This window comes from Streptomyces tardus (assembly GCF_018101125.2).
In the GTDB taxonomy this organism is placed as follows: domain Bacteria; phylum Actinomycetota; class Actinomycetes; order Streptomycetales; family Streptomycetaceae; genus Streptomyces; species Streptomyces tardus.
Genome location: NZ_JAELVF020000001.1, coordinates 1,142,257 through 1,190,775, shown reverse-complemented (window position 1 = coordinate 1,190,775; position 48,519 = coordinate 1,142,257). Strand labels below are relative to the sequence as shown.

Genomic DNA, 48,519 nt, shown 5'->3' with positions numbered 1-48,519 from the left:
TGTCGGCAGGGGGCGCGGAGCCGGGTGGCGCGACGACCGGGGCCGTGTCGGGATCGTCGGCGTGCTCGTGGTTGAGCAACTCCACGGCGTGGCGGGCCAGTTCAGCGGTCAGCGCGCCAGGCAGCCAGGCGTCGGCGACCCGTCCCGCCCGGATCGCCGCCGAGGCGTCCGTACGCTCCAGGATCGCGGCGAGGGTCGGCCGTTCCGTGGGGTCCTTGCGCAGGCAATCGGTGACCAACCCGGCCAGTGACGCGGGCAGTTCGCCGAGGTCGGGCTCCTCCTCCGCGATCCGGAACATCAATGCGTGCTGGCCGCCGGCCGGGCTGCCGAAGGGCAGCTGCCCGGTGGCGGCGAAGGCGAGCACCGATCCCAGCGAGAAGACGTCGCAGGCGGACGTCAGCCGCTCGCCGCGCACCTGCTCGGGCGACATGAATCCAGGTGAGCCGATGACCGCGCCGGTCGAGGTCAGCCCGCCGTCGGTGACGTTCTCCAGCGCGCGGGCGATGCCGAAGTCGATGACCCGTGGTCCGTCGACGGTGAGCAGCACGTTGGAGGGCTTCAGATCGCGGTGGATGAGCCCGGCGGCGTGGATGTCCCGCAGCGCGTGTGCCAGACCGGCGGCCAGCACCCGTACCGAGTGCTCCGGCAGCGGTCCGTGGCCACGGGTGACGACCCGGTGCAGCGAGGGGCCGGCGACGTACCCGGTGGCGAGCCAGGGGACGGCCGCCTCGGTGTCCGCGTCGAGGACCGGAGCCGTCCAGCCGCCGCCCACCTGCTGCGCGGCCCGTACCTCCTGGCGGAAGCGGCGGCGGAACTCGTCCAGCTCGGCCAGCTCGGGACGCACCAGCTTCACGGCGACGGTGCGCCCGCGCGCGGAACGCGCCAGATAGACCTCGCCCATGCCGCCGGCCCCGAGTCGGCCCAACAGGTGGTATCCGCCGATGCGTTGAGGATCGCCCGGTCCCAGCTTCTCCATTGTTCGCCCCCGCCCCCGTAACGGCCGCGTCCCGCAGCCGTGTTCCGAGAATAGTCCCGGCGGGCGCACCGGCGCGCCGCTGTGCCGGGAAGGTGCGCGCGATCCCGCCGCGGGCCTCAACCCGCCGCATGCCGAAGGGCGTTCGACCCGCGCAGGGTCAGGAGCCGGAGCCGTCCTCCCGCTGTACCCGGTTGAACTCCTCGACGTTGCGCTCGTGTTCGGCGTGGTCGGAGGTGAAGCGCGTGTCGCCGGGACGGACGGTGACGAAGTACAGCCAGTCGCCCTCGGGCGGCCTCGCGACCGCCCGCAGCGCGTCGGGGCCGGGGTTGCCGATGGGCGTCGGAGGCAGCCCGCGCCGCTGGTAGGTGTTGTACGGGCTGTCGATACGGGTGTCGCCGTGGCTCGTGTCCAGACTGCTGCGTTTGAGCGCGTAGTTGAGGGTGGAGTCCATCTGGAGCGCCATGTCCTGTTCGAGCCTGTTGTGCACGACCCTGGCGACCCTGCCCATGTCCTCGGGGGTGTCCGCCTCGGCCTGGACGATGCTGGCGAGCGCGACCGTCTCGTAGACGCTCAGCCCCGAGCGCTCGGCCGCCTCGCTCAGTCCCGTCTCCGCGAAGGTGCTGTTCGCGGTGTTGACCATGAAGGACAGCAGCGAGCGGACGCCGCTGTCCTCGGTGACGGGATAGGTGGCCGGGAAGAGGTACCCCTCCGGATTGCCGTCCGCCTCGGCGGGCAGCTTCAGCTTCGACTTCCGGGCGGCCCGCTCGGTGCTGCCCCGGTCCAGGCCGAGCGCCTTGTCGCCGGCCGCGTAGACCTGGCTCGCGCGCCAGCCCTCGGGAACGGTCAGACGCTCCTCGCGCGGAGCCGGATCGCGGTCCCGGGTGACCAGCTGCGTCACGATCAGTACGGCGAGCAGGATCAGCACACACAGCAGCGCCGCCCGGATCAGCCCTCTCTTGCCCATGCCGAGCACGCTAGGCCCGCGGCGCGGCGGGCGCCCCCGCGCGGACCCTGACGGGTGGAGCCGGGCGACGGCCGGCAGCCGGGACTCAGCGGGTCGCCAGCACCACCTTGCCCAGGGTGCCGCGGGACTGGAGCGCCCGATGGGCCCGGGCCGCCCCGGCGAGGGGGAAGTGATGGATCAGCGGGGTGAACGTGCCCTCCTCCAGCAGCCGCATCGCCCGGTCCTCCAGCACCCGCAGGTTCTCGATGCCCCCGATCCGCGCGAACATCGGCTCCCCGAGCACGGACTGCGAGGTGATCCCTCGGCCCGCCACCTCTGCTTCGGAGAGGCTGACCCGGCCGATCGGGTCGAATCCGGTCGAGGCGTAGCCGTAGCCGAGGTGGCTGCCGCCGACGTCCAGCAGATCGACGGCCGTGCGCGCGAGGGCGCCTCCCACCCCTTCCAGCAGATGGGTGGCCGGCCGGCTGCCCAGCTCCCCGGTGACCTGCGCCTCCCAGCGCGGCGCGGTGTAGTCCACGGCGAGGTCCGCACCCAGACCGCGTACGGCCTCGACCTTCGCCGGGCCGCCCGCGACCCCGACGACGTACGCGCCCCGGCGCTTCGCGTACTGCACCAGCAGCGAGCCGATTCCGCCTGCTGCGGCCAGCACGATCACGGTGTCGGCGGAGCCGAGCTCCGTGAACTGGGCGATGCCCATCGCCGTACGCCCGGTGCCGACCATTGCCAGGGCGTGCTCCTCCGGGACGCGGTCGGGGAGCGCGTGCAGCCGCTCCGCGCCGGTGACCGCGAGCTCGGCGTAACCGCCCCCTGGCACCATGCCCAGATGGGCGGCGACGCGGCGGCCCAGCCAGGAGGGGTCGACCCCGTCGCCGACCGACTCCACTGTGCCGGCCACCTCCCGTCCCGGGATCGCGGGGAGCGCCGCGGGCCTGGGAGCGGGGCCGAGGCGCAGCCCCTCGCGCAGGGCGGTGTCGACGAGGTGCACACCGGCGACGGTGACCGCGATCCGTACCTGTCCCGCGGACGGCACCGGGGCGGGCAGCCGCTCGACGCGCAGGTTCTCCGGAGGGCCGAACTCGTGCAGCCGTACGGCCCGCATCGTCGCCGGGGAGGGGGTCGTACCGCTGGTGCGGGGGCCGTCGGCTGGATCGCCGCGGTGAGTGTGGCGGGCGGTGTCGCCGGCCGGGCTGTCGTGGCTCATCTCGGGCTCCTTGTCGCGCGGTTCGGCGGATCGTGCGGTCGTGGCGTGGGGTGCGGCCGGTGGCTCCGCCCGAGATCCCAGCCTGCAAGTTGAAGTGAAGTTCAAGTCAAGGTGCGGGTGCGGGTGTCCACCGCTTGATCGCGCAGCCGCCGACCCGGAGTTCGGCCCGGGACCGGTTGTCAGTGGCGGGGTGCACCATGTCGGGATGACCGCGACGATCTGCAAGCCGCCGCTCTCGCCCGACGCCGTGCTGCCCGCGTTGGAGGAGTTCTCCGGAGGCGGCCTGGAGCCGGAGGGCGACTACGACACCCTGGAGTTCGCCGGTGTCGATCTCGCCGGGGAGGACGGGCGAGGCGCCCGGTTCCTGGAGTGCGCTCTGCGCGAAGTGGGCCTGGACGAGGCCGTGTTGAAGAACGCCCGGTTCCTCTCCTGCGCACTGGAGAGAGTGCGCGGGGTGGGTGTTCAGCTCGCGGGGGCGCATTTGCGGGACGTGGAGCTCGCCGAGGCGCGGTTCGGCGGCGTCCAGCTGCACGGGGCGGTGCTGGAGCGGGTGCGCTTCGTGGGTGGCAAGTTCGACTACCTCAACCTGCGCCGGGCCAGGCTGCGGGACGTCTCCTTCGAGGGGTGCGTGCTCGTCGAGCCCGACCTCGCGGGCGCGGAGCTCCGGCGGGTCAGCTTCCACGACTGCGACCTGCGGCAGGCCAACCTCGCGCAGGCGACGCTGCGGGACGTCGACTTCCGGGGAGCGGCCCGGCTGGACATCTCCGACGGCTTCGACCGCCTCGCGGGCGCCGTCGTCACCCCCGGCCAACTGCTGGACCTGGCGCCGGCGTTGGCCGCCCGGCTCGGGCTGGTCGTCGCGCCCCGGTAGCCCGACGTGCAGTGAGCCGTCCGCCGCGGCAGCCCGATCGGCCCGGCACCGATGCGCCCGGCCACGGATCCGTTCGGCCACCGGTCCGCCCGGCCGCCACTGGCCCGCGCAGGCGATGCGCCCGGCCGCCGCCCCGCCCCGGCACGCGGCGCCGCCGAGGAAGGGGCCTAGACCCTCGGGAAGCGTCCGAGCAGGTCCCAGATCGCGGGGTTGTCGCCCAGGCCTTCGTGCAGATCGGTGAGATCGGCGACCAGATCGTGCAGAAAGTCCCTGGCCTCGCGCCGCAGAGCGGTGTGGTTCAGGTTCAGCGGTGGTTCCTCGCGCGGCTGCCAGTCCGCGCCGACCTCCACCCAGCCGAAGCGCCGCCGGAAGTGGACGCGTTCGGCGGACTCGGTGAGATCCAGCTCCGCGGTCTGCGTGGTGGCGGCTCTGCTGCCGAGCGGGTCGCGGTCCAGCTGCTCGACGACGTCGCACAGCGCCCAGGCGAAGTCCAGCACGGGCACCCAGCCCCAGGAGGTGGACAGTTCGCGGTCGGTGGACACGTCGGCCAGATAGACGTCGCCGCAGAAGAGGTCGTACCGCAGCGTCCGTACGTCCGCCTGCCGGTAGTCGGTCTGTGGCGGGTCCGGGTAGCGGCGGGAGAGGGAGTAGCCGAGGTCGATCACCGGCCCGATCGTACGCACCCGGTGACGGCGCCCCGGCTCCGCCCGGCGTGCCCGGTCCGCGCACCCGACTCCGCTCGCCGCGACCGGTCCGCGCAAGCGGACTGTTCCGTGCCGCTGCCGGAACGGCAGAGGGGGCCCCGGCAGCAGCCGGAACCCCCTCTCAGCGCCGTACGCCGGCGCGAGGCGTGACTCAGACGTTGACGCCGAAGTCCTGGGCGATGCCCACGAGGCCGGAGGCGTAGCCCTGGCCGATGGCGCGGAACTTCCACTCGGCGCCGTTGCGGTACATCTCGCCGAAGACCATGGCGGTCTCGGTGGCGGCGTCCTCGCTCAGGTCGTAACGGGCGATCTCCGCCTCGCCGGCCTGGTTGAGCACGCGGATGTAGGCGTTGCGCACCTGGCCGAAGTTCTGGCTGCGGGACTCGGCCTCGTAGATGGAGACCGGGAAGACGATCTTGTCGACCTCGGCCGGCAGCAGCGCGAGGTCAATCTTGATCTGCTCGTCGTCGCCGTCGCCCTCGCCCGTGACGTTGTCACCGGTGTGGGTGATCGCCTGCTCCGGCGAGACCTTGTTGTTGAAGAAGATGAAGTGCTGGTCGGAGAAGACCTTGCCGGCCGCGTTGACAGCGATGGCGCTGGCGTCGAGGTCGAAGTCAGTGCCGGTCGTCGTCCGGACGTCCCAGCCCAGGCCGACGGTGACCGCGGTGAGGCCGGGGGCCTCCTTGGTGAGCGATACGTTGCCGCCCTTGGACAGGCTCACAGCCATGGGAAAAGTCCCTCTCTTGTCGATCCGTGCATCGGCGTCCGTGCTGCCGACGACGGTACATTCACTGTGCCCAACGCCTGTGCCGTATGCGCTGGTTCCTGTCTTTGCCCAAGAAGTCGGCGAAAAACCCGGAGACTTGGCCGGAGTCCGCTCTCGGTTAAGGGGATGCGCGGTCGCGTTGCGGGCGCAATCATGGACACATGTCCGGTCCCTACTTCATCCGTGGCTCCGTCGCGCTTCCCGAGTCCGAGCTCTCCTGGCGTTTCAGCAGATCCTCCGGGCCGGGCGGCCAGCACGTCAACACCTCCGACAGCCGCGCCGAGGTGCTCTTCGACCTCGCGAGCACCGAGGCACTGCCGCAGGTGTGGAAGGAGCGCGCGCTGGAGCGGCTGTCCGGCCGGCTGACCGGCGGTGTGCTGTCGGTGCGGTCCGGGGAGCACCGTTCGCAGTGGCGCAACCGGGAGGCGGCGTGCGTACGGATGGCCGCGCTGCTCGCGGAGGCCACGGCGCCTCCGCCGCCGCAGCGCAGAGCGCGGAAGACCCCGCGCGGGCTCGTGGAGCGCCGCCTGCGGAACAAGAAGCGCCGGGCCGACATCAAGCGCGGCCGGTCCGGTCGCGACTGGGGGTAGTCCGGTTCTGGGGCGGGTGGGCGCCGCTTTCGCCGGGAATCGCATAGTGGACTAGACCTGTGGGTCTGGGTGAGACTACCCCGGTGAGATACGTCATCGCCCTGGACGTGGGCGGCACCGGGATGAAGGCCGCGCTGATGCGCGCCGACGGTGACCTGCTGTTCCAGGACCGCCGTCCGACCCCGCGCGAGCAGGGACCCGAGGCGATCGCCTCGGCCGTCGTCGACTTCGCGGACGCGCTCCGCCGCACCGGCGTCGAGCGGTACGGCGAGAGCCCGGCCGCAGCCGGCGTCGCCGTACCGGGCATCCTCGACGAGGCCGCGGGCGTCGTGCGCTACGCCGCCAACCTGGGCTGGCGCGATCTGCCGATCCGTGCGCTGCTCGGCGAGCGGCTGGGCGTACCCGTCGCGCTGGGACACGACGTGCGCACCGGCGGGCTCGCCGAGGGGCGGCTCGGTGCGGGCGAGGGCGTGGACCGCTTCCTCTTCGTCCCCCTGGGCACCGGCATCGCGGGCGCCATCGGCCTCGACGGCCGGATCGAGCCGGGTGCGCACGGCGGCGCCGGCGAGATCGGGCATGTGGTCGTGCGTCCCGGCGGGCCGCGCTGCGGCTGCGGCCAGTACGGCTGTCTGGAGGCGATCGCCTCCGCAGCCGCGGTCGGCCGCGCCTGGGCAGCGGCGAGCGGCGAGCCGGACGCCACCGCCGAGCACGCCGCGCTGGCGGTGGCCGCCGGCGACCCCCGCGCCGAGAAGGTGTGGGCGGAGGCGGTGGACGCGCTGGCCACCGGCCTGGTGACCGCGCTGACGCTGCTCGACCCGCGCACCATCGTCGTGGGCGGCGGGCTGGCGGAGGCGGGCGAGACGCTGTTCGCCCCGCTGCGCGAGGCCGTCGAGTCGCGGGTGACCTTCCAGCAGCTTCCCTCGATCGTGCCGGCCGCACTGGGCGACGCCGCCGGCTGCCTGGGCGCGGGACTCCTCGCCTGGGACCTACTCTCCGTGGAGGTGGCGAGCCGATGACCGAGTCGGGCCGCACTTTGTTGACCGGCGCTCGTGTCGTCACCCCCGAAGGGGTGCTGGAGGACGGCGAGTTGGCGTTCGCGGGCGGACGCATCGCCTATGTCGGCTCCGGCTCGGGAGCGCCCGCGTCCGGCGCGGTCGACCTGACCGGCCACTGGGTCGTACCGGGCTTCGTCGATCTGCACAACCACGGCGGTGGCGGCGGCTCGTTCACCTCCGGCGACGCCGAGAGCGTGCTGACCGGCGTACGCACCCACCGGCTGCACGGGACGACGACGACGGTCGCCTCGACCGTCACCGGCGATCTGGACGTCCTGGCCCGTCAGGCGGCGCTGCTCTCCGAGCTGGTCGAGCAGGGCGACCTGGCGGGTGTCCACTTCGAGGGGCCGTTCATCTCGCCGTGTCGCAAGGGCGCCCACGCCGAGGAGCTGCTGCGCCACCCCGACCCGGCCGAGGTGCGCAAGCTGCTGGAAGCGGCACGCGGCACGGCGCGGATGATGACGCTCGCCGCCGAACTCCCGGGCGGACTCGACTCCGTACGGCTGCTGGCCGAGCACGGCGTGATCGCCGCGGTCGGCCACACCGACGCGACCTACGAGCAGACCCGCGAGGCGATCGAGGCCGGCGCCACGGTCGCCACCCACCTCTTCAACGCGATGCCGCCGCTGCACCACCGCGAGCCCGGCCCCATCGCGGCGCTGCTGGAGGACGAGCGCGTCACCGTCGAGCTGATCAACGACGGCGTGCATCTCCACCCGTCCGTCACCGAGTTGGCGTTCCGCTCGGCCGGCGCGGATCGGGTCGCCTTCGTCACCGACGCGATGGACGCGGCCGGTTTCGGCGACGGCACCTACCGGCTCGGGGCCATGGACGTCACCGTCGTGGACGGAGTCGCCCGGGTGCCCAGCGGCTCCATCGCGGGCTCCACACTGACCCTCGATGCCGCGCTGCGGCGCGCGGTGACGCTCGACGCACTGCCGATCGAGGACGCCGTGCGCGCGCTGTCGGCCAACCCCGCCAGGCTGCTCGGCCTGGACGACCGGGTCGGCTCGCTCGCCGCGGGGAAGGACGCCGATCTCGTGGTGCTGGACGCGGAGTTCACCCTGCGCGGAGTGCTGCGCAAGGGCGAGTGGGTGGTCGACCCGACCGGCTGAGCCCGTCGGCCGGCCGACGGGCTCAGCCGGTCGGGAGTGCCGAACGGCCCGGCGCAGCCGCCGTACAACGCGTACGAGCCGCGCGCCCTTCGGGGCGCGCGGCTCGGCTCGCAGCTGTCCGGCGGGGGCCGTCCCGCCCGTACCGCCCGCAGCCCGGGCGCGGTGCGTACGGGCTGCGGGGACGGGTTACTTCTTCACGTGGCCCTTCTCCAGCCAGATGCGGTCCATCGCGACGCTGCACTGCTCTGCCTTGTCGCCGCAGGCGATCCGGATGTCGTTGGTGCCCTTCTTGAGCTCCACCCAGGCGAACGTCTGGGTCCAGCCCTTGGCCCAGTCGCCCTCTTCGGCGCCGGCGTAGTTGCTGAAGCGTGCCGAGTAGGGGGAGGCGTCGTTGGCCGAGACCTGGAGGCTCATGTCCTTGCCCGGCACGGTGTAGCCGACGAAGACGGTGTACTCCCCGTCCTCCTCGATCTCCGGCTGCCACAGGGCGGCCGAGCCCTCCTTGAAGCCGTGGATGTACGAGCCGTCCTTGGCGCGCGAACCCTCCACGTCGCCGGCGACCACGGGGCCGTTCTCCAGCCGGAGGCTGGAGCCGTTCTCCTGGGGGAGCGGACGCTCCTCGTCCTCCTCCGGCGGGCCGTCGTCCGGGTCGGGTGCGTCGTCCTGGCCCGCGTCGGCGGACTCCGACGCCCCCGGGTCGGCCCCGGCCTTGTCGTCGTCGCTGTCGCTGAAGGCGAAGGCGGCACCGACGCCGAGGATCACGGCGCCGACGACCGCGAGGGCGCCGATCAGCAGGCCGTTGCGGCGGGCCGGCTCCTGGTTCGCGCGACCGGCCGCGCGGCGACCGGGGCCGCCGGAACCGCCCTGGCCGCCACCGGGCTGCGTCTCGGGGGCCGCGTAGTACGGGCTCGGCGACTGGTCGGGCTGCGGGCGCTGCTGCTGCCCGTAGCGGCGGTCACCGACTGCTCTGACCTCGTTGTACGACCTGCGCGGGCTGTTCGCCTGCTGTCCCTGGGCGGAGGGCGCACCGTTCTCGGACCGGTACAGATAGCCGAACGGGTCGTCGCCCTCCGGCGGGTTCGTACCGTTGTTTCCGGCGGTCATCGCCTGCTCTCCTCATACGGCATCCGGCATTCGGCTGACGCGCCGCAGCCTACCGCTTTCGGACGAACGCTCGATGCCGGTGACCGCTCGGCGGGACTCAGCCGGCACGCCGATGGGCCTTGGAACGTGACCGCTTTTCGACGTACATGCGCTGGTCAGCGGATTGCAGTACATCCTCGGCCGACATGCCGCAGGCCGCCCATCCGATCCCGAAACTTGCCCCTACGCGCACCGAGCGCCCTTCGACCCGTATCGGCGGAATGATCGCGTTGCGCAACCGCAGCGCGAGGTCGGCCGCGTCCGGGGCGCCGAGCCCGTCGGCGAGGACGACGAACTCGTCACCGCCGAGCCGGGCGACGGTGTCGTTGTCCCGCACCTGGCCCGCCAGCCGCCGCGCCACCTCGATCAGTACGGCGTCGCCGCAGTGGTGGCCGAAGCGGTCGTTGATCGACTTGAAGCCGTCCAGATCGCAGAAGAGCACCGCGAGCCCCTTCTCGGACGGGTCGTCGCTCTCCGGGGCGGTCAGGTGCTCGTGGTGGTTGTCGAAGGCGCCCAGCGCGGCCTGCGGCTGGTCGAACGCCTCGGCGGCGAAGGCGTACGTCTCGGCCTGGGCGTCGAAGAAGTCCTGTACGGAGGTGCCGGCCGGCAGCGGGCGTTCGCAGAGCCGGGCGGAGAGCCGGGCGCGCAGCTCGGCGCTGTTCGGGAGCCCGGTGAGCGAGTCGTGGCTGGCGCGGTGGGCGAGCTGGAGCTCGTGGCGCTTGCGCTCCTCGATGTCCTCGACGTGGGTGAGGAGGAAGCGGGGGCCGTCGGCGGTGTCGGCGACCACGGAGTTGCGCAGCGAGACCCAGAGGTAGGAGCCGTCCCGCCGGTTGAGCCGCAGCTCGGCGCGACCGCCCTCGGCCGAGGTGCGCAGCAGGGTGCCGACGTCCTCGGGGTGCACGAGGTCGGAGAAGCTGTAGCGCCGCATCATCGAGGCGGGCCGGCCGAGCAGCCGGCAGAGCGCGTCGTTCGTCTTGATCAGCCGGCCCCGCTCGTCGCCGCCCATCTCGGCTATCGCCATGCCGCTCGGCGCGTACTCGAAGGCCTGGCGGAAGCTCTCCTCGCTGGCGCGCAGCGCCTGCTGCTCCCGCTCCAGCCGGACCAGGGCGCGCTGCATGTTGGAGCGCAGCCGCGAGTTGTTGATCGCCACGGCGGACTGGAAGGCGTACATCTGCAGGGCGTCGCAGCCCCAGGGGCCCGGGCGGCGCCCGTCGACCGGCTTGTCGACGGATATGACCCCGATCAGCTCGCCGTCGGGGGAGAACATCGGGGCGAAGAGCCGGTCCATCGGATGCCACTCGCCGGCGAACTGCGGTGCCGGTGCGGTGTGGTGCCACTGCGGCACGTCGTCCTCGTCGAGCACCCAGCCGTCCGTGTACGGGATGAAGCGCAGCTCGCCCCACACCTCGCCCATGCTCAGCCGGCGCTCCCAGGAGGCGCGGGAGCCGACGCGGCCGGCCATCATCGCCTCGGCCGCCTGGCTGCCGCTGATGGCGGCGACCACCAGATCGCCGTCCTGGCGCACCAGGTTGACGGCGGCGAGCTCGAATCCGAGGCCGGAGACGACACCGTCCGCGACGGCCTGGAGAGTGTCGGCGAGGCTGCGCGCGCTGTTGAGCTGCGCAACCGACTGGTGCAGCTGGCGCAGTGTCGCGAGGTGAACGTAGGGCTCCGAGTCGGTGTCCATCGCCTCCCCTGTTTACCGTTCAACCGCCAGAAGTCACTCTTCCGGGTGTCTCCGCCACTGAATCACAGCGAGCTGTTCACTCGGTACACAGGGTCAACAATTAATGCGTTCTGTGACTCAAGTCACGAAACCGGTACGGGTGTTGACCATCCACCGCTCCCTTGCGGCCTGGTCGTGCGGTCCTAGGACCCGCTTCCGCCGGAGGACCGATGCGCCCGGTCGTGGCGGGGATCTACGGTGCTGGGGTGTATCCGACGACCGAGCAGCCGGCCCACCACCCCTCCGAGGCGGACACCCCCCATCCTGAGGGGGTGAGCACAGAACACTTCCGTGCCGCGATGGCGCGGCTCGCGTCCGGGGTGGTGCTGGTCACCGGCCACGACGAGGAGGACGGTCCGCGCGGTTCCGACGTCGGGATGACCGCGACCGCCTTCGTCTCGGTGTCGCTGGAGCCTCCTCTGGTGCTGCTCAGTGTGCGCACCGAGTCCCGTATGGACGAGCTGCTGGAGCGCCAACCGCTCTGGGCCGCCTCGCTGTTGACGGAGGAGCAGCGGCAGACCGCCGGCCGCTTCGCGATGAAGGGCCGGCTCAGCGACCGACTGATGTTCCAGGAAACCCCGCACGTGCGCGGCGAGTTCTCCGGCGCGCCGCTGCTCGACGGCGCGCTCGCGCAGTTGGAGTGCCGCACCGAGCAGCGGGTCGCGGCCGGCGACCACACGCTGCTCGTCGCCCGGGTGCTGAACACGGTTCTGCCCGGCGGTCAGGGCGGCCCGCTGACGTACTTCCAGGGGCGGTACCGCGGCCTCGCCTAGCTCGCGCACGGACCGCCCGCAGCGCGGACGCGGGTGACCGGCTGTCGGCTGACGGGCTCTCGGGTGCCCCGGTGACCCGTTCTCCGGTGACGGCCGATGGCCGGTTGTGCGAACCGATGCGGAAGCGCGTCAACCCGCCGCTGAGCAGGCCGGATCCGGCCCGTCCGGAACTGATCGCGGTTGTGGTCTGGACCTGAGGCGGAGCGGGCGGGAGACTCGTGCACCGCACGGGTATGTGAAGAACAGGTGTGCGCGCCGGCTCTCACGCCCGTACCAGGAGTGGCCGGTCGACCCGTTCGGCGCCGAACCGGCCTCGGTCGGAAGTCGGTGCGGCGGCGAGCCCCGGGCACGTTGCGCACGCACGGTAGTGCGAAGGAGCGATTCGCGGTGCAGCGTCGTCGGTTCACTGGTTGGGCGGCCTTCGGCCTGGTGGGCGTCATGGGTCTGGGAGCCTCGGGCTGCGGCGCCGGCCCAGGGGGCGGTGACGTCACCCTCAAGGTGGTCGCGGCCGACTACGGCGACCCCGGAAAGCCGAGCAGCTCCCAGCACTACTGGGACGAGGCCGTGGAGCGCTTCGAGAAGGAGAACGACGGGATCCGCGTCGATGTCACCGTGCTGAGCTGGAACGACGTCGAGGGCGAGGTCGCCGACATGGTCAAGGCGGGCGAGGCCCCGGACATCGCCCAGGTGGGCGGATACGCGGACTACGCCGCCGAGGGGCGCCTCTACAGCGTGTCCGAGCTGCTCTCCATACCCACCCACGCCAACCTCGTGCCCGCGCTGGCCCGGGCCGGAGAGGTCGGCCGCACCCAGTACGGGCTGCCGTTCGCCTCCAGCACCCGGGTGCTCTTCTACAACAAGAAGCTCTTCGCCGACGCCGGGCTCGACCCCGAGAAGCCCCCGCAGACCTGGAAGCAGCTCCAGAAGGCCGCGCAGGCACTCGACGCCGCAGGGGTCAAGCACCCGTACGGACTGCCGCTCGGCCGGGAGGAGGCGCAGGGCGAGTCGATGATGTGGATGCTCGGCGGGGGCGCCGGCATCACCGACCAGGTCGGCACGTACACACTGGACGCCCCGGAGAACGTCGCCACCTTCACCTGGCTCCGCGACGAACTCGTCGGCAAGGGCCTCACCGGCCCGGGCGCCCCCGCCGACCTCGACCGCAAGGACGTCTTCGAGGCGTTCGGCAGGGGCGAGGTGGGAATGCTCAACGGCCACCCCACGCTCGTCGAACCCGCGCAGAAGGCGAAGATCGACTACGGCACCGCGCCGCTGCCCGGCAGATCGGAACCGGCCGGGTCCACCATGGGCGTCGCCGACTGGATCATGGGGTTCAAGGAGAACGGCCACCGCAAGGAGATCGGCGCTTTCCTCGACTTCCTCTTCCAGGACGAACAGCACTACGAGTTCATGGACCGCTACGGGCTGATCCCGGTCACCATGAGCGCCTCCGACAAGATGCTGGCCGACAGCAGGAACAAGGAACTGCGGCCGTTCCTGCGGGCGTTGGGCGAGGCGGAGTTCTACCCGCTGAACAAGGTGTCCTGGCCCGACGTGAGCCAGGAGATCCGCAAGCGCGTGGGCGGAGCGGTCGCCGAGGGCGGCGATCCGGCCGCGGTGCTCGACGGCCTCCAACGCGGGGCCGAGGAGCGCGAGGCCGCCGCCCGCGAGGCGAGTGAGTAGCCTGGGCCCGTGACCCAGCCAGCCGACCCCGCGGACCCGTCCGCCGCGACCCGCGCGCCGTCCCGACCGGCCTCCCCCGTACCCGAGGGCGGCGACGAAAGCGCCGGGGTCGGCACCGAAGACGTCGCGGATCGTACGGGTCGGGTGGCGGATGCGCAGGCGCCGACGGACCGGACGCAGTCGCAGGCGGACCGGACGCAGGAAGACCGAGTGCACCCGGTACGTGAGCAGACGCAGGCGGCCGGCGACGAAGTTCCGGACGGGAGCGGGCCGCCGCCCGAGGGCCGCACAAGCGACGGGAGCGACGCGGGCGGCGCAGCGCTCGACGCCCGCGACCGCGCCGTTCTCGCGCTGGAACGCAGGGGCTGGCCCGGCCCGGGCGCCAAGGAACGAGCCGTCCGTGAGCAGCTCGGCCTCTCGCCGACCCGCTACTACCAGCTGCTGAACGCGCTGCTCGACGATCCCGCCGCCGCCCGCCACGATCCCGTCACCGTCAACCGGCTGCGCCGCGTACGGGACGCCCACCGCGCGCGTCGCTGACCCGCCCGCCACCGCCGTACGACGCGCCCGCCCGCGGTGGATCGAGGCGGTTGCGCCGGCGCGGCGCCGACATCGGCCCCTGTTCCTCGGACGGCTGTTCCCCGGGCCCCTGTTCCTCGGGCGACGGAGGACTTTCGAGAGGACGGGCTTCCGGAGCACTCCTGCGCGGAGCGGGGAGACGGACGTATCGTGCTTCCATGGGCCCTCTTCCGATCCCCGTGACCGCTGCCGGCCGCACCGCGCTGGACGCACTGCTGGCCCATCCCGCGGACTCCGTCCTGGCGTTCGACTTCGACGGCACGCTCTCGCCGATCGTCCCCGACCCCGCAGACGCCCGCGTCCATCCCGGGGTGCTCGACGCGCTCGCGCGGCTCGCCCCCCGGATGCGTGCCGTCGCCGTCATCACCGGACGGCCGGCCCGCACGGCGGTGGAGTACGGCAGCTTCGCGAAGACCGCGGGCCTGGAGCGGTTGACCGTCCTTGGTGCGTACGGGGCGGAGCGCTGGGACGCGGCCACCGGCGAGCTGCGCCTCCCGCCGCCCCACCCCGGCATCGACGCTGTGCGTGCCGAACTCCCGGATCTGCTCCGGCGGTTGGCGGCCCCCGACGGCACCGCGACCGAGGACAAGGGGTACGCGGTTGCCGTCCACACCCGTCGCACGCAGGACCCCGCCGGCACCTTCGACCGGCTGCGCGAACCGGTGGCCGACCTCGCCGCACGCCACGAACTCCACCTGGAACCCGGCCGGTTCGTCCTGGAAGTGCGTCCGGCCGGGATGGACAAGGGCGCTGCCCTGCGCGGATTCCTCGCCGAAGCGGGCCCGCCGCCCGACACCGGGGCGGTCCTCTACGGCGGCGACGACCTCGGCGATCTCCCCGCCTACGAGGCGGTGTTGAGCCTGCGGTCCGGAGGGCTGCCGGGACTGCTGGTGTGCAGCGGCGACCCCCACGAGATCGTCGCCCCGCTGATCGAGTGCGCCGACCTCACCCTCGACGGACCGCAGGGCGTCGCGGCCTTCCTGGCCGCTGTCGCCGACCACCTGGCCGCGCACGACTGACCCCACCGCGGTCGGGGCCACCGCGGATGCGGCCACCACGGGCCACCGCGCCGTACGGCGCCGAACCGGCGGGCTCCCGGCCGGAGTTCGCCAACCCCCGCACGCCGTGCGGTACTTGGCGAACTCCCTGCGGACGCGCGGTGCTCGGCGAACTCGCTTGCGGCGCACCGTACTTCGAACGACCGCTGTACCGGCCGCGCGCTCGGCCGGCGGCCGGAAGCGGCGTGCACTCGGCCAGTGGCCCTGACCGGCCGGGGACTTCGTCAAGTGACCCGCCACCGAGCGCCAGGCCCGCCCGGGGCTCGGCCGCAGCCCGGCGCCCGCACGGGTCGCGCACCCAGCCGATCGGCCCGCCGCGCAAGCAGCCGGCCCGGTCAGCGGGGCGTCACCGGTCGCCCGGTCGCCCGCTCCGGTCAGTCGGCGGGGCGGCCTTCGAGCGCCTCCAACTGGTCGAGGAACCACCGCTGCGGCGGCAGCGCGGTCGCCGCGGCTGCCAACCGGGCGGTGCGCGCGGCCCGTTCGTCGTCCGGCATGCGCAGGGCCGCGTCCAGCGCGCGGGCGGTGCCGCCGATGTCGTACGGGTTGACCACCAGGGCGTCCGCGCCCAGCTCCGCGCAGGCGCCCGCCTCCCGGGAGAGCACCAGCGCGACGCCTTCGTCGGAGACCACCGGGACCTCCTTGGCGACCAGGTTCATCCCGTCCCTGATGGGATTCACCAGCGCCACGTCGGCCAGTCGGTAGGCGGCCAGCGACCGTGCGAAGTCGTCCTGCACATGGAGCACCACCGGCGTCCAACTCGCGGTGCCGTACCGGTCGTTGACCTCCTGCGCGACCGCGGACACCTCGTCGGTGTAGGCCCGGTAGACCTCCAGGTCCTGGCGCGAGGGGTAGGCGAAGGCGAGATGGACCACGCGTTCGCGCCACTGCGGGCAGTCGTCGAGGAGCCGCCGGAACGCGTGCAGTCCGCGCACGATGTTCTTGGACAGCTCGGTGCGGTCCACCCGCACGATCGTCCGCCGGCCCTCGCCGCCGATCTGCTCGCGCAGTGCCGCGGTCCGCTCGTCCACGTCCGGACGCCGCGAGCGTTCCCGCAGGAAGTCGGCGTCCGCGCCGAGGCCGTGCACACCGATGCGGGTGCTGCGCCCGGCGTGCTCGATCAGCAGCTCGCCCTTCGCGCCCGTACGGACCTCCGCGCCCAGCACCTCGGCGCAGCAGTCGGCGAACGTCCGTGCCCAGCGCCGTGTGAGGAACGCCGCGCGGTCCGCGCCGAGCACCCCCTCCAGCACCGCCGCGGCCGTACTGTCCGGCAGCAGCCGGTAGTAGTCCGGCGGTGCCCAGGGGGTGTGCGAGAAGTGGCCGATCCGCAGGTCGGGACGGCGCTCGCGGAGCAGACCGGGCACCAGCGTCAGGTGGTAGTCCTGCACGAGTACGGTCGCGCCCTCGGCGGCCTCCTCGGCGAGCGCGTCCGCGAAGGCTGCGTTGTACCGCTCGTAGTGCCGCCAGCGGCTCTCGAACCCGGCGTCGAAGACCGGCTCGAAGGGCGTCTGGTAGAGCATGTGGTGGACGAACCACAGCACCGAGTTGGCGATGCCGTTGTACGCGTCGGAGAAGACCTCCAGCGGAATGTCCAGCATCCGCACCGGCTGGCCGCCGGTGTCCTCGGCCGCCAGCCGCGAGGGCTCGCGGCGCACCGCCTCCCGGTCGCCCTCACCGAGCGCGGCGCACACCCACAGCGCCCGTCCGCCGATCGAGGAGAGGCCGGAGACGAGACCGCCGCCGCCGCGTTTCGCGGTCAGGGCGCCGTCCCGGTCGAGGGCGTACGAGACCGGGCCGCGGTTGGAGGCGACGAGTACCTGCGACATGCGGCTAGGCGTATCCGCCCCGCCGCCCGCTCAAACGCCGCCGCGCCGCAGAGGCTCGTACCCGGCACCCCTGCGGCCGGTACCCGGCGGCCCCCGCCCGTCCGTTCGCTCCTGCCCGTCCCGTCCCGCGGGGCCTGCCCGCCCGTCCCGTCGCGCGGGGCTCCCGCCCGGCGACCGGTCGCGGCTCAGGCTGCCGGGCGTCGCGCGCGGTGGGCCGGGTATTCCGGCAGCTCCCGGACCGGCGGTCGTTCCAGCACGTCCACCTCATGGGTGCGCGGGGCGAACTCGCCGTCCACCCGCTCGTACTGCGTCAGCGAGGCGGCGGCGAAACGTCCCTCCGCGGCGCCCGGGCCCGCCGCCAGCCGGGTGTGGGCGGTGCGGTAGATCGCCGCCGCCATCCGGCCGAGCGCCTGGCCGTCCTGGTGCCGGTGGTGCCGTACCCCGACGTCCACCTGCGCGAGCGCATCCAGACCTGCGGTCTCCAACGCGTCGATCAGCAGGCCGAGTTCGACGCCGTAGCCGACCGGGAAGGGGAGTTGTTCCAGCAGCGAGCGGCGGGCCGCGTACTCACCGCCGAGCGGCTGGACGAAGCCGGCCAGTCTCGGCCAGTGCAGGTTGAGCAGCGGTCGGGCGACCAGTTCGGTGACCCGCCCGCCGCCGGCCGGCTGCTCGCCCAGCGGCCGGTCGTACATCGCCTTGACCAGCTGCACCGAGGGCTCGGTCAGCAGCGGGCCGAGTATGCCCGTCACGAAGCGGGTGTCGAACTCCCGCAGATCCGCGTCCACGAAGCAGACCAGCTCGCCCCCGGTCGCCAGGAGGGAGCGCCACAGCACCTCGCCCTTGCCCGACACGACCGGGAGCCGGGGCAGGATCTCGTCGCGGTGCGTCACCTTCGCACCCGCCTCGCGGGCCACCTCCGAGGTGCGGTCGGTGGACCCCGAGTCGATGACGACCAGCTCGTCCACCAGCGGCAGCGCCTCCGTCATCAGCTCGCGCCGGATCGCCTCGACGATCCGGCCGACGGTGGCCTCCTCGTTCAGCGCGGGCAGGACGACACTGACGCTGCCCGCCGCGCCGGCCGCCCGCTTGGCGGCCAGCAGCCGGGCCGGCGGCCACCGGTCCGCGTGCCACGAGCGCCGCCGAAGCCAGGTCTCGACCTCTTCCAGCACCTGCAAGCCCCTTGTCTCCGTTGTCTCCGTCTCGGGTCGCGGACGGGTGTCTTCACGCTGATGCCTGTCGGATACAGTCTTGAACAGCGCTCGTGATCACGGCATCCCGGGGTCCGGCGCCGACAAACGCGTCCGGTGGACGCCATAGCGCTCATCCAGAGGGGCAGAGGGACACGGCCCGTTGAAGCCCCGGCAACCCTCCCGCGCTACCAGTTGACTGCGACGTTCTCCTCCACGTTTTCCGTGGAGCGGAAAGCGAAGCCGGCGCGGGGCAGGTGCCAATTCCGTCCCGGGCGAAATACGTGACCGGGGAAGATGAGGAGAAAGGGCCTCGCCTCCATGGCTGTGCACACTGCGAGCACTTCCGCAGATCCCTCCGGCACCACCGATTCCCGGGTCGACCTGGGCCCGGCCGCAGCGCTCTCCTGTCGTGAGTGCGGCGAACGCATCCCGCTCGGCCCGCACTTCGCTTGTACGGCCTGTTTCGGCCCGCTGGAGATCGCCTACGAACTGCCCGACGGCGACCCCGAGGGTCTGCGCAAGCGTATCGAGGCCGGTCCGAACAACATCTGGCGGTACGCGGAGCTGCTGCCGGTGCCTGCCGGGGTCGCCGACACCCCGAATCTGAACCCCGGGTTCACCAAGCTGGTCAGGGCCGAGAACCTCGCCCGTGAGCTGGGCGTCACCGGTGAGCTGCACATCAAGGACGACTCGGGGAACCCGACGCACTCCTTCAAGGACCGTGTGGTCGCCATCGCCGTCCAGGCCGCCCGCGCCTTCGGCTTCACCACGCTCTCCTGCTCCTCCACCGGCAACCTCGCAGGGGCCGTCGGCGCCGCCGCGGCCCGTGCGGGGCTGCGCTCCTGCGTCTTCATCCCGCACGACCTGGAGCAGGGCAAGGTCGTCATGGCCGCGGTCTACGGCGGCGAGCTGGTCGGCATCGAGGGCAACTACGACGACGTCAACCGCTTCTGCAGCGAGCTGATCGGCGACCCGATCGGTGAGAACTGGGGCTTCGTCAACGTCAACCTGCGGCCCTACTACGCCGAGGGCTCCAAGACGCTGGCGTACGAGATCTGCGAGCAGCTCGGCTGGCGGCTGCCGGACCAGCTGGTCGTACCGATCGCCTCCGGCTCCCAGCTGACGAAGATCGACAAGGGGCTGCGCGAGCTGATCGCGCTGGGGCTGGTCGAGGACCGGCCGTACAAGATCTTCGGCGCTCAGGCCGAGGGCTGCTCGCCGGTGTCGCAGGCGTACAAGAACGGCCACGACGTGGTGCGTCCGGTGCGGCCCTCGACCATCGCCAAATCGCTGGCGATCGGCAACCCCGCCGACGGCCCGTACGTCCTGGACATCGCCCGTCGCACCGGCGGCGCGGTCGAGGACGTGAACGACGAGCAGGTCGTCGACGCGATCAAGCTGCTCGCCCGTACCGAGGGGATCTTCGCCGAGACCGCGGGTGGCGTGACCGTCGGGGTGACCCGCAAGCTGATCGAGTCCGGTGCGCTGGACCCGACTCTGACCACCGTCGTCCTCAACACCGGTGACGGCCTGAAGACCCTTGACGCGGTGGCGCCCACCTCGCAGGCGACCGCGATCATCCGCCCGAATCTGGACTCCTTCCGAGAGGCTGGCCTGGCATGAGTGTCAACGTCCGTATCCCGACCATCCTTCGCACCTACACCGACGGGAAGTCCGAGGTGAGCGCCGAGGGCGCGAACCTGGGCGAGGTGCTGGCCGACCTGGAGCGGAACCACCAGGGCATCGGTGCGCGCGTGCTGGACGACACCGGCAAGCTGCGCCGCTTCGTCAACGTGTACGTCAACGACGACGACGTCCGGTTCGCCGAGGGTCTGGCGACGCAGACCCCGGACGGCGCCGGCGTCTCGATCATCCCGGCGGTCGCGGGCGGCTGAACCCTCGACGCCGGACCTCTCGGCCCCGCACCGGCCAGCGCCGGTGCGGGGCCCTTCTGTTGCGGTACGGAGTCGTCGCGGTGGGCGTGGTCCGTCGCGGTCGACGTTGCGCGCCTCCGGTCGGGCCGGGCGCGGTCGGGCGGGGCCGCGGCCGGGCGCGGTCCGTGCGTCTCCCGCGGACGGGCCCGTGCACGGATCGCCCGCCCGGTTGCCGTGCGGTGCTGTCGTCCGGTGCCGTCATCCGTCGTGCGACGCCCCCGGCGCACAGTTCTGCCGTGGATCGCCGAAGTGATCTGTAAACCGTCCGGATCCGGTCATTACGGTCCCAGGTCGGCCGGGAAGTCAGTTGCACTCCTGTGGTGCGAGCCCGTGGAAGCGGTCATTCCGGCTGCCCGCTTACCGGTAAAGTGGCTTCCGCCCCGCTCGGTCGGGGCGGGATCGAATCTTCTCCCGCGCGCCAATTCCTTCGCTGCATCGCTTCCCGGAACCCCCGACGGGCCCGACAGGCCCGTGGTCGAGCCCTGACTGTGCTCGGAGAAAGTTCCGGAGAATGTCCAGAGGAAAAGCAAAGTGAAATGTCGTGCTCATCCGGTATGCCCGGCCTGAGTTGCCCTGGGTTATTCGTGAATGTGGTTAAAGTTCCGATTGGTCTAGTCCAAGATTTCTCTTCTCGGCGGCCTGTTGCAGAGGGCGTCCGTACGGATACATTCAGCGGCGGTCGACGCGTTCCGGCGCAGCCTCCGGGTCATCGCCCGGTGGTGAGGTCTGACCCGGGTCCGCGGAGCGCGGTCTCGTGTAAGGGCCAGTAATAGGGGAGTTAGGGATGGCTCAGGGCACCGTCAAATGGTTCAACGCGGAGAAGGGATACGGCTTCATCGCGGTCGACGGTGGTGCGGACGTCTTCGTCCACTACAGCGCGATCCAGATGGACGGCTACCGCACCCTGGAAGAAGGACAGCGAGTCGAGTTCGAGATCTCGCAGGGTCAGAAGGGACCGCAGGCGGACATGGTCCGCGTGGCGGTCTGAGCGGCGACCAAGAAGCGCCAACGACTGAGGATCGCGAGGCGGTCCGCGAAGGCCCGTGCCGAACCCGGCACGGGCCTTCGGTTGTGGCCTCCGGGCCTGCCTGGGCGGGCTTCGCGGGGGCGCTGCGCGCTCCGGGGGCCGGTGCGGAATGACGCCGGCGGCTTGCACTCGCAGGGGGCGAGTGCTAATGATTGCGTTAGCACTCTGAAGGTGAGAGTGACAGATAAGGACCGGTTCGGCGAGGTCCGCAGGCCCGGCGGGAAGGAACCGCCAGGCTCGCAGACCGTCCGTCGCGGGCGTCGGCGCGGTCCGGAGAAATCCACCCCAGTCTGGGAGGACCACTTCACATGGCCAAGATCATCGCGTTCGACGAGGAGGCACGGCGCGGCCTCGAGCGCGGGATGAACCAGCTCGCCGACGCCGTCAAGGTCACTCTCGGCCCCAAGGGCCGGAACGTCGTCCTCGAGAAGAAGTGGGGCGCCCCCACGATCACCAACGATGGTGTTTCCATCGCCAAGGAGATCGAGCTCGAGGACCCGTACGAGAAGATCGGCGCCGAGCTGGTCAAGGAGGTCGCGAAGAAGACGGACGACGTCGCCGGTGACGGCACGACGACCGCGACCGTTCTCGCCCAGGCCCTCGTCAAGGAAGGCCTGCGCAACGTAGCTGCCGGCGCCAACCCGATGGCCCTCAAGCGCGGTATCGAGAAGGCCACCGAGGCCGTCTCCGCCGCTCTGCTCGAGCAGGCCAAGGACGTGGAGACCAAGGAGCAGATCGCCTCCACCGCCTCCATCTCCGCTGCCGATTCGCAGATCGGCGAGCTCATCGCCGAGGCGATGGACAAGGTCGGCAAGGAAGGCGTCATCACCGTCGAGGAGTCCCAGACCTTCGGTCTGGAGCTGGAGCTCACCGAGGGCATGCGCTTCGACAAGGGCTATGTCTCGGCGTACTTCGCCACCGACATGGAGCGTATGGAGGCCGTCTTCGACGACCCGTACATCCTGATCGCCAACCAGAAGATCGGCAACGTCAAGGACCTGCTGCCGCTTCTGGAGAAGGTCATGCAGTCCGGCAAGCCGCTGCTGATCATCGCCGAGGACCTCGAGGGCGAGGCCCTGTCGACCCTGATCGTCAACAAGATCCGGGGCACCTTCAAGTCCGTCGCCGTCAAGGCTCCGGGCTTCGGCGACCGTCGCAAGGCCATGCTCGGCGACATCGCGATCCTCACCGGCGGCCAGGTCATCTCCGAGGAGATCGGCCTCAAGCTGGAGAACGCCGGCATCGAGCTGCTCGGCCGTGCCCGCAAGGTCGTCATCACCAAGGACGAGACCACCATCGTCGACGGTGCCGGTGACAGCGACCAGGTCCAGGGTCGCGTCAACCAGATCCGTACCGAGATCGAGAACAGCGACTCGGACTACGACCGCGAGAAGCTCCAGGAGCGTCTGGCGAAGCTGGCCGGCGGCGTGGCCGTCATCAAGGCCGGTGCCGCCACCGAGGTCGAGCTCAAGGAGCGCAAGCACCGCATCGAGGACGCGGTGCGCAACGCCAAGGCCGCCGTCGAGGAGGGCATCGTCGCCGGTGGTGGCGTGGCTCTGCTCCAGGCGTCCAGCGTCTTCGAGAAGCTGGAGCTGGAGGGCGACGAGGCCACCGGTGCCCAGGCCGTCAAGCTCGCGCTGGAGGCTCCGCTCAAGCAGATCGCGGTCAACGCCGGTCTCGAGGGCGGTGTCGTGGTGGAGAAGGTGCGCAACCTGACCCCGGGCCACGGCCTGAACGCCGCCAGCGGCGAGTACGTCGACCTGGTCGGCGAGGGCATCATCGACCCGGCCAAGGTGACGCGCTCCGCGCTGCAGAACGCCGCGTCGATCGCCGCGCTGTTCCTCACCACCGAGGCCGTCATCGCCGACAAGCCGGAGAAGGCCGGGGCCGGCGCCCCGGACCCGACCGGTGGCATGGGCGGTGGCATGGACTTCTGATCCTTCCAGGGATCGAGGTTCACGCCGCACAGGTGCGAACCCGAGGGCGGCACTCCGAAGCAGGAGTGCCGCCCTCGGGCATGTGCGGGCGCCCTCGCGCGGCGTCCGGGCATCCGCGCGAGCCGGTCGGCGACAGCGCGGCGGCATGTGACATTCCGCACCGCCGGGTCGGCTGTTCATCAGTGGAAACGCGCTCTCCCGCATGGAAACGCCCGACTCCCTCGTCGTCGATATCGACGACGCTTTCTGGGCCTGTCTGCTGATCCCGCTCGTCGCGATCGCCGGACTGTGGTTCACCTTCCGATCCAGGCATTGCGGCTGCGGCTGATCCCGGAGGTGTTCCCGGGTCTTCAACCGCCCGGGCGGAGCCGGCGGGCGGGCGACGGGCGAGTGGTGCATACGGCGCCGTGCACACGGGTGGGTGCGGCGTACGGCGGTGGCGTTTGTCGCTGTGACCGCCGGGTACTTCACGAATTCGCAGGACAATGCGGTGGCGGTCCTGTTCTGCGGTGAAGCGGAGCCCGCAACCGACGGGCCGAGAAGAGGAGTTCGGGTTGAGCAGTCAGAAGGAGCGCATGCTCGCCGGCGAGTGGTACCTCGCCGACGATCCTGAGCTGACCGCCGAGGCGGAGCGGGCGGCGGTGCTGAGCGAGCGCTTCAACACCGCGGACGCGCTGGACCGCGAGGGGCGCCGCAAGATCCTGGCCGAGCTGCTCGGCGGACTCGGCGAGGACGTCGCCGTACGTGCTCCGCTCCAGGTGGACTACGGGACCCACATCACCATCGGTGCGCGGACGTTCATCAACTTCGGCGCAGTGCTGTTGGACTGCGCGCCCATCACGATCGGTGAGGACGTGCAGATCGGCCCGAACGTGCAGCTGCTGACGCCGATCCATCCGCTGGAGGCGGAGCCGCGGCGGAACAAGTGGGAGGGCGCCAAGCCGATCGCCCTGGGCGACAACGTCTGGCTGGGTGGCGGCGTGATCGTCTGCCCCGGGGTGACGATCGGCGAGAACACCGTGGTCGGCGCCGGCTCGGTGGTCGCGCGCGATCTGCCGCCGAACGTCGTCGCCGTCGGCAATCCGGCCCGGGTGGTCCGCGAACTCCCCGTCCACGAAGGGGAGTTCCCGCCGCCCTCGTGAGCGGCGGCGGGACGGGCCCGCCGGCTCGCCGAGCTGCCGTACGGGGTGCGGCGGCCCTGCCCGGCCACGGTGCCGTACGGGCCGCCGCCGGCGTCAGGCCGGTCTGGTGGCGGTGTGCACGGTGGTGGCGGTGAGGTAGAAGGCGTCCGGGCGGTGCAGGACGCCCTCTGCCGCGTCCCGGTCCAGCAGCCGGTCGAGAGTCGTCAGGTCCTCCGTGTCCAGGTCCTCGGCGAGGGTCTCGCGGGCCCGCGAGAGCAGCGCGTACAGATGCTGCCTCGCCGGCTCGGCCAGCGGCGTCGGCGCCTCGACCAGGAAGGTGCGGCTGCCGCTCGGCAGGAGGCCGGCGCCGGAGAGCAGTGCGGGCCAGTGCTCGACGACGCTGGTGGAGCCGGGCAGCTCCGCCCGCATCCTGCTGAACCACTCCTCGCGCACGGCCTCCAGTCGGGTCAGCAGACCGGGCCGGCCGATGCCGATGTCCCTGGGCAGGTACCGCAGGGGCAGCCCGCGTTCTGCGACGGCGAGCAGCCCGCCGGGGAGGAGCGCCCCGCCGAGGGAGGCGAGCGCCGCCTGCTGGTCGCCGATGTGGTGGACCGCATGGCTCGTCCAGATGAGGTCGGCGCGCCCCAACGCCAGGAAGTCGTCCGGGAGTTCGGCGTGCAGAGTCCGGACCCGGTCGTCGACGCCCGCTGCCCGGGCCTGCCGTTGGGCGTGCTCCAGGAGAGCGGGCGTCCCGTCCACGGCCACCACCTCGGCGTTCGCGAACTCCTCGGCGAGGACGGCGGTGTTGACCCCGGGGCCGCTGCCGACGTCGAGCACCCGGCCGACCCGCGCGGCACGCTCGCCGAGCAACTCGCCCAGCCAGCGGGCGCTTCGGCGTACGCCGTCCGCCTGGAGCTGCGCTTCCTGGACCAGAGTGTCGGCCATCGCCTCCCAGTCCGGCTCCTCGCCCGACCCGTGGGAGTGGGTGTGGGCGTGCGCGTGATCCCGGCCGTGTGTCTGTCCGTGCTCGTGGGCGTCTCCGTCTCCGTGCGGGTGGTGTGCCTGCTCCTGTCCCGGGGTGTGCTCGGCTGCCATGGATGCTCCTGGGTGTGGTGGTGCGGGATGGGTCGGCCGATACGCGTGGTGCCGGCGCTGAGTCGTGTCCGTGCGGGTGGTGCTGGGTGGTGCGGCGGGGGTGCGTCGAGTCGTGTCGTGCCGATACGGGGAGGGTGCGTCCGACCGACCGTTTTCGGCAAGAAACGTTGCCGATCCGGCAACGGCGTCGTCTCATGGAGGGATGCCACGACACGACGCCCCCCACTCCCCGCGCCGCCACTCGCACCCGCACGGCGGGGAGGCCGCCGACGGGACGGAGGACGGCCCGGCCGCCCCCGCCGCCTCCGCCGTCGAGCCGGAGTTCGACGCCGTGCTGTCCCGGGTGGGTCCGCGGCTGCGCGCGCTGCGGCAGGAGCGCGACCTCTCGCTCGCCGACCTCTCCGAGGTCACCGGCATCTCCAAGAGCACGCTGTCCCGGCTGGAGTCGGGTCTGCGGCGGCCCAGCCTGGAGCTGCTCCTGCCGCTGGCGCACGCCCACCGGGTGCCGCTCGACGAACTGGTCGGCGCACCGGAGACCGGCGATCCGCGGGTGCGGCTGCGCGCCCAGCAGTTCGCCGGCGGCCGTACGGTCGTCCATCTGACCCGGCAGCCGGGCGGGTTGCAGGCGTACAAGATGGTGCTGCCGGGGGAGCGAAGCGAGCCGACCCCGATGACCCACGAGGGGTTCGAGTGGCTGTACGTGCTCGCGGGGCGGCTGCGACTCGTACTCGCGGAGCACGATCTGACGATGGGCCCGGGCGAGGCCGCCGAGTTCGACACCCGGCTGCCGCACTGGTTCGGCAGCGCCGACGGAGCGCCGGTGGAGCTGCTGAGCCTCTTCGGGCAGCAGGGCGAGCGGATCCACGTGAGCGCCAAACCCCGGGAGGCGGGCCGTGGTTCGGAGCGCGGGTCGGGCCGCGGGGCGGAGCCCGGGGCGGGCTCGCGTTGACTCTCACACGGTGTGAGCCGGTCGGCTGGGACTCGTCATGTTGAGTATCGGAGATTTCGCCAAGTACGGCGGTGTGTCGGTGCGGATGCTGCGGCACTACGACGCCGTCGGTCTGCTGCGGCCCGCCAGGGTCGACGAGTTCACGGGGTACCGCTCCTACACGGCCGGCCAGCTCGCCCGTCTGAACCGGGTGATCGCGTTGCGCGAGCTCGGGTTCGGGCTCCGGGAGATCGCGGAGATGCTGGACGACCGGGTGGAGGCGGTCGAGCTGCGCGCGATGCTCCGGCTGCGCCGTGCGCAGCTGGCGGCGGCGGTGGCGGCGGACACGGACCGGCTCCTGCGGGTCGAGGCGAGGCTCCGAACAATCGAGAGCGAGGGCGTCATGCCTGTCGACGATGTGGTGGTCAAGCGGATCCCGGCCCAGCGAGTGGCCCAACTCTCCGCCGAGGCCGAGGAGTTGCTGCCGCAGTACATCGGCCCGGTGGTCGGGCCGCTGTTCCGGCAGCTGTGCGGGGAGCTGGAGCGCGCCGGGTGGAGGCCGGTCGGGCCGGGGGTCGCGCGGTACGAGCGGGTGGGCGACGGTGAGTCGGGCCCGGTACGGGTGCACGTCGCGATGCCGGTCGCGGGCGGGCCGAGCGGGCCGGGCGGGCCGAGCGGGTCGGGCGGGCCGAGCGGGTCGGACGGGTCGGACACGTCGTACGGCTTCGAGGTGGTGGAGCTGCCCGCGCTGGAGAGTGCGGCGACCGTTGTCCACCGGGGGTCGATGGACGAGGTGCTGCCGACGCTTCAGCGGCTCGGCCACTGGATCGAGGCGAACGGCTACCGATCGCTCGGGGTCGCGCGGGAGGTGACGCTGGCGGCCGAGGGCGGCACCGAGAACTGGGTGACCGAACTCCAGGAGCCGGTCCGCAGAGCCGACGAGGACTGAGCCGGGCGTTCACAGGGCGGGCCGGCCCTGCCCGGCGGCGCAGTGCCGGCCTGCCGACGAGATACGACCGCACACCGGGACCACGCGGGTGGTGACAGTGCGTCACCATCCGCGCGGGCGTCGGCCGTGTCCCAACTCCCGCGCTCGGGTGGGTGGTTGGCCGGTGCGGCGCGGCTGAATGCTCACCGGGGTGAGTGTTCGCCCCCACCTTCTCCCGGCCGGTTGTCGTGTCGGCCCACCGTGCACGCCGTCGGGGAAACCGGCGCCTCCCGTCTCATTGACACGCCTTCACGGCGATCGCATTCTCCAAGCCAGAACCTACTGTTTCGTAGGTTCGCTCAGAGTCGCGACCCCCACAGGGAGTGCCCGTGAAGTCCCGCACACTTCGCCGCATGTGGGCGACAGGTCTGATGCTGGCCACCGCCGCCTCGTTCGGTCTTGTCGCCGCACCCGCCGCCCACGCTGAGGAACGACCGCCGTTCTACGAGCCGCCCGCCGAACTCCCCGCGGGCAACGGCGAGGTGATCCGAACCGAGCCCGCCGACGTGTACCTCGACCCGAACAAGGCGCTGAAGGTGCCCGCCGACGTCCACCGTGTGATGTACCGCAGCACCGACGGCCAGGGCGAACCGCTGGCCGTCACCGGCACCGTGCTCACTCCGAACACCCCGTGGATCGGCAAGGGGGAGCGGCCGATCGTCGGATACACCTTCGGCACGCTCGGCGTCGGCGACCAGTGCGCGGCCTCCCGACAGATGGCCGAGGGCACCGCGATCGAGGCGGCTCTGGTGCAGGCGCTGCTGCTGCGCGGCTACGCCGTGGCCGTCAGTGACATGGAGGGCGGCGGTACGCCGGGCGTGCACACCTACGTCAACCGCGAGGCGACCGGCAACGCGATGCTGGACGTCGTACGCGCCGCCCAGCGGCTTCCGGAGGCGAAGCTGCCGGACAACGGCCCGGTGGGGCTGGTCGGTTACTCACAGGGCGGCGGGGCCTCGGCCTCCGCGGCAGAGCTCGCGGCCACGTACGCACCGGAGTTGGACATCAGGGGAGCCTCGGCCGGTGCGCCGCCGGCGACACTCGACGCGCTGGTGGAGAACCTCGACGGTTCGGACAAGGTCGGCTTCCTCGGCTACGCCGTTGTCGGACTCGCGGCCGGCTACGACATCGATCTCGACTCGTACCTGAACGATGCGGGCCGGAAGTTCGCCAAGGACGCCGAGACGCTGTGCAACGGCGAGATGCAGGACGCGCACCAGGGAGTCCGGAGCGAGGACCTCACCGTGGACGGGCGCTCCCTCTCGCAGATCATGACCGAGGAGCCGTGGGCCGGGGTGGTCGAGAAGCAGGCGATCGGCGAACGGCCCCCGGGCTTCCCGATGATGATCAACCACAGCCGCTTCGACGAGGTGATTCCCTTCGAGGTCGGTCAGGGGCTGAAGGCGGACTGGTGCGCCGGTGGCACCACGGTGAAGCACAAGCCCAACGTGGCGCCCAATCACGTGTCGGGTGCGGTGTTCGGCTTTCCCGGAGTCCTGACCTGGCTGGAGGGCAGGTTCGCGGGCCTGCCCGCGCCGTCGAGCTGCTGAGCAGGCAACCGAGCAGATGAGCGGCCGGGCCCCGTCGTCGTCGACGGGGCCCGGTTCTGTTGTGCCGCGGCTGTTGTCCGGGCCCCGGTGGCGCGTTCGCGGCCCGGCGGCGCCGCGACGCGCGCGGTATCGGGGAACGGGCGGTATCGCGTACGAGGCCGGGGGTCGGAAGCGGTGCGCGCATGTCGGCGAAGGGCGGTGAGTGGGTGACGGTCTCGGCTGTCGACGCACCTCAGTGCGGGTTCTCGCCCCGGTCGTTGTCAGCGGAATGCAGAGTGAACGCCAATTGAAAAGCTCTGCTGTCAGATCTATTGACGGACACGTCAACGCGACGCACTCTCAAGAAACCTTACTCAAAAGTAAGGTGCTGTTCGAGCCGCCACCCTCAGGAGTGTCAGTGAAGCCACCCCGCCACGGCAGTCGACTCCGCCGGACGACCGCAGGACTCGCGCTCGTCGCCACGGCAGCGTCGTTCGGCCTCGCGGGCGCCCCCGCAGCCCATGCGGAGGAGCGACCGCCCTTCTACGAGCCGCCCGTCGAACTGCCCACCACGAACGGTGAGTTGATCCGGTCGGAGCCCTCGACGTACTACCTGGACCCGCTGAAGGCCATCAAGGTCGACGCCGACGTCCACCGCCTGATGTACCGCACCACCGACGGCAACGGCGAGGGCATCGCAGTCACCGGCACCGTCATCACCCCGCGCAAGGCCTGGAAGGGCGACGGCGAGCGCCCCCTGATCAGCTACGCCGCCGGAACACAGGGCATCGGCGACCACTGCGCACCCTCCCGCCAGCTCTCCAACGGCACCGAGTACGAGGGCATCTTCATCAAGGGCCTCATCGCCCGCGGCTACGCCGTCGTGATGACCGACTACGAGGGCCTGGGCACGCCCGGCGACCACACGTACATCAACCGCGAGGTCTCCGGGAACGCCGTGCTGGACGTCGTGCGGGCTGCGCAGTCGCTGCCCGAGGCGAACCTCCCCGCGAACGGCCCGGTCGCGATCACCGGCTACTCCCAGGGCGGCGGCGCCGCCGCTGCCGCGGCCGAACTCGCCCCGGAGTACGCACCCGAGCTCGACATCAAGGGCGCGGCCGTCGGCGCGGTGCCGAGCGAACTCTCGACCGTCGCGGAGAACCTCGACCGGGGGCTGTACTCGGCCTTCCTCGGCTATGCCATCGTCGGGCTCGCCGCAGGACACGACATCGACACCGACGAGTACCTCAACGACAAGGGCCGGGACTACCTCACCAAGGTCAAGCAGGCCTGCACCATCGAGGCCGTCGCCACCCTCGGACTGCGGGACAGCCGGAAGCTCACCGCCAACGGCGAGCCGATCACCGAGTACCTGAAGGAACCGCAGTGGAAGGCGATCGTCGACGAGCAGAAGATCGGTGAGCGCAAGCCCGAGGTTCCGGTCCTGATCAACCACAGCCGGCTCGACGACGTGATCCCGTTCAAGCTCGGCAAGGAGCTGAAGGCCGACTGGTGCGCCAAGGGTGCGACGGTCGAGTTCAAGCCCAACCTCGGACCGACGCACATCGGCGGCGCGATCGCGAGCTTCCCGCGTACGTTCCTGTGGCTGGAGGGCGTGCTGAAGGACAAGCCGGCACCGTCCAACTGCTGAGCGCCGCGCCTGAGTCGGGGCACCGCGCCAGCTGAATCGCGGGCCGCGTCGAGGAGCTGACGCGGACGCAGCCCGAGCGAGGAGGGCGCCCACCGAAAACCGGTGGGCGCCCTCCTCGCCGTACTGGCAGGGTGGCCCGTATGCCCCTTCGCCCCGCCAGGAACGCGGCGAAGACCGCCTCCGAGAAGCCAACCGAGAGTCCTGCGACGCCGACCCCGGCGGGAGCCCTGGCCGGGAAGGCTGCCGGAGCCCTGGTCGGGAAGGCTGCCGGGCTGCGGCGGGGGACGGTGAAGCTGGTCGTGGACGGCGAGACGTTCCTCGTCCGGCGACGTCCCGGTGCGCGCGGAATCTACGACTTCGACTGGATCAGCGGGCGGAACCGGGACTACGGCTTCACCACCGCCGTGCACGGTGCGTCCCCGCTGAGCGAGGACCAACTCCGCGAGGAGATCAGGGAGTTCCTGGGGCAGACCGACCCCGGGACCGGCTACCTGGCCGGGAAGGCTGCCGGGCTGCGGCGGGGGACGGTGAAGCTGGTCGTGGACGGCGAGACGTTCCTCGTCCGGCGACGTCCCGGTGCGCGCGGAATCTACGACTTCGACTGGATCAGCGGGCGGAACCGGGACTACGGCTTCACCACCGCCGTGCACGGCGGTGGTGAAGCCGTAGTCCCGGTTCCGCCCGCTGATCCAGTCGAAGTCGTAGATTCCGCGCGCACCGGGACGTCGCCGGACGAGGAACGTCTCGCCGTCCACGACCAGCTTCACCGTCCCCCGCCGCAGCCCGGCAGCCTTCCCGACCAGGGCCGCGCGCAGATGTCCGCGGTGCTCCGAGAGCAGCCGCGCCGCCGTCGCACCGTCGACCTCGCCGAGCAGCATCAGGATGGCGTTCTTCACCTCGCCGTCCGTGGCCGCGAGCGCGTGCTCGATCTCGTTGTCCTCCGCGCCGGTGGCCAGCGCGACGATACGGCGTGAGCGGGCCTGCAGCTTCTCGTTGGACGCCCGTACGTCCACCATCAGGTTTCCGTAGGTCTTGCCCAGCCGGATCATGGTGATGGTCGAGATCATGTTCAGCACCAGCTTCTGCGCGGTGCCGGCCTTCAACCGGGTGGAGCCCGTGATGAGTTCGGCCCCGGTCACCACCTCGACCGCGTGCTCGGCGGCCCTGCCCAGCGCCGAGCCCGGGTTGCCGGAGACTCCGACGGTGAGCGCGCCCGCGCTCCGCGCGTGGCTCACCGCGCCGACGGCGTACGGGGTGCGGCCCGAGGCGGAGACGCCGACCACGGTGTCCTTGGCCGACAGCCCCAGCGAGGTCAGGTCTTCCGCCGCCAACTCCGCGCTGTCCTCCGCCCCTTCGGCCGCGGAGACGAGGGCGCTCGGCCCGCCGGCGATGAGGCCGAGAACCTCCGAGGGGTCGGTGTTGAACGTCGGCGGGCACTCACTGGCGTCCAGCACGCCCAGTCGCCCGGCGGTGCCCGCGCCCGCGTAGATCAACCGCCCTCCCTCGGCCATTCTGGCCGCCGCGCCGTCGATCGCACGGGCGATGACGGGGAGTTGGGTGGCGACGGCGTCGGGCACCGTGCTGTCCTCGCGGTTCATCACCCGCGCGATCTCCAGCGTGGGCAGTCGGTCGATCTCGGCGAGCTCGGGACGGAAGCTTTCAGTGGCGAGTGTGTCGAGCTGCGCGCGCAGCTCGTTGTAGGACGTCATGCGGGAGCGGCTCTTTCCGTACTGGTCCGGGTCGGATGGTCGGTCGGCGCGGGAGGTGCGTACGGGGTGGTGGTGGGCGGATGGAGTGTGCGGCGGTGCGCGGGGCGGCGGGGGCCGGCGCCGGGACGCGTACCGGGGCGAGTGCGCCGGCACACGGGGCGGTCGGCCGCGCCGCGGGAACGCCCGCGGCGGACGGCGGGTACGGGCGGATGATCAGCGGGTGGCGGGGGAGTGGCGGTGTGCGAGCGCCTCGTAGGAGGCGGACAGCGCAGGCGCCGCCGTCTCGTACGTCTGCTGCGCCACCCCGATGAACAGGCAGTCGACCGCGAGGAGTTGACCGGTACGACTGGACATCGCAGCGGGCCGCAGCTCGCTCTCGCGTCCTGTCGAAGTGGTCAGGACCAGGTCGGCGTAGCTGCATATCTCACCGTCCGGCCGGCCGGTGATCACCATGGTGGTGGCACCGCGCTCGAAGGCGGTCCTCAGCGGCTCGATGACGTCGACCGTGCGCCCGGAGTGGGTGATCGCCAGAGCTGCGTCCCCCGCGCGCAGCTGCACGGCGTTGGTCACCGCCAGGTGCGGATCGCTGTGCGCCTGGGCGAGCAGGCCGATACGCAGCAGCTTCTGCACCAGGTCCTGGGCGACGAGCCCGGAGGCGCCGACCCCGTACACGTCTATTCTTCGCGCGGTCGCCAGCGCGGACACAGCCGCCTCGACCTGAGTGGGGTCGAGAGTCGCGGCGGTGTCCGCCAGCGACTGGCGCTCGTCGTGGGCGAGCTTGGCGATGACGTCGGTCATCGGATCGTCCACCGCGATGTCCGCGGTCACGGCGGGCGCGGCACCCGACGCCTGGTGCGCGGCGAGCCCGGCGAGCGCCAGGCGCAGATCGCGGTAGCCGGGGTAGCCGAGCAGCCGCGAGGTGCGGACGACGGTGGCCTCGCTGGTGCCGGTGAGTTCGGCCAGGCCCGTCACGGTGAGCGCGGCGCACCCTGCCGGGTCGGCCGCCACGGTCTCGGCGACGCGCTGCATGGAGCGCGTCATCGAGGGCGCGAGGGTGCGCACCTTGGCGGCGAGTGCCCCCGGATCGGGGGGAGTCTGCCGGACCTCCGGCGCACGCACCCCCTGCGGCTGCCGCGGTCGGCCCTGCTGGGCCCCGGACTGGAAACCGGCCTGGAGACCGGGCTGCCCGGCCGACCGGCCCTGGTGCCGGACCGGCCCGCCCTGCTGCGGCGGTGTGCCCGGAGTCCGGGCGCCCTGTGCGTACACCGCTCCCGAGCCGCCGGCGTGCCCCGCCTGCCCCGCACCTGCCGGGCCCGCACCTGCCGGGCCTGCGCCTGCCGGGCCGGGCGGGGCGCCGCTCGGGCCACGCTGGGCCGCGGGGCCGCGGGTGCCCGTGTTCGCCCCCGGGCCGGCCTGGCGCGCAGGCTGGGCCGGATCGCCGCCCGGAACACCGCGGCCCGCACTGGAGAAACTTTCCTTCATTCGACCGCTCATGGGCGGAAAGTATTTCCGGTCGGGGCGCGCGTCAAGAGCGCGGACCGGCTTTGTGGAACCGATCCGCGCTGCTCGGCCCGCGTGTCTGGTGCAATGGACCGATGGAGTTGGAAGAGGCACTGCACACCGCGCGGGCGCTGATCCTGGCGGATCTCACCACCGCCGACGTGGCCGACGCGGAGACCGTCTCGCTGGTGGAGGAGGCGGTGGCGCACCGCCGCTGGTGGGTCGAACAGTGGCCCGAAGGAGCGAAGTTCGTCCCCGGACTGGTCGCCCAGGACGTACAGGACGCGCTGCTGGACCGCTACGGGCGCTGGCCGCTCTGCCCGCTCTGCGGCGACGGCGCCGAAGGGCACCGCAGCGGTCCGCACCCTGCTGATCCGCACGGTCCGGGGCACGGGGCCCACGGAGCAGAGCCCACCGCGGATCTGTACGGGATGCCCGACGCGCAGCCGCACGCCGACCCGCAGCCGCAGGCCGATCCGTACGGCGGCGAGGGCCCGCACGCGCTGGACGTCGAGCCCGAACTCGGGGAGGACCCGCACTGGGTGTGCGCCCGCACCGCCACCGCCGTCGCACCGGTGGGCCGCCTCCGCGCCCGCACGGAACAGCCCGGGGGCGGGACGTGACGCTCTACATCGACCCGCCGGAGTGGCCCGGCCACGGCACGCTCTGGTCACATCTGGTCAGCGACGCCTCCTACGAGGAGCTGCACCGCTTCGCCGCCGAACTCGGCGCGCCGAGAAGGGCGTTCGACCGGGACCACTACGACGTACCGGCTGTCCGCCACCCCGACGCCGTACGACTGGGCGCCGTCGAGGTGGGCAGCAAGGAGCTGGTGCGACGGCTCACCGCCGCCGGCCTCCGACGCCCAAGGGCCGCCCGCACGCCTGAGCCCCCGCACGCCTGAGCCCCCGCGCGCCTGAGCCCCCGCGCCCGGCGGACCACTCCTCGTGAACGCACGGCCCATGACGCGCGGGCCCATGACGCGTCAGCCGACCCGTACGAGGCGTGTCGAGGTCGTACCACGGCGTGGTGCGTGGTACGTGGTGCTCCAACGGTGCGGCCGTCGTACGCCGCGGTGTTCGTACGTCGTGGGGTCGTAGGGGACCGGTAAGGCCGCGCGGCCCCACGGCTTCAGCTGTGCGTCAGCCGCGTATTCGTGCGGCGCCGCTCGCGTCCGCCTCGCTCGGTATCGCCTCCCCGGCAGCGCCGGCGGAGTCGGCCGCCCCGGAGGCCGGCTGCTGGGAGGTGGCGACGACCTCCGAGTGGTGGTGGCCACTTGAGTCGCCCTCGGAACGGTGGAGTCGGGAGGCGAGCGCGGTCCCGGCGAGGGCGAGCACCGCGAGCAGAGCGCCCGTCCAGGCCACGGCGCGGTAGCCGAGGTTCGCGCTGATCACCAGGCCGCCGAGCCAGGGGCCGACGGTGTTGCCGATGTTGAACGACGCCGTGGTCGTTCCGCCCGCCAGCGTCGGTGCGGCGCCCGCGACGTTGAACATCCGGGCGTTGATGGCCGGCGCGGTGAAGAACGCCGTCACGCCCAGCAGCAACGACAGGGTCACAGCCGCGGCGGGGCTGCTCGCCGTCATCGCCAGCAGCGCGAGCACGACGGCGGAGGCGGCTATCCCCAGATACATCGTGCCGAACAGATGGGCGTCCGCCACCCGCCCGCCGATGAACGTGCCGATCAGCGCCCCCACTCCGAACAGCGCCAGCACCGTCGGCACCCAACTCTCCTCCAGGCCCGCCACATCGGTGAGCAGCGGCGAGAGGTAGGAGAAGAGGGCGAACACGGCGGCGGCGTTCAACGCGGTGATCGCGACCGCCAACCACACCTGGCGATCGGCGTAGATCCGCAGCTCGCGACGGAGTACGGGGCGGTCCGCGCCGGTCGGCGGCTTGGTGCTGGGCACCACCGTGAGCACACCGACCAGGCCTATCGCCGCCAGCACCGCCACTGCCCAAAAGGCCGCCCGCCAGCCCCAGTGCTGACCGACGAAGGCCCCGGCGGGAACCCCGAAGACGTTGGCCACACTCAGCCCGCCGACCATGATGGCCATCGCTCTGGCCCGCGCGTTCACCGGTACGAGCGAGATGGCCACCGCCGCGCCCACGGCCCAGAAGCCGGCGCAGGCGAGCGCGCTCACCACTCGACTCGCGAACAGCACGCCGTACGTCGGCGCCAGCGCGCCCGCCACCTGCCCGAGCCCGAACACCGCGAGCAGCGCCACCAGGGTCGTACGTCTGGGCAGCCGCAGCGTCGCCGCCGCCAACAACGGCGCGCCCACCACCATGCCGACCGCGAACGCCGACACCAGATAACCGGCCTGCGGAATGCTCACGTCCAGATCGCGCGCCAACGGCTGGAGCAGCCCGGAGAGCATGAACTCACTGGTGCCCAGCGCGAACACGGACAGTCCGAGGACGTAGACGGCAGCAGGGATGCGGAAGGGACGGGCAGGGGAGATCTCGGTGGTCACACCCGGGACCAACGCACCGCCCCCGCAGGAGCATTCCCACCCCGAGGGTGAATCGCCCAACGTGCCCGCCCGATCACCCAAGGTGCGGTTGCTCTGCCCTCCGGTCGACTGCTCACGCACTCCGCTCGTCAAGGGGGTGGTGTTCTGTCACGCGAAGGTCGGCAGCGTGGAGTCCCGCCCCGCTCGTGGCGGTGGGATACGGCCCGGAGCGGTGGCCCTCTCGACGCTCAGGAGCTCAACGGCCGGCGTGCGCTGCGGTTCCTGTTGCGGTTCTGGTCGAGCTTGCTGCTTGAGTGCGACGATGTCGGCTCGTGTCACGCACAGACCTTCCGGCCCCGCGGCGTCTTCGAGGCCCGAGGGTGCCTGCGCCCCGGGCGTGGGCGCGCGGTGGGCTCACGTGGGGCTGCGACTGACTGCAGTGGTCAAAGGTGCCCCGGGGGACGCGAAGATGGGGCACCTTTGGGGCGTTGCCATGTACGGGGCGGCCTTTTCCCCTTCGTCGGCGCGGTTACGGTTTGCGGCCGAGGAGGGCTACGAGTTGGTCCTGGGCCGGGGCGTCGGCGGGGACCTTCACGGGTGGGGCGAAGATGCCGTGGCCCTGCCACTCCTCCGCGTGCGGGGCGACGCGTTCGAGGAGTGCTGCGGCCAGTTCCGGGTCGAGGCGGTCGACGACGCCGATGCCTCGGGCCAGGTCCCAGGCGTGAACGGTGAGATCGATCGTCATCTGCCAGCCGTACTCCTCGGCGTCGAGGGGGCCCATGGTGGTGTCCACGCGCAGGTCGAGGGCGCCGGGGCGGTGGAACGCGGGTTGGGAGACGGCGCTGGCCGCCTCCCAGGCGCCGCGCGGGTCGTCGCCGCCGACGTCGCCGTGAAATCGGTCGCCGACCTCCGCGACGGAGGAGCCCTTCAACAAGCAGGGCGCCCACAGGTGTTCGCCGATCAGGTGGTTGACCAGATCGCGCACGGTCCACTCGGCGCAGGGTGTGTCGGCGGACCACTGGTCGTCGCCGATGTACTCCACGCGTTGGCCGAATTCCGTGAAGCCGCGGTCGAGCGCGGTGAGCAGGTCCATGCGTTCCAGCGTGCCAGTGCTCGTGCTGCTCTGCGATGCGGACGGAGGGATGCGCGGGCTCGCCGGTACGGGCGGCGCGCGGGTCGACGCGTGCCGGGCGGGGCGGGCCGGGGAAGCATGGCCGTGCGGTAGAAGACCTGAGGGGTCCGAGGGGCCCGATCCGGGCCGGCCACGGCCGCGTTCGGTGTCGGTGGGTGTGCGTACGGTGGCGAGGGCGGTTGCAGGTCGGGGGCTCGAACCGGTGTTGCCGGGGTGGGGTCGGGTTGACGGTGCTCGGGAGTTTCGGATTCAGTCGAGCAGCAGGGTCAGCTCGGCGTGCAGGTTGTGACGAGCGCGTGACTCCCAGTGTTCGGCGCCGTGTGGGGTGCGGTACAGGCGTGGCAGCGCCAGCAGTTGGCGCAGTACGTTCCCGCGGCCTGCGCGGAAGACGTCTTCGGGAACGAAGTCGTACTCCTCGCGCACTCGGGCCGCGTAACGGGCGTACTCCTCGGGTGTGCCGGCGAGCACCGCGAGGTCGGCGTCGCAGAGGGTCTCGCCGTTGGTGTCGCCGGGGGCGGGGTCGTGGGTGACGGTGAGCCGTACCAGTCGGGCGACCTCGACGGTCCGGGAGTCGGGTACGCCGGCTTCGGGGAGTGCGCGTTCGGCGAGGGCGGCGCTGCGTTCCTCGTTCTCGCTGCGGTCCGGGCGGTAGACGGCGTCGTGGAACCAGGCCGCCAGCTGGACGGCGCAGGGGTCCGACGCGTGGACGGTGTCGTGGCCCAGCTCGTCGAGCCGGTCCAGCACCGCGGCGAGGTGGTCGGTGGTGTGGTAGCGCCGCTGTGGTTCCGCCCAGCGACGCAGCAGGTCACGGGCGTACGGCTCGGGGTCCGGGCCGTGTGGGGCGTCGCGGGCGGCGAGCAGCAGCCGGTTCCAGCGTCCGGTCAGCTCCGCCGTCCGCGGGTGCTCGTGCGGCTGCTGTCGGGGGTGCTGGGGGTGGGTCCGTCCGTCGGTTCGGTCGGTTCGATCGGGGTCGACCGAGTGCGGTTCGTCCGAGTGCGGGGCTGGGGTGTCCTGGGCCGGCATGCGTCCATTGTCGCCGACCCCGGCGGGCTCGCCGGAGTCGTGGGCGGCGGGTGCTGTGGCGTGGAAGAGCGGTGAGCGGGGCGGGGCGGCGACGGTGGGGGAAGTCGGCCCGGTGTGGCCGGGGCCGGCCTCAACCGGCCCGTGGCGTGCGGGTGTTGGGGCGGGCTGCCGTGCCGGGTCGCTCGCGGTGGGGAGCCTGGTGCGCTTCCGTACGGTGGCGGTGTGTGCCACCCTGGTGCACATGTCTAGACCAATGCTCGAAGTGATCGCGCTGAGCGCGGCCGACGCGACCGCCGCCCAGTCGGGCGGCGCCGACCGCCTCGAACTGGTCACGGACATGGCCGCAGACGGCCTGACACCGGACATCGCCCTCTTCCGGGCCGTTCGCGACGCCGTGACGATCCCGGTGCGAGTCATGCTGCGCCTCTCGGCGGGCTTCACAGTCGGCGGCGACCGCGGGCTCGCGGAGCTGGCGGCCCGCGCCCGCGAGCTGCGGTCCGAGGGCGCGGAGGAGTTCGTTCTCGGCTTCCTCGACGAGGGCGGGAAGCTGGACCTCGCTGCGACGGAGAACCTGCTGCTCGAACTCGGCGGCTGCTCGTGGACCTTCCACCGCGCCGTCGACCACGCTGCCGATCGGCACGCCGTCCGCCAGGAGCTGGCCGAACTGCCCGGGCTGGACACCTACTTGACCGCGGGATCGCCGCACGGCGTCGCCGACGGTCTGCCCGTTCTCACCGCCGAGGCGGAACGCCACCTCGCGGGCGAGCCGGGCTACACCCCGTGCCTTCTGATCGGCGGCGGTCTCCGCCTCGACCAGGTGCCGCCGCTGCGCGAGGCGGGCGTCGACGCCTTCCACATCGGCGCGGCGGCGCGCCCCGGCGGCTGGACGCAGCCGGTCGACGCCGACGCCGTACGCCGCTGGCGCCTGGCCCTCGACCGCGAACCCCTGGATCACGAACCCCCGGGCGTACCGGCCCCCGCGATGTGACCCCGGGGCCCGCCGCACCCGCCTGCCGCGGTGCGGCAGCACCCACCAGCAGGCGCACCCGCCTGCTGTGTCCCGACGGTCGGCCGGCGTCCTGCACCTCGCGTCAGCACCCCCTGTCGGCGGTGCACGCCTCACTCGCGCCCTGCCGACAGCACAGTGCCCCGCACGCGACGCTCCCGGTGGACGATGCGCGCCAGGCGCGTCGCGGCGGTCAGCCGCGGATCGGGGCTGAGGGTGGTCGCGGTTGCGGTACGACCCGGGCGGGCCGCGCGGATTTGCGCCGGTACACGCCCGCGTCCTGATCGGACTGTCCCAGCACGACGACGCCGAAGGCCGTCGTCAGAAACACCTTGGTCACTCGCAGTGCGTTGCCGAGCAGGTGCCGGGGGTGGTCGCGACCGGAGAGCAGTGCGGTGGCTCCCGGCTCGGCGGACCTGTCGTCGGTTCGGCCGCCCCGGTTCTCCGGGCCGCCCATGGCAGAGGTGAACGATGCGGTACTCATGTGCCCAGCATGCGAGTCATCCTTTCGAGGCACATCCGACCTGGTGTGGATACGAGTGATCTTGACCCTCCGCCCTGAGCCGTAGGGGTCGGCCACGGCATCGACCCATGGCAGAGGCCTTCTGACAGGGGCCCTGTGACGGCGGCCCCACGACAGAGCGCCACCGCGCTCCCCGCGCTCCCCGTGCTTCGCGGCGAGGTCCGCGACCCGCGCGCGCCCGGCCGGAAAAACGGTTCGCGTCCCCGCTCGCCGCTGAGTACACTCTCGCGTCTTGCCTCCTTCCCGGAGCTTCACCCACCCCGTACCCGCCGCTTCCGTGGCCGTGTGTACGGCCCGCACCGAAGCCCGCGGCCGTCTTCAGCGCCCGCGCAGCCCATGGCCCGGTGCGCCGACGGAGCCCGGCAGGACCCCGGCCGGACGGAACCGGTCGAGACTTCCGCACGCCCGGCCCGTCCGGCGTGCCACCGTCCGCAGCCGCCCCAGGCCCGACCCGCCCGTCCCGACGTGCGGTGGCTTGTCCGTTTCCCGTAGGAGTACCGCCGTGTCCGCGCACGCGTCCGATCCACTGGCCCACGAACGTGCCCATCTCGCCGACTCCCGTGCCGCCCTGCGGGCGATGCGGGAGGAGGTCGAATCGCTCGACACCGCCGATGTGGCGGCGAGTTGGGTGAGTGCGGAGGTGGTGAGGGCAGGTGTGCAGGAGCGCATCAAGGCGCTCGCCGACCTCAGCCACGCCCCGCTCTTCTTCGGCCGGCTCGACTACGAGGACGCCCTCGCGGAGGGCCCTCCCGCGGACGGCTCCCGCGGCGGGGCCGTCCGGCAGCACGGGCCGGGGGGCGAGGCCCACCGTTTCTACATCGGCCGTCGCCACGTCCACGACCGCGAGGGCGATCCGATGGTGATCGACTGGCGCGCCCCGGTCTCGCAGCCCTTCTACCGCGCCACCCGCCGAGATCCTCAACAGGTGCGGCTGCGCCGCCGGTTCGGCTACACCCACGGCGATCTCACCGCCTACGAGGACGAGCACCTCACCGACACCACCGAGGCCGACCGCAGCAGCGCGCTGCTCCAGCGGGAGATCGAGCGCCCCCGGGTCGGCCCGATGCGCGACATCGTCGCGACCATCCAGCCCGAGCAGGACGAGATCGTCCGTGCCGCCGTCGAGGGCACGGTCTGCGTCCAGGGCGCCCCGGGCACCGGGAAGACCGCCGTCGGCCTGCACCGGGTCGCGTATCTGCTCTACGCGCACCGCGAGCGCCTCGCCCGCACCGGCACCCTGGTCATCGGCCCGAACGAGTCCTTCCTCCACTACATCGAGCAAGTCCTGCCGGCGCTGGGCGAGTTGGCCGTACGGCAGACCACCGCCGACCGGCTGGTCGCCCACTTCCCCGTCCGCGGCGCCGACGACGCGCCCACCGCGACCCTCAAGGGCGACGCGCGGATGGCCGAAGTGCTGCGCAGGGCGCTGCTCTCCCACGTCACGACGCCGACCGAGCCGTGCGTGGTGGTGCGCGGGTCCCGGCGCTGGCGGGTCCCGGCGTACGAACTCGCCGAGATCACCGAGCAGTTGAGGGAGCGCGGCATCCGCTACGGCGCGGCCCGCGAGGCGCTGCCGCAACGCATCGCACACGCCGTGCTGATCCGGATGGAGCAGGCGGGCGAGGCGCCCGACGACCGGGTGCAGGACGCCGTGGCGCGCAACCCCGCGGTGAAGGCGACGGTCAAGGAGGTCTGGCCCGCCGTCGACCCGGCGCGGTTGGTGCTGCGGCTGCTGTCCGATGCCGACTTCCTCGCCGAGCAGGCCGCCGGGATCCTCGACGACCAGGAGCAGAAGACCCTGCTGTGGGCCCGGCCCGCACGCGGTGTGAAGTCCGCCAAGTGGTCCGCCGCGGACCTGGTGCTGATCGACGAGGCGATGGACCTGGTCGCCCGTACGCCCTCGCTCGGCCACGTCGTGCTGGACGAGGCGCAGGACCTTTCGCCGATGCAGTACCGAGCCGTCGGCCGCCGCTGCTCCACCGGCTCCGCGACCGTGCTGGGCGACATCGCGCAGGGCACCACCCCCTGGGCGACCGGGAGTTGGCAGGAGGCGCTGCGGCATCTCGGTAAACCCGACGCCGCCGTCGAGGAGTTGACGCAGGGCTTCCGGGTGCCGCGCGAGGTCATCGCCTACGCCTCCCGGCTGCTGCCGGCCATCGCCCCGGAGCTGGAGGAGGCCACCTCGGTGCGCGAGGCGCCGGGCGATTTCGCCGTACGGGCGGTGCCTGCCGGGGAGTTGGACGCGGCGGTCGTCGCCGCCTGCCGCGAAGCGCTCGGGCGCGAGGGCTCCATCGGACTCATCGCCGCCGACACCCGCGTCGACCGGCTGGCGACCGCGCTGGCGGAGGCGGGGATGCCGTATCTCGACCCCGGCCGGGAGACCTCCGAGGCCGCCCGGCTCACCCTCGTCCCGGCGTCGCTCGCCAAGGGCCTGGAGTACGACCACGTCGTCCTCGACGAGCCGGCCGCGGTGGTCGACGCCGAACCGGACGACCGCACCGGGCTGCGCCGCCTCTACGTCGCGTTGACCCGCGCGGTCTCCGGCCTGACCGTCGTCCACGCGAGCCCCCTCCCGGAGGCCCTCTCCGACTGAGCCCCGCCCGGCTCGTCGCAGCCGCGTTCGTACCCGTCTGCGCCCGCACGAGCCGGTCCGAGCCGGTACAGGCCTGTGCCCGCCCGTACGAACCGGTCCGCGCGGGTACGAGCCCGTACGCGCCCGCGCCCGTGGACGCGGGGCCCCTCGGGCCGGGTCAGTCCTCGGGGGTGGCCAGGTACTCGTCGGCGTCGACGATCCGGTAGGCGTACCCCTGCTCGGCCAGGAAGCGCTGGCGGTGCGCGGCGAAGTCCTGGTCGATGGTGTCCCGCGCGACCACGGTGTAGAAGCGCGCCTCGTGCCCGTCGGCCTTGGGGCGCAGCACTCGGCCGAGCCGCTGGGCCTCCTCCTGGCGGGAGCCGTACGTCCCGGAGACCTGGATGGCGACCGTGGCCTCCGGCAGGTCGATGGAGAAGTTGGCCACCTTGGAGACCACCAGCGCGGAGAGTTCGCCCCGGCGGAAGGCGTCGAATAGCTTCTCGCGCTGGGCGTTGCTCGTCTCGCCCTTGATCACCGGGATACCCAACCGGTCGCCCAGCTCGTCGAGTTGGTCGATGTACTGGCCGATCACCAGCGTCTGGTCGCCCGAGTGCCGGCGCACCAAAGTCTCGGTCACGCGCTGCTTGGTGTCGGTGGTGGCGCAGAAGCGGTACTTCTCGTCCGCCTCCGCCGTCGCGTACGCCAGCCGCTCGGACTCGGTGAGGTTGACCCGCACCTCCACGCAGTCCGCCGGTGCGATGTAGCCCTGCGCCTCGATCTCCTTCCACGGAGCGTCGAACCGTTTCGGCCCGATCAGCGAGAACACGTCCGACTCGCGGCCGTCCTCGCGCACCAGCGTCGCCGTGAGGCCGAGCCTGCGCCGGGCCTGGAGGTCGGCGGTGAACTTGAACACCGGCGCCGGGAGCAGATGCACCTCGTCATAGACGATCAGCCCCCAGTCCCGGGAGTCGAAGAGCTCCAGATGCGGGTAGACGCCCTTCCGCCTGGTCGTCAGCACCTGGTAGGTGGCGATGGTGACCGGGCGGATCTCCTTCCTGGTGCCGCTGTACTCGCCGATCTCGTCCTCGGTCAGCGAGGTGCGGCGGACCAGTTCGTGCTTCCACTGCCGTGCGGAGACCGTGTTCGTCACCAGGATCAGCGTCGTGGCGCCCGCCTTCGCCATCGCGCCCGCGCCGACCAGCGTCTTGCCGGCGCCGCAGGGCAGCACCACCACGCCGGAGCCGCCGTGCCAGAAGCCCTCGATCGCCTGGTTCTGGTAGGGCCGCAGCGACCACTCGCGCTCGTCCAGCTCGATCGGGTGCGCCTCGCCGTCCACGTACCCGGCCAGATCCTCGGCCGGCCACCCCAGCTTGAGCAGCGTCTGCTTGATCTGGCCTCGCTCGGAGGGGTGCACCGCGACCGTGTCCGGGTCGACCCGGACACCGACCAGCGGCTTGATCCGCTTCGAGCGCAGGATCTCCTCCAGCACCGGGCGGTCGGTGGTCGCCAGCACCAGACCGTGCGCCGGGTGCTTGCTGAGCGTCAGCCGCCCGTACCGGGACATGGTCTCGGCGACGTCGACCAGCAGCGCGTGCGGCACCGGGTAGCGCGAGAACTCCATCAGCGCGTCGACGACCTGCTCGGCGTCGTGCCCGGCGGCGCGCGCGTTCCACAGGCCGAGCGGCGTCATCCGATAGGTGTGGATGTGCTCGGGAGCGCGCTCCAGCTCGGCGAACGGCGCGATGGCCCGCCGGCAGGCGTCGGCCTGCTCGTGGCCCACCTCCAGCAGCAACGTCTTGTCGCTCTGGACGATCAGGGGTCCAGCGTTCACCGGCGCCAGCCTTCCGTAGCCTTCGGGCCCGGCGGCTGCGGGCCGTCCACCAGGCTACGACCTCGGCGTACGTTGCCCGGGCGGTCGTGACCCGGCTCACGGTCGCGGCTCGCTGCTCCCCGCCCGCGTCCGGGCCCCGGCGGGGTTGGCCGACGGCCCGCGTTCGGCTCCCCGTCCGCCTCTGGCCACCGCCCGGACCTCCGGGGCGCCGCCCGTGCCCGGCTCCCCGTCGGGCCGGAGGCCCTCGGCGGGGACCGGTACCCCAGCCAGGGAGCCGGCACCACCGGCCCGGGACCGGCACCACCGGCCCCGGGCCGGCGTCGCCGCCCGGGGCCGAGGCCGCTGCCCGGCCCGGGCAGGACGTCACTCGGCGAGTTCGGCGGCGCCGGTGATGCGGTGCAGCGGGTAGGTGCGGATCTCGTCGGCGGTGTGGTCGTACGCCGTGACGAACCCGCCCTCCACCCGCACCGGGGCGATGACCCGTTGGCTTGCCGCGCCGTCGGCGTTGACGTAACCGATCCAGACCGCCTCGCCGGTCAGCACCGCGGACTGCATGGTCGCCAGGGTGTCCGCGGAGGTGCTGCGGGGCAGCTCGCCCGCGGGCGAGCTGCGCGGGGCGCGGGGCTTTCGGTGCGGGGCGGTGGCCGCGAGGTCGCCGGCGCGGATGGCGCGCACCGCGGCGGTCAGCAGACGCGCGTCCGGTCGCGGCGGGCCGTCGGGCACCGGTTCGGGAGCGGTGCGCGGCGGCGTTCGGCGGGATTCGACCCGGCTGATCAGCACATCGCCCTCGGCCGACTCGGCGGCCGGCGCATAACCCAACTCCCGCAGCTTCGAAAGGAGTTGGGAGGGGTCGAGCTGGGAGGCGAGCACCGTGGGCGCGAGCAGCCGCAGGCGCAGTGCGGCGCTGCGCCGGTCGGCGAGGATCTCGGCCAGCAGGCTGTCGTCCTCGCAGCGCACGTACGCCGACGCGACGCCGATCCGCAGCCGTCCGTGCCTGCGGGCGACATCGTCGATCAGATAGCTGAGCGGCTGCGGCACCGGGGTGCGGGAGTGCGCGGCGAGGAAGGCGTGCAGTTCGGCGGGGTTGCGGCCGGCGTCCAGCGCGCGCCGCACCGAAGCGGTGGTGAAGCGGTAGACGGTCGCGCCGCCCTTGGACTCGATGTCGGCCAGCACGTTCAGCGTCTCGGCGAGCGGACGCTCCAGCGGGCCGGGCGCCACCGCGGTCAGATCGGCCTGGAGCAGTACGTGGTCCAGCGGTTCGGGCAGCAGCGGGGCGACCAGCTGAGCGGCCTTCTCCACCGCGGCGGGCCGGTCGCCGTCGACGGCCGTGACCCACTCCCGCACCCCGGAGGCCAGCGCACCGCGGCCGGTCACTCCCAGCAGCTCGGCCTCCTGCGTCGTGGCCGCGCACAGCTGCTCGCGGAGCGCGCCGGGCGCACGCAGCGGTCGCTCCCAGCGCAGCCGGGCGGCCAGCGCGTCCGGCTCCGGCGCGGCGCCCGGGGGCAGTTCGGCCAGCAGCCGCAGCAGTCGGAGCCGCAGGCCGGGCGCCGGGCTGCGGTCCAGGCCTGGACCGAGAGCGGACAGCGGCCGGCCCTTGCCGTCCCGGGTGCCGGCGAGGCCCGGAATCCGGGTCATCGGCAACCAGGCGGTGATCAGTGCGGCCCACCGGTGGTGGTCGCGGCGCTCACGCCAACTGTCGTAGGCGGGGGTCGGTGCGTACCGCTCGTCGGCCTCGCCGTCCGAGGCCAACAGCCCCGCGGCGTACGCGAGTTCGATCCAGAAAGCGGTCTCGCCCTCGGTCAGCTCAAGCGCCGCTGCGGTGCGCGCGAGGTCCCGTACGCCGAGTCCGCCCGCGCGCAGCACGGCGGGGGAGGTGTGCTGCCACTCCTGGAGCAGGTCGTCGATCCGGCCGAGCGCGGTGTGCGCCTGTCCGGCCGCCGCCATGTCCACGCTCCGCTCGGGGTGTTGGCGCCGCAGCACGATCTCGGGGGGCACGGCCTCCAGCTGTTCGTGCGCCCTGCCCTCGCGGCGTGCCAGCGCCACCTCGCGCGGCAGTACGACGGTGCGCGGCCCGGCGGGCAGCAGCACTCCGCGGTCGAGCAGCCAGCGGGCCGGAGGTGAGGGGCTGCCGGACACCTCCCCGTACGGCGGGCCCCACAGCAGCTTGTCCACCATCGTCGCCGAACCGGCCGGGGCCTGCTCCAGCAGCTCGGCCAACCGCCCCGTATCACCGAGCAGTTCGGCCAGCGAGGCGAGTGCGCTCACCGGGTCGGCCGTGGTGGCCAGGCCGGCGCTCAGCAGCATCTCCTGGAGCCGTCCGGGCGACATGCCGACCGCCGCCTCGGTGAGCGAGGGGCCGAGCCCGGTGGGCGACGGAGCGGTGGAGGTGGGGGCGAGCAGCTCACGAGCGGTGCGCACCAGCCGCAGCCGGTCGTCGCCGCCCCAGATCACCGCCTGGGCCCGCAGCGCCCGCAGCGCCCTCGGCAGCTCGGCCTCGCCGCCGGGCAGCAGCGCCTCCAGCACGGCGTACGGGCACGGGTCCGGCGCCACCGCGAGCGCCTGCGCGGCCTGGAGCGCGAACTGGTCCAGCCGCTCCAACGCACGACTGACCGAGGCCCGGGTGCCCGCTCTGGTGGCGAGCTGCGTCAGATCGCCGGGCACCGGGGAGAGCAGGTCGGGACGGACCCGCAGCAGCTCGGCTATCGCCTCGTCGGGCCAGGAACGCAGCTCGTCGGCGAGGGTGCGCGGGGAACCGGTCTCGCTGGTCATTCGCCCCACAGTAGTACCGACCCGGGCGGTACGGGCCGGACTGCGTTTCCCTCCGAACGGACCGGCTCGAACGGCTGTCCCCGCGCCGCCGGGAGGGTACGGTCTTCTCCGTGGGGATCGAGAGCGAACGGCTCGTGCTGGACTACCTCAGCCGGGTGGGAGACCTGGCGCACGGAACGTCGATGACGGCGGCCGAGCGCGCCAAACTCATCGGGCAACTGCGGTCCACCATCGAGCAGCGACGGGCCAAGGCCGAAGGTGTCGAGACGACGTCCTCGGTGCGGAAGATCCTCAAGTCGGTCGGCAGGCCCGAGCAAGTCGTCGCCTCCATCTCCGGCAGCGAAGCAACGATCCCCGAGCCGCGTCCGAGCGACGGTTCGTCGACGACCGGCCGCACCTCCGTACGGGGCCTGGGGGCCCGCCTGTTCAAGGGGCGCGAGGGCGCCGGCGGCGCGGCTCCCGCGGGCGGCTCCGGTTCGGGCGGCCCGGCCGCCCCCGTCCCGCAGCAGTACGCCGACGCGCCGACCGACCAGGGCGCCCCCACCGCGGGCACCGGGACCGGTTTTCCCACCACCGGGTCGCCGCCGCCGCATCTTGCCGGCATGGACGAGCTCTCCGCGGCCGAGTCCGACCCGGACTGGTGGCGCAACGACCCGAGTCCGTACATCAAGAAGAGCGGCGGCGAGATAGACGGCTTCGTCGGCGGAATCGAGATCCCCGAGATGCTGAAGCCGCCGCCCAAGGAGGGTGTGGCCGGTGAGCAGCCGGGCGTGACCCGGGGGCTCCCGGCGCAGGGCGGGGTGCCCGCGATCGAGCAGGACGTCCCGGCGGAGAAGGCCGAACCCCCTGCCGGGCGGGGGCTGTTGCGTCGACTGCGCGGCGGAGGACTCACCGCCGCAGGTGTGCCGCGCGCCGGCGGGTTGGTCGAACTGGCCGCCGTGCTCACGCTCGCCGCGGGCGCGGCCCTCGGCAATCTCATCGCGCTGGGGCTCGGTTGGTTGATGGCCTGGTGGTCCCCGCGGCTGAGCCGCAACGAAGCGAAGTGGGCCGCCGCGGGCATGCCGGCACTGGTCGCCGTCGGCACCGCGGTGTGGCTCTGGGGGCGTGCGGGCGAACGCTGGGGCGAGCCGATCCCCGAGGGCGCGCTCGGCGAGGTGCTGAACGAGAGCTACCCGTGGCTCCTGCGCACCGCCGCTGCCGCCAGCGCCGCCTTCCTCCTCTGGCGCGCCCGCCGCCCACGCTGACCTCCGCGATCCGCGTCTCCGCTCGCCCTCCGTGTTTCGCCCGCGCCCTCCGCGTCTCTGCCGGGCCGCCCGCGCCGGGCCCCCGTCCCGCCGGACGTCTCGCCACCGACCGCTCGCTTCCCGAGCGCGACCCCGTGCGCCGCCGACAGCCCGCGCGCTGCCCTGCACGACTGGCTGCCCGACCCTCGGGCACGACGCGGCGACACGGCACGACCGGTGAACGTAGCGCGGCCCACCGGCGGTTGACCTGCGCCGTGACCGCTAACCGGCGGCCGAACCGCCCAGCCCGCCATCAGCCCTCGCCGCGCCGGCCGCGAGGCCGAGGAGGCC

General features: G+C 72.5%; 40 protein-coding genes, 1 pseudogene and 1 riboswitch. Of the genes and pseudogenes, 23 read left to right on the top strand and 18 right to left on the bottom strand.

All coding sequences use genetic code 11. The features are described from left to right. The 3 genes from JGS22_RS05205 to JGS22_RS05195 all read right to left on the bottom strand — a co-directional run. Positions 1 to 976, bottom strand: a 976-nt coding sequence (locus JGS22_RS05205; protein ID WP_216814841.1) for a serine/threonine-protein kinase, incomplete at its 3' end; no start/stop codon positions are given. A 157-nt stretch (positions 977 to 1,133) separates the two neighbouring features. Next, positions 1,134 to 1,940 carry an endolytic transglycosylase MltG gene (gene mltG, locus JGS22_RS05200; protein ID WP_211040050.1) on the bottom strand — a complete coding sequence of 269 codons (807 nt, stop codon included), beginning with the start codon at positions 1,938 to 1,940 and terminating at the stop codon, positions 1,134 to 1,136. Positions 1,941 to 2,025: 85 nt separating this feature from the next. Further along, positions 2,026 to 3,039: a zinc-binding dehydrogenase gene (locus JGS22_RS05195; protein WP_211040057.1), complete on the bottom strand. Its 1,014-nt coding sequence runs from the start codon at positions 3,037 to 3,039 to the stop codon at positions 2,026 to 2,028. A 307-nt stretch (positions 3,040 to 3,346) separates the two neighbouring features. Between JGS22_RS05195 and JGS22_RS05190 the strand changes: the two genes are divergently transcribed. Continuing rightward, positions 3,347 to 4,012 carry a pentapeptide repeat-containing protein gene (locus tag JGS22_RS05190; RefSeq protein WP_211040049.1) on the top strand — a complete coding sequence of 222 codons (666 nt, stop codon included), beginning with the start codon at positions 3,347 to 3,349 and terminating at the stop codon, positions 4,010 to 4,012. 167 nt (positions 4,013 to 4,179) lie between these two features. Here JGS22_RS05190 and JGS22_RS05185 read toward each other — a convergent pair whose 3' ends face one another. Further along, positions 4,180 to 4,677 carry a hypothetical protein gene (locus tag JGS22_RS05185; protein ID WP_211040048.1) on the bottom strand — a complete coding sequence of 166 codons (498 nt, stop codon included), beginning with the start codon at positions 4,675 to 4,677 and terminating at the stop codon, positions 4,180 to 4,182. A 190-nt stretch (positions 4,678 to 4,867) separates the two neighbouring features. Further along, a complete protein-coding gene (locus JGS22_RS05180; RefSeq protein WP_211040047.1) occupies positions 4,868 to 5,443 on the bottom strand; it encodes a TerD family protein in 576 nt (191 codons plus the stop codon). Between the two features lie 200 nt (positions 5,444 to 5,643). On the opposite strand from JGS22_RS05180, the gene arfB reads away from it, so the two are divergent. From arfB to nagA, 3 genes are all read left to right on the top strand, one after another. Further along, positions 5,644 to 6,072: an alternative ribosome rescue aminoacyl-tRNA hydrolase ArfB gene (arfB, locus tag JGS22_RS05175; RefSeq protein ID WP_211040046.1), complete on the top strand. Its 429-nt coding sequence runs from the start codon at positions 5,644 to 5,646 to the stop codon at positions 6,070 to 6,072. Between the two features lie 83 nt (positions 6,073 to 6,155). After that, positions 6,156 to 7,088 (top strand): ROK family protein, encoded by a 933-nt coding sequence (locus tag JGS22_RS05170; RefSeq protein ID WP_211040045.1) that lies wholly within the window; start codon positions 6,156 to 6,158, stop codon positions 7,086 to 7,088. Then, positions 7,085 to 8,242 (top strand): N-acetylglucosamine-6-phosphate deacetylase, encoded by a 1,158-nt coding sequence (nagA, locus tag JGS22_RS05165; RefSeq protein WP_211040044.1) that lies wholly within the window; start codon positions 7,085 to 7,087, stop codon positions 8,240 to 8,242. Before JGS22_RS05170 ends, nagA begins: the two co-directional genes overlap by 4 nt. A 186-nt stretch (positions 8,243 to 8,428) precedes the next feature. Here the strand turns inward: nagA and JGS22_RS05160 are convergent, their stop codons facing one another. Both JGS22_RS05160 and cdgB read right to left on the bottom strand, forming a co-directional pair. Then, entirely contained in the window at positions 8,429 to 9,346 is a 918-nt protein-coding gene (locus tag JGS22_RS05160; RefSeq protein WP_211040043.1) for a hypothetical protein, read from the bottom strand. 97 nt (positions 9,347 to 9,443) lie between these two features. Beyond that, positions 9,444 to 11,072 (bottom strand): diguanylate cyclase CdgB, encoded by a 1,629-nt coding sequence (gene cdgB, locus JGS22_RS05155; protein ID WP_211040042.1) that lies wholly within the window; start codon positions 11,070 to 11,072, stop codon positions 9,444 to 9,446. A 338-nt stretch (positions 11,073 to 11,410) separates the two neighbouring features. Here cdgB and JGS22_RS05150 point away from each other — a divergent pair, with 338 nt between their 5' ends. From JGS22_RS05150 to otsB, 4 genes are all read left to right on the top strand, one after another. Further along, a complete protein-coding gene (locus tag JGS22_RS05150; RefSeq protein ID WP_372454298.1) occupies positions 11,411 to 11,884 on the top strand; it encodes a flavin reductase family protein in 474 nt (157 codons plus the stop codon). A 387-nt stretch (positions 11,885 to 12,271) separates the two neighbouring features. Beyond that, positions 12,272 to 13,567, top strand: coding sequence for an extracellular solute-binding protein (locus JGS22_RS05145; protein ID WP_308405519.1), 1,296 nt, complete (start codon positions 12,272 to 12,274; stop codon positions 13,565 to 13,567). A 210-nt stretch (positions 13,568 to 13,777) separates the two neighbouring features. Continuing rightward, entirely contained in the window at positions 13,778 to 14,107 is a 330-nt protein-coding gene (locus JGS22_RS05140; protein WP_211040055.1) for a DUF3263 domain-containing protein, read from the top strand. Between the two features lie 197 nt (positions 14,108 to 14,304). After that, positions 14,305 to 15,165 (top strand): trehalose-phosphatase, encoded by an 861-nt coding sequence (otsB, locus tag JGS22_RS05135; protein WP_211040040.1) that lies wholly within the window; start codon positions 14,305 to 14,307, stop codon positions 15,163 to 15,165. 413 nt (positions 15,166 to 15,578) lie between these two features. Here the strand turns inward: otsB and JGS22_RS05130 are convergent, their stop codons facing one another. Together JGS22_RS05130 and JGS22_RS05125 are read right to left on the bottom strand one after the other, a co-directional pair. Continuing rightward, the gene (locus JGS22_RS05130; RefSeq protein ID WP_211040039.1) at positions 15,579 to 17,027 is read right to left on the bottom strand and encodes an alpha,alpha-trehalose-phosphate synthase (UDP-forming); all 1,449 of its coding nucleotides are present in this window, start codon (positions 17,025 to 17,027) and stop codon (positions 15,579 to 15,581) included. Between the two features lie 185 nt (positions 17,028 to 17,212). Next, positions 17,213 to 18,196 carry a glucosyl-3-phosphoglycerate synthase gene (locus tag JGS22_RS05125; protein ID WP_211040054.1) on the bottom strand — a complete coding sequence of 328 codons (984 nt, stop codon included), beginning with the start codon at positions 18,194 to 18,196 and terminating at the stop codon, positions 17,213 to 17,215. A gap of 148 nt (positions 18,197 to 18,344) precedes the next feature. Beyond that, positions 18,345 to 18,518: riboswitch (SAM riboswitch) on the top strand. On the opposite strand from JGS22_RS05125, the gene thrC reads away from it, so the two are divergent. The 6 genes from thrC (at position 18,512) to JGS22_RS05100 (ending at position 24,257) form a co-directional block, all read left to right on the top strand. Next, a complete protein-coding gene (thrC, locus tag JGS22_RS05120) occupies positions 18,512 to 19,840 on the top strand; it encodes a threonine synthase (protein ID WP_211040038.1) in 1,329 nt (442 codons plus the stop codon). (Overlaps the previous riboswitch by 7 nt.) Beyond that, complete coding sequence (locus JGS22_RS05115) at positions 19,837 to 20,112, top strand: MoaD/ThiS family protein (protein ID WP_211040037.1); 276 nt, start codon at positions 19,837 to 19,839, stop codon at positions 20,110 to 20,112. The genes thrC and JGS22_RS05115 overlap by 4 nt, the downstream gene beginning before the upstream one ends. A gap of 823 nt (positions 20,113 to 20,935) precedes the next feature. Next, positions 20,936 to 21,139, top strand: a complete 204-nt coding sequence (locus tag JGS22_RS05110; RefSeq protein ID WP_037653356.1) for a cold-shock protein — start codon at positions 20,936 to 20,938, stop codon at positions 21,137 to 21,139. A 347-nt stretch (positions 21,140 to 21,486) separates the two neighbouring features. Further along, positions 21,487 to 23,115: a chaperonin GroEL gene (gene groL, locus JGS22_RS05105; RefSeq protein ID WP_211040036.1), complete on the top strand. Its 1,629-nt coding sequence runs from the start codon at positions 21,487 to 21,489 to the stop codon at positions 23,113 to 23,115. Between the two features lie 202 nt (positions 23,116 to 23,317). After that, the gene (locus JGS22_RS26740) at positions 23,318 to 23,443 is read left to right on the top strand and encodes a hypothetical protein (protein WP_268980885.1); all 126 of its coding nucleotides are present in this window, start codon (positions 23,318 to 23,320) and stop codon (positions 23,441 to 23,443) included. A gap of 247 nt (positions 23,444 to 23,690) precedes the next feature. Then, positions 23,691 to 24,257: a sugar O-acetyltransferase gene (locus JGS22_RS05100; protein ID WP_211040053.1), complete on the top strand. Its 567-nt coding sequence runs from the start codon at positions 23,691 to 23,693 to the stop codon at positions 24,255 to 24,257. Positions 24,258 to 24,350: 93 nt separating this feature from the next. Here the strand turns inward: JGS22_RS05100 and JGS22_RS05095 are convergent, their stop codons facing one another. Then, complete coding sequence (locus tag JGS22_RS05095; RefSeq protein ID WP_211040035.1) at positions 24,351 to 25,331, bottom strand: class I SAM-dependent methyltransferase; 981 nt, start codon at positions 25,329 to 25,331, stop codon at positions 24,351 to 24,353. Positions 25,332 to 25,533: 202 nt separating this feature from the next. On the opposite strand from JGS22_RS05095, the gene JGS22_RS05090 reads away from it, so the two are divergent. The 4 genes from JGS22_RS05090 (at position 25,534) to JGS22_RS25985 (ending at position 30,427) form a co-directional block, all read left to right on the top strand. Then, complete coding sequence (locus JGS22_RS05090) at positions 25,534 to 26,280, top strand: helix-turn-helix domain-containing protein (protein WP_211040034.1); 747 nt, start codon at positions 25,534 to 25,536, stop codon at positions 26,278 to 26,280. Between the two features lie 37 nt (positions 26,281 to 26,317). Beyond that, a complete protein-coding gene (locus tag JGS22_RS05085) occupies positions 26,318 to 27,208 on the top strand; it encodes a MerR family transcriptional regulator (protein WP_211040033.1) in 891 nt (296 codons plus the stop codon). Between the two features lie 392 nt (positions 27,209 to 27,600). Continuing rightward, positions 27,601 to 28,797: a lipase family protein gene (locus JGS22_RS05080; RefSeq protein WP_211040032.1), complete on the top strand. Its 1,197-nt coding sequence runs from the start codon at positions 27,601 to 27,603 to the stop codon at positions 28,795 to 28,797. Between the two features lie 397 nt (positions 28,798 to 29,194). Next, positions 29,195 to 30,427, top strand: a complete 1,233-nt coding sequence (locus JGS22_RS25985) for a lipase family protein (RefSeq protein WP_308405518.1) — start codon at positions 29,195 to 29,197, stop codon at positions 30,425 to 30,427. Between the two features lie 800 nt (positions 30,428 to 31,227). On the opposite strand, the pseudogene murQ reads toward JGS22_RS25985, so the two are convergent. Both murQ and JGS22_RS05065 read right to left on the bottom strand, forming a co-directional pair. Then, positions 31,228 to 32,136 (bottom strand): annotated as a pseudogene (murQ, locus tag JGS22_RS05070) (N-acetylmuramic acid 6-phosphate etherase); the annotation flags it as partial. A gap of 213 nt (positions 32,137 to 32,349) precedes the next feature. Continuing rightward, complete coding sequence (locus JGS22_RS05065; RefSeq protein ID WP_308405797.1) at positions 32,350 to 33,255, bottom strand: MurR/RpiR family transcriptional regulator; 906 nt, start codon at positions 33,253 to 33,255, stop codon at positions 32,350 to 32,352. A 476-nt stretch (positions 33,256 to 33,731) separates the two neighbouring features. On the opposite strand from JGS22_RS05065, the gene JGS22_RS25975 reads away from it, so the two are divergent. Both JGS22_RS25975 and JGS22_RS05055 read left to right on the top strand, forming a co-directional pair. Beyond that, positions 33,732 to 34,259 (top strand): DUF8819 family protein, encoded by a 528-nt coding sequence (locus tag JGS22_RS25975; protein ID WP_236073032.1) that lies wholly within the window; start codon positions 33,732 to 33,734, stop codon positions 34,257 to 34,259. Further along, positions 34,256 to 34,540, top strand: a complete 285-nt coding sequence (locus tag JGS22_RS05055) for a DUF4031 domain-containing protein (protein WP_211042888.1) — start codon at positions 34,256 to 34,258, stop codon at positions 34,538 to 34,540. Before JGS22_RS25975 ends, JGS22_RS05055 begins: the two co-directional genes overlap by 4 nt. A 238-nt stretch (positions 34,541 to 34,778) precedes the next feature. Here the strand turns inward: JGS22_RS05055 and JGS22_RS05050 are convergent, their stop codons facing one another. The 3 genes from JGS22_RS05050 to JGS22_RS05040 form a co-directional block, all read right to left on the bottom strand. Next, positions 34,779 to 36,074 carry a Cmx/CmrA family chloramphenicol efflux MFS transporter gene (locus JGS22_RS05050; RefSeq protein ID WP_211042901.1) on the bottom strand — a complete coding sequence of 432 codons (1,296 nt, stop codon included), beginning with the start codon at positions 36,072 to 36,074 and terminating at the stop codon, positions 34,779 to 34,781. 544 nt (positions 36,075 to 36,618) lie between these two features. Then, entirely contained in the window at positions 36,619 to 37,182 is a 564-nt protein-coding gene (locus tag JGS22_RS05045) for a TIGR03086 family metal-binding protein (RefSeq protein ID WP_211042886.1), read from the bottom strand. Positions 37,183 to 37,470: 288 nt separating this feature from the next. Further along, positions 37,471 to 38,244 carry an HD domain-containing protein gene (locus JGS22_RS05040; RefSeq protein WP_236073031.1) on the bottom strand — a complete coding sequence of 258 codons (774 nt, stop codon included), beginning with the start codon at positions 38,242 to 38,244 and terminating at the stop codon, positions 37,471 to 37,473. A gap of 241 nt (positions 38,245 to 38,485) precedes the next feature. On the opposite strand from JGS22_RS05040, the gene JGS22_RS05035 reads away from it, so the two are divergent. Further along, positions 38,486 to 39,232: a copper homeostasis protein CutC gene (locus JGS22_RS05035; protein ID WP_211042884.1), complete on the top strand. Its 747-nt coding sequence runs from the start codon at positions 38,486 to 38,488 to the stop codon at positions 39,230 to 39,232. 211 nt (positions 39,233 to 39,443) lie between these two features. On the opposite strand, the gene JGS22_RS05030 is transcribed toward JGS22_RS05035, so the two are convergent. Then, positions 39,444 to 39,734: a hypothetical protein gene (locus JGS22_RS05030; RefSeq protein ID WP_236073030.1), complete on the bottom strand. Its 291-nt coding sequence runs from the start codon at positions 39,732 to 39,734 to the stop codon at positions 39,444 to 39,446. 541 nt (positions 39,735 to 40,275) lie between these two features. On the opposite strand from JGS22_RS05030, the gene JGS22_RS05025 reads away from it, so the two are divergent. Further along, positions 40,276 to 42,366, top strand: coding sequence for a HelD family protein (locus JGS22_RS05025; protein ID WP_308405517.1), 2,091 nt, complete (start codon positions 40,276 to 40,278; stop codon positions 42,364 to 42,366). 157 nt (positions 42,367 to 42,523) lie between these two features. Here the strand turns inward: JGS22_RS05025 and JGS22_RS05020 are convergent, their stop codons facing one another. Further along, positions 42,524 to 44,176, bottom strand: a complete 1,653-nt coding sequence (locus JGS22_RS05020) for a DNA repair helicase XPB (RefSeq protein WP_211043019.1) — start codon at positions 44,174 to 44,176, stop codon at positions 42,524 to 42,526. Positions 44,177 to 44,539: 363 nt separating this feature from the next. Further along, positions 44,540 to 46,945, bottom strand: a complete 2,406-nt coding sequence (locus tag JGS22_RS05015) for a helicase C-terminal domain-containing protein (protein ID WP_211043021.1) — start codon at positions 46,943 to 46,945, stop codon at positions 44,540 to 44,542. Positions 46,946 to 47,055: 110 nt separating this feature from the next. Here JGS22_RS05015 and JGS22_RS05010 point away from each other — a divergent pair, with 110 nt between their 5' ends. Beyond that, a complete protein-coding gene (locus JGS22_RS05010) occupies positions 47,056 to 48,189 on the top strand; it encodes a hypothetical protein (RefSeq protein WP_211043022.1) in 1,134 nt (377 codons plus the stop codon). The last annotated feature ends 330 nt before the right edge of the window (positions 48,190 to 48,519 follow it).

What these genes read in the sequence shown, in the direction of transcription:
- mltG (WP_211040050.1), bottom strand. Translation starts at nt 1,940, where the DNA reads ATGGGCAAGAGAGGGCTGATCCGGGCGGCGCTGCTGTGTGTGCTGATC.
- JGS22_RS05195 (WP_211040057.1), bottom strand. Translation starts at nt 3,039, where the DNA reads ATGCGGGCCGTACGGCTGCACGAGTTCGGCCCTCCGGAGAACCTGCGC.
- JGS22_RS05190 (WP_211040049.1), top strand. Translation starts at nt 3,347, where the DNA reads ATGACCGCGACGATCTGCAAGCCGCCGCTCTCGCCCGACGCCGTGCTG.
- JGS22_RS05180 (WP_211040047.1), bottom strand. Translation starts at nt 5,443, where the DNA reads ATGGCTGTGAGCCTGTCCAAGGGCGGCAACGTATCGCTCACCAAGGAG.
- arfB (WP_211040046.1), top strand. Translation starts at nt 5,644, where the DNA reads ATGTCCGGTCCCTACTTCATCCGTGGCTCCGTCGCGCTTCCCGAGTCC.
- nagA (WP_211040044.1), top strand. Translation starts at nt 7,085, where the DNA reads ATGACCGAGTCGGGCCGCACTTTGTTGACCGGCGCTCGTGTCGTCACC.
- JGS22_RS05160 (WP_211040043.1), bottom strand. Translation starts at nt 9,346, where the DNA reads ATGACCGCCGGAAACAACGGTACGAACCCGCCGGAGGGCGACGACCCG.
- cdgB (WP_211040042.1), bottom strand. Translation starts at nt 11,072, where the DNA reads ATGGACACCGACTCGGAGCCCTACGTTCACCTCGCGACACTGCGCCAG.
- JGS22_RS05150 (WP_372454298.1), top strand. Translation starts at nt 11,411, where the DNA reads ATGGCGCGGCTCGCGTCCGGGGTGGTGCTGGTCACCGGCCACGACGAG.
- otsB (WP_211040040.1), top strand. Translation starts at nt 14,305, where the DNA reads ATGGGCCCTCTTCCGATCCCCGTGACCGCTGCCGGCCGCACCGCGCTG.
- JGS22_RS05130 (WP_211040039.1), bottom strand. Translation starts at nt 17,027, where the DNA reads ATGTCGCAGGTACTCGTCGCCTCCAACCGCGGCCCGGTCTCGTACGCC.
- thrC (WP_211040038.1), top strand. Translation starts at nt 18,512, where the DNA reads ATGAGGAGAAAGGGCCTCGCCTCCATGGCTGTGCACACTGCGAGCACT.
- JGS22_RS05115 (WP_211040037.1), top strand. Translation starts at nt 19,837, where the DNA reads ATGAGTGTCAACGTCCGTATCCCGACCATCCTTCGCACCTACACCGAC.
- JGS22_RS05110 (WP_037653356.1), top strand. Translation starts at nt 20,936, where the DNA reads ATGGCTCAGGGCACCGTCAAATGGTTCAACGCGGAGAAGGGATACGGC.
- groL (WP_211040036.1), top strand. Translation starts at nt 21,487, where the DNA reads ATGGCCAAGATCATCGCGTTCGACGAGGAGGCACGGCGCGGCCTCGAG.
- JGS22_RS26740 (WP_268980885.1), top strand. Translation starts at nt 23,318, where the DNA reads ATGGAAACGCCCGACTCCCTCGTCGTCGATATCGACGACGCTTTCTGG.
- JGS22_RS05100 (WP_211040053.1), top strand. Translation starts at nt 23,691, where the DNA reads ATGCTCGCCGGCGAGTGGTACCTCGCCGACGATCCTGAGCTGACCGCC.
- JGS22_RS05095 (WP_211040035.1), bottom strand. Translation starts at nt 25,331, where the DNA reads ATGGCAGCCGAGCACACCCCGGGACAGGAGCAGGCACACCACCCGCAC.
- JGS22_RS05090 (WP_211040034.1), top strand. Translation starts at nt 25,534, where the DNA reads ATGCCACGACACGACGCCCCCCACTCCCCGCGCCGCCACTCGCACCCG.
- JGS22_RS05085 (WP_211040033.1), top strand. Translation starts at nt 26,318, where the DNA reads ATGTTGAGTATCGGAGATTTCGCCAAGTACGGCGGTGTGTCGGTGCGG.
- JGS22_RS05080 (WP_211040032.1), top strand. Translation starts at nt 27,601, where the DNA reads ATGTGGGCGACAGGTCTGATGCTGGCCACCGCCGCCTCGTTCGGTCTT.
- JGS22_RS25975 (WP_236073032.1), top strand. Translation starts at nt 33,732, where the DNA reads ATGGAGTTGGAAGAGGCACTGCACACCGCGCGGGCGCTGATCCTGGCG.
- JGS22_RS05045 (WP_211042886.1), bottom strand. Translation starts at nt 37,182, where the DNA reads ATGGACCTGCTCACCGCGCTCGACCGCGGCTTCACGGAATTCGGCCAA.
- JGS22_RS05040 (WP_236073031.1), bottom strand. Translation starts at nt 38,244, where the DNA reads ATGCCGGCCCAGGACACCCCAGCCCCGCACTCGGACGAACCGCACTCG.
- JGS22_RS05035 (WP_211042884.1), top strand. Translation starts at nt 38,486, where the DNA reads ATGTCTAGACCAATGCTCGAAGTGATCGCGCTGAGCGCGGCCGACGCG.
- JGS22_RS05030 (WP_236073030.1), bottom strand. Translation starts at nt 39,734, where the DNA reads ATGAGTACCGCATCGTTCACCTCTGCCATGGGCGGCCCGGAGAACCGG.
- JGS22_RS05015 (WP_211043021.1), bottom strand. Translation starts at nt 46,945, where the DNA reads ATGACCAGCGAGACCGGTTCCCCGCGCACCCTCGCCGACGAGCTGCGT.